Annotated in this window: 54 protein-coding genes and 1 pseudogene (2 of these 55 cut by a window edge); 24 read left to right on the top strand and 31 right to left on the bottom strand. The window is 70.3% G+C overall.

From position 1 onward, the window contains the following. Positions 1 to 361, bottom strand: partial view of a succinyl-diaminopimelate desuccinylase gene (dapE, locus tag ACWIE7_RS01835; RefSeq protein ID WP_454068446.1) — the beginning only. It extends 809 nt beyond the left edge of the window; only the first 361 of its 1170 coding nucleotides appear in the window; its start codon is at positions 359 to 361; the stop codon falls past the left edge of the window. Between the two features lie 60 nt (positions 362 to 421). Between dapE and dapD the strand changes: the two genes are divergently transcribed. Beyond that, entirely contained in the window at positions 422 to 1387 is a 966-nt protein-coding gene (gene dapD, locus ACWIE7_RS01830; protein ID WP_454057483.1) for a 2,3,4,5-tetrahydropyridine-2,6-dicarboxylate N-succinyltransferase, read from the top strand. A gap of 220 nt (positions 1388 to 1607) precedes the next feature. Here the strand turns inward: dapD and dapC are convergent, their stop codons facing one another. The 3 genes from dapC to ACWIE7_RS01815 all read right to left on the bottom strand — a co-directional run bounded on the left by dapC (position 1608) and on the right by ACWIE7_RS01815 (position 5714). Continuing rightward, positions 1608 to 2720, bottom strand: a complete 1113-nt coding sequence (dapC, locus tag ACWIE7_RS01825; RefSeq protein WP_454068445.1) for a succinyldiaminopimelate transaminase — start codon at positions 2718 to 2720, stop codon at positions 1608 to 1610. Between the two features lie 5 nt (positions 2721 to 2725). Then, positions 2726 to 3049, bottom strand: coding sequence for a ferredoxin (gene fdxA, locus ACWIE7_RS01820; protein WP_063972054.1), 324 nt, complete (start codon positions 3047 to 3049; stop codon positions 2726 to 2728). A gap of 85 nt (positions 3050 to 3134) precedes the next feature. Further along, positions 3135 to 5714: a bifunctional FO biosynthesis protein CofGH gene (locus ACWIE7_RS01815; protein ID WP_452100703.1), complete on the bottom strand. Its 2580-nt coding sequence runs from the start codon at positions 5712 to 5714 to the stop codon at positions 3135 to 3137. 98 nt (positions 5715 to 5812) lie between these two features. Between ACWIE7_RS01815 and ACWIE7_RS01810 the strand changes: the two genes are divergently transcribed. Continuing rightward, positions 5813 to 6457, top strand: a complete 645-nt coding sequence (locus tag ACWIE7_RS01810; protein ID WP_452100704.1) for a PH domain-containing protein — start codon at positions 5813 to 5815, stop codon at positions 6455 to 6457. Then, the gene (locus ACWIE7_RS01805) at positions 6454 to 8175 is read left to right on the top strand and encodes a PH domain-containing protein (RefSeq protein ID WP_454068444.1); all 1722 of its coding nucleotides are present in this window, start codon (positions 6454 to 6456) and stop codon (positions 8173 to 8175) included. Before ACWIE7_RS01810 ends, ACWIE7_RS01805 begins: the two co-directional genes overlap by 4 nt. Here the strand turns inward: ACWIE7_RS01805 and ACWIE7_RS01800 are convergent. From ACWIE7_RS01800 to typA, 4 genes are read right to left on the bottom strand one after another with little or no spacing between them, the layout of a single operon-like run. Then, entirely contained in the window at positions 8146 to 8553 is a 408-nt protein-coding gene (locus tag ACWIE7_RS01800) for a hypothetical protein (protein WP_452100706.1), read from the bottom strand. The genes ACWIE7_RS01805 and ACWIE7_RS01800 overlap by 30 nt on opposite strands. After that, the gene (mshB, locus tag ACWIE7_RS01795; RefSeq protein WP_452100707.1) at positions 8550 to 9443 is read right to left on the bottom strand and encodes an N-acetyl-1-D-myo-inositol-2-amino-2-deoxy-alpha-D-glucopyranoside deacetylase; all 894 of its coding nucleotides are present in this window, start codon (positions 9441 to 9443) and stop codon (positions 8550 to 8552) included. The genes ACWIE7_RS01800 and mshB overlap by 4 nt, the downstream gene beginning before the upstream one ends. Beyond that, positions 9440 to 11335 (bottom strand): ABC transporter substrate-binding protein, encoded by a 1896-nt coding sequence (locus tag ACWIE7_RS01790; protein WP_452100708.1) that lies wholly within the window; start codon positions 11333 to 11335, stop codon positions 9440 to 9442. Before ACWIE7_RS01790 ends, mshB begins: the two co-directional genes overlap by 4 nt. 22 nt (positions 11336 to 11357) lie before the next feature. Continuing rightward, positions 11358 to 13268, bottom strand: a complete 1911-nt coding sequence (gene typA / locus ACWIE7_RS01785) for a translational GTPase TypA (RefSeq protein ID WP_452100709.1) — start codon at positions 13266 to 13268, stop codon at positions 11358 to 11360. Between the two features lie 402 nt (positions 13269 to 13670). Between typA and ACWIE7_RS01780 the strand changes: the two genes are divergently transcribed. From ACWIE7_RS01780 to aqpZ, 3 genes are all read left to right on the top strand, one after another. Beyond that, positions 13671 to 14351 carry an Rv1157c family protein gene (locus ACWIE7_RS01780; RefSeq protein WP_452100759.1) on the top strand — a complete coding sequence of 227 codons (681 nt, stop codon included), beginning with the start codon at positions 13671 to 13673 and terminating at the stop codon, positions 14349 to 14351. Positions 14352 to 14397: 46 nt separating this feature from the next. Continuing rightward, positions 14398 to 15168: an SIR2 family NAD-dependent protein deacylase gene (locus ACWIE7_RS01775; RefSeq protein ID WP_452100710.1), complete on the top strand. Its 771-nt coding sequence runs from the start codon at positions 14398 to 14400 to the stop codon at positions 15166 to 15168. Positions 15169 to 15344: 176 nt separating this feature from the next. Then, positions 15345 to 16106: an aquaporin Z gene (aqpZ, locus tag ACWIE7_RS01770; protein WP_452100712.1), complete on the top strand. Its 762-nt coding sequence runs from the start codon at positions 15345 to 15347 to the stop codon at positions 16104 to 16106. 61 nt (positions 16107 to 16167) lie between these two features. Here aqpZ and ACWIE7_RS01765 read toward each other — a convergent pair whose 3' ends face one another. The 8 genes from ACWIE7_RS01765 to ACWIE7_RS01730 all read right to left on the bottom strand — a co-directional run bounded on the left by ACWIE7_RS01765 (position 16168) and on the right by ACWIE7_RS01730 (position 24471). Then, positions 16168 to 16734, bottom strand: coding sequence for a hypothetical protein (locus ACWIE7_RS01765; protein WP_452100713.1), 567 nt, complete (start codon positions 16732 to 16734; stop codon positions 16168 to 16170). 118 nt (positions 16735 to 16852) lie between these two features. Next, entirely contained in the window at positions 16853 to 18145 is a 1293-nt protein-coding gene (locus ACWIE7_RS01760; protein WP_452100714.1) for an acetyl-CoA hydrolase/transferase family protein, read from the bottom strand. A gap of 41 nt (positions 18146 to 18186) precedes the next feature. Beyond that, positions 18187 to 19173 (bottom strand): LLM class F420-dependent oxidoreductase, encoded by a 987-nt coding sequence (locus tag ACWIE7_RS01755; protein WP_452100716.1) that lies wholly within the window; start codon positions 19171 to 19173, stop codon positions 18187 to 18189. 90 nt (positions 19174 to 19263) lie between these two features. After that, positions 19264 to 20493 (bottom strand): glucose-1-phosphate adenylyltransferase family protein, encoded by a 1230-nt coding sequence (locus ACWIE7_RS01750; protein ID WP_452100717.1) that lies wholly within the window; start codon positions 20491 to 20493, stop codon positions 19264 to 19266. 97 nt (positions 20494 to 20590) lie between these two features. Beyond that, positions 20591 to 21457, bottom strand: coding sequence for an iron ABC transporter ATP-binding protein (locus ACWIE7_RS01745; protein ID WP_452100718.1), 867 nt, complete (start codon positions 21455 to 21457; stop codon positions 20591 to 20593). A 14-nt stretch (positions 21458 to 21471) separates the two neighbouring features. Then, complete coding sequence (locus tag ACWIE7_RS01740) at positions 21472 to 22521, bottom strand: iron chelate uptake ABC transporter family permease subunit (RefSeq protein ID WP_452100719.1); 1050 nt, start codon at positions 22519 to 22521, stop codon at positions 21472 to 21474. Beyond that, positions 22514 to 23536 carry an ABC transporter permease gene (locus ACWIE7_RS01735; protein WP_452100721.1) on the bottom strand — a complete coding sequence of 341 codons (1023 nt, stop codon included), beginning with the start codon at positions 23534 to 23536 and terminating at the stop codon, positions 22514 to 22516. Before ACWIE7_RS01735 ends, ACWIE7_RS01740 begins: the two co-directional genes overlap by 8 nt. A 20-nt stretch (positions 23537 to 23556) precedes the next feature. Continuing rightward, positions 23557 to 24471, bottom strand: a complete 915-nt coding sequence (locus tag ACWIE7_RS01730) for a siderophore ABC transporter substrate-binding protein (protein WP_452100722.1) — start codon at positions 24469 to 24471, stop codon at positions 23557 to 23559. Between the two features lie 169 nt (positions 24472 to 24640). On the opposite strand from ACWIE7_RS01730, the gene ACWIE7_RS01725 reads away from it, so the two are divergent. From ACWIE7_RS01725 to ACWIE7_RS01715, 3 genes are all read left to right on the top strand, one after another. Beyond that, positions 24641 to 24961 carry a hypothetical protein gene (locus ACWIE7_RS01725; protein ID WP_452100723.1) on the top strand — a complete coding sequence of 107 codons (321 nt, stop codon included), beginning with the start codon at positions 24641 to 24643 and terminating at the stop codon, positions 24959 to 24961. A 63-nt stretch (positions 24962 to 25024) separates the two neighbouring features. Then, the gene (locus ACWIE7_RS01720) at positions 25025 to 25591 is read left to right on the top strand and encodes a protein-L-isoaspartate O-methyltransferase family protein (protein WP_452100724.1); all 567 of its coding nucleotides are present in this window, start codon (positions 25025 to 25027) and stop codon (positions 25589 to 25591) included. A 63-nt stretch (positions 25592 to 25654) separates the two neighbouring features. Next, positions 25655 to 27352, top strand: coding sequence for a fumarate hydratase (locus ACWIE7_RS01715; RefSeq protein WP_454068443.1), 1698 nt, complete (start codon positions 25655 to 25657; stop codon positions 27350 to 27352). 25 nt (positions 27353 to 27377) lie between these two features. Here the strand turns inward: ACWIE7_RS01715 and ACWIE7_RS01710 are convergent. Further along, a pseudogene (locus tag ACWIE7_RS01710) lies at positions 27378 to 27848 on the bottom strand (VOC family protein). A gap of 156 nt (positions 27849 to 28004) precedes the next feature. On the opposite strand from ACWIE7_RS01710, the gene ACWIE7_RS01705 reads away from it, so the two are divergent. Then, positions 28005 to 28520 (top strand): LGFP repeat-containing protein, encoded by a 516-nt coding sequence (locus ACWIE7_RS01705; protein WP_452100728.1) that lies wholly within the window; start codon positions 28005 to 28007, stop codon positions 28518 to 28520. 103 nt (positions 28521 to 28623) lie between these two features. After that, on the top strand, positions 28624 to 29883 hold the full coding sequence (locus ACWIE7_RS01700; protein WP_454057493.1) for a multidrug effflux MFS transporter: 1260 nt from the start codon (positions 28624 to 28626) through the stop codon (positions 29881 to 29883). Here ACWIE7_RS01700 and ACWIE7_RS01695 read toward each other — a convergent pair. Next, positions 29858 to 30595 carry a CPBP family intramembrane glutamic endopeptidase gene (locus ACWIE7_RS01695; protein WP_452100730.1) on the bottom strand — a complete coding sequence of 246 codons (738 nt, stop codon included), beginning with the start codon at positions 30593 to 30595 and terminating at the stop codon, positions 29858 to 29860. The two genes, ACWIE7_RS01700 and ACWIE7_RS01695, sit on opposite strands and share 26 nt — an antisense overlap. A gap of 83 nt (positions 30596 to 30678) precedes the next feature. Here ACWIE7_RS01695 and ACWIE7_RS01690 point away from each other — a divergent pair, with 83 nt between their 5' ends. From ACWIE7_RS01690 to ACWIE7_RS01670, 5 genes are all read left to right on the top strand, one after another. Continuing rightward, a complete protein-coding gene (locus ACWIE7_RS01690; RefSeq protein WP_454068442.1) occupies positions 30679 to 30912 on the top strand; it encodes a hypothetical protein in 234 nt (77 codons plus the stop codon). A gap of 3 nt (positions 30913 to 30915) precedes the next feature. Next, positions 30916 to 31569, top strand: coding sequence for an oxygenase MpaB family protein (locus ACWIE7_RS01685; RefSeq protein WP_454068469.1), 654 nt, complete (start codon positions 30916 to 30918; stop codon positions 31567 to 31569). A 134-nt stretch (positions 31570 to 31703) separates the two neighbouring features. Then, positions 31704 to 32645 (top strand): DUF808 domain-containing protein, encoded by a 942-nt coding sequence (locus tag ACWIE7_RS01680; protein ID WP_452100732.1) that lies wholly within the window; start codon positions 31704 to 31706, stop codon positions 32643 to 32645. Continuing rightward, on the top strand, positions 32645 to 33172 hold the full coding sequence (locus tag ACWIE7_RS01675; protein WP_452100733.1) for a DUF488 domain-containing protein: 528 nt from the start codon (positions 32645 to 32647) through the stop codon (positions 33170 to 33172). The genes ACWIE7_RS01680 and ACWIE7_RS01675 overlap by 1 nt, the downstream gene beginning before the upstream one ends. 49 nt (positions 33173 to 33221) lie before the next feature. Continuing rightward, positions 33222 to 33704: an FABP family protein gene (locus ACWIE7_RS01670; RefSeq protein ID WP_452100734.1), complete on the top strand. Its 483-nt coding sequence runs from the start codon at positions 33222 to 33224 to the stop codon at positions 33702 to 33704. Between the two features lie 53 nt (positions 33705 to 33757). On the opposite strand, the gene ACWIE7_RS01665 is transcribed toward ACWIE7_RS01670, so the two are convergent. The 5 genes from ACWIE7_RS01665 to ACWIE7_RS01645 form a co-directional block, all read right to left on the bottom strand. Then, complete coding sequence (locus ACWIE7_RS01665; protein WP_454057496.1) at positions 33758 to 34639, bottom strand: ABC transporter permease; 882 nt, start codon at positions 34637 to 34639, stop codon at positions 33758 to 33760. Beyond that, a complete protein-coding gene (locus ACWIE7_RS01660; protein ID WP_454068441.1) occupies positions 34636 to 35826 on the bottom strand; it encodes an ABC transporter substrate-binding protein in 1191 nt (396 codons plus the stop codon). Before ACWIE7_RS01660 ends, ACWIE7_RS01665 begins: the two co-directional genes overlap by 4 nt. Before the next feature lie 8 nt (positions 35827 to 35834). Then, on the bottom strand, positions 35835 to 36506 hold the full coding sequence (locus ACWIE7_RS01655; RefSeq protein WP_454068468.1) for an ABC transporter ATP-binding protein: 672 nt from the start codon (positions 36504 to 36506) through the stop codon (positions 35835 to 35837). Between the two features lie 74 nt (positions 36507 to 36580). After that, positions 36581 to 37699 carry an acyl-CoA dehydrogenase family protein gene (locus tag ACWIE7_RS01650; RefSeq protein ID WP_454068440.1) on the bottom strand — a complete coding sequence of 373 codons (1119 nt, stop codon included), beginning with the start codon at positions 37697 to 37699 and terminating at the stop codon, positions 36581 to 36583. Beyond that, positions 37696 to 38238, bottom strand: coding sequence for a DUF4242 domain-containing protein (locus ACWIE7_RS01645; RefSeq protein WP_452100738.1), 543 nt, complete (start codon positions 38236 to 38238; stop codon positions 37696 to 37698). The genes ACWIE7_RS01650 and ACWIE7_RS01645 overlap by 4 nt, the downstream gene beginning before the upstream one ends. 159 nt (positions 38239 to 38397) lie before the next feature. On the opposite strand from ACWIE7_RS01645, the gene ACWIE7_RS01640 reads away from it, so the two are divergent. After that, positions 38398 to 39084, top strand: a complete 687-nt coding sequence (locus tag ACWIE7_RS01640) for a phosphate signaling complex PhoU family protein (RefSeq protein WP_454057497.1) — start codon at positions 38398 to 38400, stop codon at positions 39082 to 39084. A 76-nt stretch (positions 39085 to 39160) separates the two neighbouring features. Here ACWIE7_RS01640 and ilvD read toward each other — a convergent pair whose 3' ends face one another. Further along, complete coding sequence (ilvD, locus tag ACWIE7_RS01635; protein WP_454068439.1) at positions 39161 to 40894, bottom strand: dihydroxy-acid dehydratase; 1734 nt, start codon at positions 40892 to 40894, stop codon at positions 39161 to 39163. Positions 40895 to 40949: 55 nt separating this feature from the next. Then, a complete protein-coding gene (locus tag ACWIE7_RS01630) occupies positions 40950 to 41954 on the bottom strand; it encodes an LLM class oxidoreductase (RefSeq protein WP_452100741.1) in 1005 nt (334 codons plus the stop codon). Between the two features lie 51 nt (positions 41955 to 42005). Between ACWIE7_RS01630 and ACWIE7_RS01625 the strand changes: the two genes are divergently transcribed. After that, a complete protein-coding gene (locus ACWIE7_RS01625) occupies positions 42006 to 43373 on the top strand; it encodes a cation:proton antiporter (protein ID WP_454068438.1) in 1368 nt (455 codons plus the stop codon). On the opposite strand, the gene ACWIE7_RS01620 is transcribed toward ACWIE7_RS01625, so the two are convergent. Continuing rightward, positions 43351 to 43962 (bottom strand): hypothetical protein, encoded by a 612-nt coding sequence (locus ACWIE7_RS01620; RefSeq protein ID WP_454068437.1) that lies wholly within the window; start codon positions 43960 to 43962, stop codon positions 43351 to 43353. The genes ACWIE7_RS01625 and ACWIE7_RS01620 overlap by 23 nt on opposite strands. Continuing rightward, positions 43959 to 44861 (bottom strand): endonuclease/exonuclease/phosphatase family protein, encoded by a 903-nt coding sequence (locus tag ACWIE7_RS01615; RefSeq protein WP_454068436.1) that lies wholly within the window; start codon positions 44859 to 44861, stop codon positions 43959 to 43961. The genes ACWIE7_RS01620 and ACWIE7_RS01615 overlap by 4 nt, the downstream gene beginning before the upstream one ends. A gap of 189 nt (positions 44862 to 45050) precedes the next feature. Here ACWIE7_RS01615 and ACWIE7_RS01610 point away from each other — a divergent pair, with 189 nt between their 5' ends. After that, positions 45051 to 46022 (top strand): pseudouridine synthase, encoded by a 972-nt coding sequence (locus tag ACWIE7_RS01610; RefSeq protein ID WP_452100745.1) that lies wholly within the window; start codon positions 45051 to 45053, stop codon positions 46020 to 46022. A gap of 68 nt (positions 46023 to 46090) precedes the next feature. On the opposite strand, the gene ACWIE7_RS01605 is transcribed toward ACWIE7_RS01610, so the two are convergent. Together ACWIE7_RS01605 and ACWIE7_RS01600 are read right to left on the bottom strand one after the other, a co-directional pair. Beyond that, the gene (locus ACWIE7_RS01605; RefSeq protein WP_452100746.1) at positions 46091 to 46618 is read right to left on the bottom strand and encodes a DinB family protein; all 528 of its coding nucleotides are present in this window, start codon (positions 46616 to 46618) and stop codon (positions 46091 to 46093) included. 82 nt (positions 46619 to 46700) lie between these two features. Beyond that, the gene (locus ACWIE7_RS01600) at positions 46701 to 47165 is read right to left on the bottom strand and encodes a MarR family winged helix-turn-helix transcriptional regulator (protein WP_454057503.1); all 465 of its coding nucleotides are present in this window, start codon (positions 47163 to 47165) and stop codon (positions 46701 to 46703) included. Positions 47166 to 47307: 142 nt separating this feature from the next. On the opposite strand from ACWIE7_RS01600, the gene ACWIE7_RS01595 reads away from it, so the two are divergent. Next, positions 47308 to 48786: an MFS transporter gene (locus ACWIE7_RS01595; protein ID WP_454068435.1), complete on the top strand. Its 1479-nt coding sequence runs from the start codon at positions 47308 to 47310 to the stop codon at positions 48784 to 48786. A 42-nt stretch (positions 48787 to 48828) separates the two neighbouring features. Here ACWIE7_RS01595 and ACWIE7_RS01590 read toward each other — a convergent pair whose 3' ends face one another. Together ACWIE7_RS01590 and ACWIE7_RS01585 are read right to left on the bottom strand one after the other, a co-directional pair. Beyond that, a complete protein-coding gene (locus ACWIE7_RS01590) occupies positions 48829 to 49611 on the bottom strand; it encodes an isocitrate lyase/PEP mutase family protein (protein WP_454068434.1) in 783 nt (260 codons plus the stop codon). Positions 49612 to 49699: 88 nt separating this feature from the next. Next, a complete protein-coding gene (locus ACWIE7_RS01585) occupies positions 49700 to 49861 on the bottom strand; it encodes a hypothetical protein (protein ID WP_452100750.1) in 162 nt (53 codons plus the stop codon). A 206-nt stretch (positions 49862 to 50067) separates the two neighbouring features. Here ACWIE7_RS01585 and ACWIE7_RS01580 point away from each other — a divergent pair, with 206 nt between their 5' ends. The 4 genes from ACWIE7_RS01580 to ACWIE7_RS01565 all read left to right on the top strand — a co-directional run. Continuing rightward, positions 50068 to 50508 (top strand): hypothetical protein, encoded by a 441-nt coding sequence (locus tag ACWIE7_RS01580; protein ID WP_452100751.1) that lies wholly within the window; start codon positions 50068 to 50070, stop codon positions 50506 to 50508. Between the two features lie 49 nt (positions 50509 to 50557). Beyond that, positions 50558 to 52147, top strand: coding sequence for an ABC transporter transmembrane domain-containing protein (locus tag ACWIE7_RS01575; RefSeq protein WP_454068433.1), 1590 nt, complete (start codon positions 50558 to 50560; stop codon positions 52145 to 52147). Further along, on the top strand, positions 52144 to 54027 hold the full coding sequence (locus ACWIE7_RS01570) for an ABC transporter ATP-binding protein (RefSeq protein WP_454068432.1): 1884 nt from the start codon (positions 52144 to 52146) through the stop codon (positions 54025 to 54027). The genes ACWIE7_RS01575 and ACWIE7_RS01570 overlap by 4 nt, the downstream gene beginning before the upstream one ends. A gap of 274 nt (positions 54028 to 54301) precedes the next feature. Beyond that, positions 54302 to 55932: the 5' portion of an NADP-dependent isocitrate dehydrogenase gene (locus tag ACWIE7_RS01565; protein ID WP_454057508.1), read on the top strand. Its footprint extends 604 nt past the window's final position; 1631 of the gene's 2235 nt are visible here — the first part of the coding sequence; its start codon is at positions 54302 to 54304; the stop codon falls past the right edge of the window.

Genomic DNA, 55932 nt, shown 5'->3' with positions numbered 1-55932 from the left:
GGTGCAGGAACACCGCGTCGCCCGATTTCATGTCGACGGCGCCGCACCCGTGCAGAACCCGCTCCGTCCCGTCTCCGGTCACCCGGCACGGCACGTTGTCCGCGATCGGGACGGTGTCGAGGTGCCCGGCCAGCACGACCCGGGTCGGCAGACCTCGATCCGTGCGGGCCAGCACCCGGTTGCCGTCCCGGAGGACCTCGATCCGCCCCGCCGCCGGGCCCGTGAACGCGTCGACGGTGGAGACCAACGATGCGTGGACGATCCCGGCGATCCGGTCCTCCCCCCGGGACGGGCTGGGGACGTCGACCAGGGCACGGGTGAGGTCGATCGGGTCGGAGGTCAGATCGAGGACGTCGGTCACGGCGTCCACCTTAGATGCCCGTCACCGGTGCGCGTCGGGGGTGACGATTAGCATGGCACCATGAGTGCACACGGAGCCGTCGCGACCGGAATCGCCACCCTGACGTCCGACCACACGGTCCTCGACGTCTGGTACCCGCAGCCCGAGCTGGGGGTCGCCGCCGCCAGCGGTCACCGGGTCCTCTCCGGCGCCGAGGTCCCCGCCGAGCTCGCCGCCCTGACCGGGCCGGATGCCGACCGCGGCGTCGAGCGCGTCGCGGTGCGGGTCGAGATCGCAGACCTCACCGAGCCTCCGGCCGACGCGTACGACGCGTACCTGCGTCTGCACCTCATCAGCCACCGTCTGATCAGGCCGCACTTCGCCAACATGGACGGACTGTTCGGCACCCTGACCAACGTGGTGTGGACCAACTTCGGTCCCTGCGCGGTCCAGGGCTTCGAGATCGTCCGCGCCAGGCTCCGCGCCCGGGGCGCGGTGACCGTCCACGGCATCGACAAGTTCCCGCGGATGGTGGATTACGTGGTGCCGTCCGGCGTGCGTATCGCCGACGCGGACCGTGTCCGTCTCGGTGCCCACCTGGCCGAGGGCACGACGGTCATGCACGAGGGCTTCGTCAACTTCAACGCCGGGACCCTCGGCGCCTCGATGGTCGAGGGGCGCATCTCGGCCGGCGTCGTGGTGGGCGCGGATTCCGACGTGGGCGGCGGCGCCTCGATCATGGGCACCCTCTCCGGAGGCGGCACGGAGACCATCTCGATCGGCGAGCGCTGCCTGCTCGGTGCCAATGCCGGCGTCGGCATCTCGCTCGGCGACGACTGCGTGGTCGAGGCCGGCCTGTACGTCACCGCCGGCACCAAAGTCGAGATCCGGGCCGGTGCCTGGGCGGACAACGAGCCGGTCAAGGCCGGCCAGCTCTCCGGCCGGGACAACCTGCTGTTCCGCCGCAACTCGATCTCCGGCGCGGTCGAGGCCGTGCCGTGGAAGCGCGAGGGCGTCGCGCTCAACGCGGAGCTGCACGCCAACTGAGGGTCCCCGCGCCGGCCCGGGCCCGCGCGAGCCGATCGCCGTGGGCGGGGCCGGGAACCAGGCATCGACAAGAGCGTTCCGCACACATCGGTCGAGCAGAAGGTGTGCGGAACGCTCTTGTCGATGAGGGGCTGTCGATGAGGGGGCGCGCGGGTGGGCAGCGGCGGAGCGGGGGCCGGAGAGCGGCTGAGCGGCGACCGGGCAGCGCGGCCCGGCCGGGTCAGGCCAGGCGACGGACCGCCTCGGCGATGGTCGCGTCCGTGGCCGTGAGGGCGATGCGGACGTGCCGGGCGCCGCGCGGGCCGTAGAACTCGCCGGGCGCCACGAGCACTCCACGCTCGGCGAACCAATCCGCGGTGTCGCGGCAGGGCTCGTCGCGGGTCGCCCAGAGGTACAGTCCGGCCTCCGAGTCGTCGATCCGGAAGCCCGCCGCCTCGACGGCCGGGAGCAGCCGCTCCCGGCGGACGCGGTAGCGATCGCGCTGCTCGGCCGTATGGGCGTCGTCGACGAGTGCCGCCGCCATGGCCGACTGGATCGGTAGCGGCATCATCAGCCCGGAGTGTTTGCGCACCTCGAGCAGCTCGGCCACCAGCGCGGGGTCGCCGGCCACGAACCCCGCCCGGTACGAGGCCAGGTTGGAGGTCTTGGACAGCGAGTGCAGTGCGAGCAGCCCGGTGTGGTCGCCGTCGGAGACCCGCGGGTCGAGGATCGATGGCGCCCGGCCCTCCCACACCAGCCCGAGGTAGCACTCGTCCGAGGCCACGATCACGCCCCGTTCGCGTGCCCAGCCCACGACCTTGCGCAGGTGCTCGACGCCGAGGACCTTGCCGGTCGGATTGGACGGCGAGTTGAGGAACAGCAGGTGCGGCGTGGACGGGCCGAGCTGGGTGAGCGAGTCGGCGCGGACGACGGTGCATCCGGCGAGCAGCGAGCCGACCTCGTACGTCGGGTACGCCACCTCCGGGATCACGACCGTGTGGCCCGCGCCCAGTCCCAGCTGGGCGGGCAGTCCGGCGATGAGCTCCTTGGTCCCGATCGCGGGCAGGACCGCGTCCGGGGTCAGGCCGGTGACCCCATGGCGCCGCGCCATGGAGTCGACGACGGCCCGGCGCAGCGCGGGGGTCCCGGCCGTCGTCGGGTACCCGGACTGTGCGGAGTCCGCGGCCAGAGCGTCCCTGATGACCGGCGCCACGTGATCGACGGGCGTGCCGACCGTGAGGTCGACAAGCCCGTCGGGGTGCGCCGAGGCGCGGGCCCGGGTCTCTGCGAGGGTGTCCCACGGGAACACCGGCAGAACCCGCCCGGGCGGCCGGCGCTCCGGGCGTGGTGCCACCCGGATCACTCCTGGTTCATAGGAGGCAAGGCCTTCACGAACGGGACGTCGTAGTCCACCTTGCCCACCTTGGCGGCACCACCCGGCGACCCCAGCTCCACGAAGAAGTCGGCGTTGGCCGCGTTGTACTCGGTCCACTCGTCCGGGACGTCATCCTCGTAGAAGATGGCCTCCACGGGGCAGACCGGCTCACAGGCGCCACAATCGACACACTCGTCGGGGTGGATGTAGAGCATCCGGCCACCCTCGTAGATGCAGTCGACAGGACACTCCTCGACGCACGACTTGTCCATCACGTCGACGCACGGCTCTGCGATCGTGTAGGTCACGTCAGCCACCTTCCTCGTAGCGGTATCACCAGTATCGTAAGCCACCTCACCGCCGACCGGCGATGCCGCCCCCACCGGCCACGGGCTATGTGACGACGGACACTCCGACGGGTCGGGAGGCGGGCCCGTACAGGGTGTCCCGCCGACGCACCGGCCGCCCGATCCCCGTTGCGATCTCCTCGATCTCCTCCGGCGACTTGGCCGACCCGTTCTCGGCGCCGGCCATCCGCGAGATGGTCTCCTCCATCAGCGTGCCGCCGAGATCGTCGGCGCCGGACCGCAACATCGTGCGGGTACCGGCCACGCCGAGCTTCACCCAGCTGGTCTGCACGTGGTCGATCGCGCCGTGCAGCATGATCCGCGCCAACGCGTGCACGGCGACGTTCTCCTCGCGCGTGGGGCCCGGCCGCGAGGCGCCCGCCAGGTACAGCGGCGCGCTCCGGTGCACGAACGGCAGCGGCACGAACTCGGTGAAGCCCCCGGTACGCTCCTGGATCCCGCGCAGCGTCCGCAGGTGTGCCACCCAGTGCGCCGGTGTGTCGACGTGCCCGTACATCATGGTCGAGCTCGACCGCAGCCCCACCTCGTGGGCGGTGGTGACGATGTCGATCCACTCGGCGGCCGGGAGCTTGCCCTTGGTGAGGACCCACCGCACCTCGTCGTCGAGGATCTCCGCGGCCGTGCCGGGAATGGTGTCGAGGCCCGCGGCCCGCAGCTCGGTCAGCCACTCACGTACCCCGGTCCCGGAGCGCGAGGCACCGTTGGAGATCTCCATGGGGCTGAACGCGTGCACGTGCATGGACGGCACCCGCGCCTTGACCGCGCGAACGAGGTCCGCGTAGCCGGAGACCGGCAGGTCCGGGTCGATACCACCCTGCATGCACACCTCGGAGGCGCCGGACACGTACGCCTCGTACGCGCGGTCGGCGACCTCGGACGCGGACAGCGAGAACGCGTCCGCGTCGCCCTTGCGCTGGGCGAACGCGCAGAAGCGGCAGCCGGTGTAGCAGATGTTGGAGAAGTTGATGTTCCGGTTGACCACATAGGTCACCGTCTCCCCCACCACGTCGGCGCGGATCCGGTCGGCCAGGCCGGCGACCGCCGCCAACCCGTCCCCGGTCGCGGTGGCCAGCGCGAGGTATTGGTCGTCGGTGAGACCGGCCGGGTCCGACTCGGCGGCCCGCAGTGCCGCGAGGACCTCCGAGTCCGCGCGCTCCGGGGCCAGCGCGGCCGCCCCGATCTCGGCGGCGCGCGCCCGGATGACGTCCCAGTTGCCGAACGCCTCGCCGATGTCCGAGCGCGTGTCCGTATTGCGGCCCTCGGAGTCGATCGCGGTGTGCAGATCGGTCCGCCCGGACGAGTCCCAGTCGTCGTCGGGCTCCTGCCAGGGCCGTCCCTGCGGGCGGACGACCTCGTCGTCGTCGCCCGGCGCGGCCAACCCACTGGCCGGGTCGGCCAGCGCGCGGACGTGGCCCGCCACCCGCGGGTCGATCCAGGCGTCTCCCCCGCCCACATAGCGCGGATGCGCGGTGAGGCGCTCGCGCAGGTCCCACCCACTCGCGGCGAGGTCCGCGGTGAGCTCGTCCAGGTGCGGCCACGGACGCTCGGGATTGACGTGGTCCGGCGTCAGGGGCGAGATCCCGCCGAGGTCGTCGACCCCCGCGCCGATCAGCGCCAGCACGTCGGCCCGGTCGACCAGGTTGGGCGGTGCCTGCACCGCCACGCGCGGGCCCAGGACCAGGCGCGCCACCGCGATCGCGGCGAGGAACTCGTCCCTGTCTGCGTCGTCTGCGGACCGCATCGCCGTGTCCGGCTTGGCGCGGAAGTTCTGGACGATCACCTCCTGCAGGTGGCCGAACTCGCGGTCCAGCGCGGCGAGGGCCAGCAGACTCTCCGCGCGCTCCGTCCGGTTCTCCCCGATCCCCACCAGGATCCCCGAGGTGAACGGCACCGCCAGCCGGCCGGCGTCGGTGAGCGTGCGCAGCCGCACCGCCGGATCCTTGTCGGGGCTGCCGTAGTGGGCCTCGCCGGGTGTGGTGAACAGGCGGGTCGCGGTGGTCTCGAGCATCATGCCCATCGACGGCGCGACCGGCTTGAGCTTGGACAGCTCCGCCCAGCTCATGACGCCGGGGTTGAGGTGCGGCAGCAGACCGGTCTCCTCGAGGACGCGGATCGCCACGGCCCGCACGTAGTCCAACGTCGACGAGTAGCCGCGCGCATCGAGCCACTCGCGCGCCTCCGGCCACCGCTCCTCGGGGCGGTCCCCCAGCGTGAACAGTGCCTCCTTGCACCCGGCCTCGGCGCCGCGGCGGCACAGGTCCACCACCTCGTCGGGCTCCAGGTACAGGCCCTCGCCCGCGGCGCGCAGCTTGCCCGGCACGGTGACGAACGTGCAGTAGTGGCACCGGTCCCGACACAGTCGGGTCAGCGGGACGAAGACCTTGCGGGAGTACGTGACCACCCCGGGGCGCCCCTCGTCGGCCAGGCGCGCGTCGCGGCGGGCCGCGGCCAGGCCGGTGAGCCGCCCGAGGTCCTCGCCCCGCGCGGCGAGGAGCACCGCGGCCTCGGTGGCGTCCAGAGTCAGTCCGTCGGAGGCGCGGCGCAGGGCGCGCCTCATGGCCGACGTCGTGGGCTCGGGATCAGCGGGGGTCGAGGCGGAAATCATATCCGCGATGATGCCCCACCCCGCCCGTTCCGCGCGCGGGCGGTGCCTGTCGGCCGGTCTCACCAGCGCGCGCGGGCCGCCCCACTAGTCTGGTGGCCATGTCCGAACCCGCCCAGGCTCTCCGCGCCAACGGTGACCCACTGGTCGCCAGCCCGCCCTCCGTGACAGGGGGCGCGCACGCACTGCGCGAGCCAGCGCGTCTGCCCGACGCCCCCGTGGAGGTGGACACCGGCGACGAGTTGCTGACCTCCAACCGGATTCTCATCTCGGCGCCCCGCCACCGGATCGAGAAACGCACCCCGTTCCTGTTCATCATCGAGGGCATCTGGTCGTGGGCGATCCTGGCCGGCCTGCAGGTCGCCTGGTATTTCTGGGGCGAGAACGTGATGGGGTTCTGGAACTGGGTGGCGCTGGCGGCCACCATCCCGTTCGCGTTCATGGCCATCGTTGTGGCGCCGTGGTGGCGCTACGTCGTGGCGCGCTGGGACGTCTCGGACACCGCGGTGTGTTCGCGTAAGGGCTGGTGGACCACGCAGTTCCGGATCGCTCCGCTGGTGCGCCTGCAGACGGTGTACACCACGCGCACCCTGTTCGAGCGGTGGTTCGGGTTGGCCACCGTCAACGCCTCGACCGCCTCCGCGCAGGGCACGGTCGAGATCCGCGGACTGGCCGTGGCGGACGCCGAGGCGCTGGCGCAGCACCTCATCGCGATCGCGAACCTGGACACGGAGGACGGGACGTGACCGCACCAGGCGGCGGGGACCCCACCGCCGTCGATGACATGCCGACGGTGGTCACCCGGGTCGAGGGCGACGACGACGAGGGCTCCCGCCCGGAACCGTCCACGTCCCCCGGAGCCGACGCCGGGTCCGACGCCGCGCCCGCGTCCGGGAGCGAGCCCGTCGCGGAGGCAGTCGACCCGGAAGCGCCGTGGGAGCGCCTGTCGTGGCGGATGCTGCTGGTCGACCCGCTGGGATCGTTGACCCGGCTGGCGCCGCTGTTCCTGATCTCCCTGTGGCTGGGGTCGAACCGCAGCAACTACTGGTTCGAGTTCATCATCATCTCGCTCGTCGTCCTGGCGGGCGTGCTGCGCTGGCTGTCGACGAGCTACCAGGTCGGCCGGACCCACATCATCCTCAGGAAGGGCTTCTTCAGCCGCCAGGTGGTGACGGTGGCCCGCAACCGGATCCGCAGTGTGGACACCGAATCGGACCTCTTCCACCGGGTCATGCGGGTATCGATCGTGGAGGTCGGCACAGGGCGGTCCGACGCCGGGAAGTCCGGTGCCGAACGATTCCGGCTCAACGCGATCGACACCGCGCACGTCGAGCCGCTGCGCGACGAGCTCCTCAAGCATCGTCGTGCGCTCGACCCGTCGCTCGGCATCGAGGACGAGGAGCAGTGGGGCTCCAAGTATGGCGAGGACATCGCCCGCTGGCGGGTCACCTGGTCCCGGTTCGCCCCGTTCTCGTTCATCGGGTTCGGTGTCCTGATGTCGCTGTGGTTGATCACGTGGCAGATGGGCGACATGCACCAGCGCATCATGGACCTGGCCGTGGTCGAGGGGACCATCGCCTGGCTCGATTCGCTCGGTGAGCCGTTCGCCATGGTGGGCAAGGGCATCGCGATCTGGTTGGTCGCCAGCGTCCTGGCGATCATCACCTACGCGATCCGGTACGGCAAATACGCCCTCACCGAGCGCGGGTCCGTGCTCTATGTGCAGAACGGCATCCTACGTCGCAAGCACCAGGCGCTCGACAAGGCGCGGTTGCGCGGCGTCGAGGTCCGGGCGCCGATCTACCTGCGGATGATCGGCGGCGGCCGACTCGAGCCGATCATGACCGGCACCAAGTCGGGTGGCAAGGCGTCGACGCTGCTGCCCCAGGCGCCGATGAAGGACGTCCGGCGCGTGGCCACGCGCATCCTCGGCGACGAGACTCCGGTGACCGTGCGGCTGCGCCGGCACCCGTGGAAGGCGGCCCGCCGACGCATCACCCGCGGGCTCATGCCGTTCTGGGTGGTCGCGGCCCTGCTCATCCTCATCCGCATCGATTCGGGGCCGTCCGCGGATGTGTGGGTGCGATGGGGCATCCCCGCGGCCTTCGTCCTGTTCATCCTGCTGTCGATCGACCGGATCCGCATGCTAGGGCACGCCCTGTTGTCAGACACACTGGTGTCCTCGCACGGGTCGTGGGGCGCCAAGCGCACGGTCCTCGAATCCGACGGCATCATCGCCTGGACCGTCAGCCAGTCGGTGTTCCAGCGCACGGCGAGGGTCGCGACGGTCACCGCGGCCACCCCGGCGGGGGCCGGGGGCTACTCCGTCATGGACATGGATGCCGACGAGGTCTGGGCGCTCGCCGAGGCGCTGACCCCCGGGATCACGGACGTGTGGCAGTACGAGGGCGCCCCCGAGGACGCCGGCCGAACCTCACCCTCGATGGGTGTCCGCCGACACTGAGCGGCCGTAGGCGGCCACCCACAGCGGGATGAGCCCACCGAACACCAGCAGGGCGAGGCCTCGCAGACCGAGAGGCACCGGCATGTCGCCGCCGGGACCCATGTCGAGCGCGATCAGCGTGAGGATGAACACCAGGGCCGGAAAGGCCGCGACAGGCTTGCGGTCCGACCACATCGAGGCGACCCGGACCAGCACCAGCGACCAGGCACCGGCGACCAGGACCGTGATGGGGAACGGGACGGGGCCCACGTACAGGGTCAGCCACGCCGCGGCGAGAACGCACCCGGTCACCGCTCCCGCCGCGAGCAGGGCCAGCGCCCCCGCCAGCTCGACGCCTGACGCCGCCCGCCCGCCGGTGCCGACCACGGGCGCGGTCACGCGTCCCGCCCCAGCCCGCTGAGCAGGTGGGCGACGCCCGGCGCACACCGGTCGTAGTTCTCCCCGCGCTCGTCGAGATCGTGGCCGATGTACCACTCGGCCTGTGCCACGGGCTGCAGTACGCCGTTGGTCAGTGCCAGGAACCAGGGGTCGCCGTCCACGGTCGGCACCAACTCGAGCTGGGTGGCGTGCCCGGTGAGCGCCTCGAGCTTGGCCGCATATGCGCTCTCGTCCAGCGGCACCCGGTGGGTGAGCCGGGAGTCGGCGACGGACGGCAGTTCGTCGGCGTGGGCGTGCCGTAGGTGTGCCGGGGGGTCCGGATGTTCCCGCGAGACGTCGGACCGCGCGGTGACGGTCCAGGCGAGCCGGGTCGGCCGGTGCGTCGCTTCGGCGACCGCCGCGTGGACGACCTCGTGCGCACGGATGTGGTCGGGATGCCCGTAGCCACCGCGCGGGTCGTAGGTCACGACGAGGTGCGGTCGGAACTCATCGATCACGGCGACCAGGGCGGCCACCGCCTCCGCCCCGGATCCGACGAACGCGCGCGGATGCTCGGCCGCGGGGGTCCCGGCCATTCCGGAATCACGCCACCGGCCGGCCTCTCCCAGGAACCGGGGCCGGCCCACGCCCAGCGCCCGCAGCGCGGTCGCCAGTTCGCTGATGCGGTACCCGCCCAGTTGGTCGGCGCGGTCGGAGACGAGGCCCGCGAACCTCTCCCCCAGGACCTCGCCCTCCTCGCCGAGGGTGCACGTCATCACGCAGACCTCGGCGCCGGCGGCCACGAGGGCCGCGATGGTGCCGCCGGTGGTGATCGCCTCGTCGTCGGGATGCGCATGGACGAACAGTGCGCGGATCCCCGCTGCCGGCGGGGTCGTGGCCGTCGGAGTCATCCGGTCCTCCTCCAGGTGGGTGCGGTATCGAAGACGTCGGTGACCGTCAGGGGCACCCGCGCCCCGGCGGCGTCGTCCGGGGATGATCCGGCGGACGACCGACCGGACAGCTCGACCCCATCATCAGCCAGAAGCATCGTCGGCCGCACGAGCGGAACGCGGACGGCCTGCTCCGCGACCAGATCCCCGGCCTCCACGAGGTCGACCCCGTCGCCCGGGCCGACCCCGAGCGCACCGTCGATACGGGGATCACACAGGCCGGCGGTGTCCGAGGCGCGCGCCGGGGCATCGATTCCGAGCGTGCGCGCCGGCGTCGTGGGTGTGGTCGTCGTCCCCGCCTCCTCCGTCCCGGTGGCCTCGCTGTCCGGGGCCCGGCCCGGGCGCGCAGGGGTCATCGTGGTCGAGGTGGGCGGCACCAGGCTCGACACCGTGGTACGGGGCCGCGAGGGCGAAGCCTCCGTCTGGGTCGCGGACCCGGACCCGGCCGCGGCCGGCTGGCGCCCTGCCGCGCAGGCGAAGCGCGATACGGCGGCCACCTCGGCATCACCCTCCACGGGTTGCCAGCCCACCACCGCATCGACGAGGCCGTGCGGCAGGACGTCCGCGTAGAGCTCGCTGGGCTCGAGCTCCCACACGTGTGCCCCTACCCCGGTTCCGCGGAGCTGGTCGGCAAGCGTGTACGCGGCGGTACGTGCCCGGTCATCCGCGGCCTCGACACCGAGCGTCACGGTCAGCGGCGTGCCGGCGAGCTGCCACCGGCCCCCGTCCCGGACGTATCCGGCGGCGGTGAGTTCCGACTCGGTGACCGTGTCGTCCGAGGTCGCGGTGGTCGCGGCGTCGGCCGGGAACGGGAACGACGTGATCTGTGGGGATGCCTCACCCGTGACGATCCGGCCCACCACCTCGGGGTCGATCGCCGCGGCCAGGGCCCGGCGGACCCCGGGGTTCGAGACCGCCGGCGCGATGGTGTTGAACGCGAGCTCGAGCTGCGCCGAGGCCGTGACCGTCGTGTCGGTGACGCCCGGAATCGTCGCGGACACGTCGGCGACGACCGGTGCGTCGGCCACCATGGCCATGACCCCGGGGCCGTCCCGCAGGGCCGCCCCCAGCTGACCGGGGCCGCTCTCGCGCCGGACGACGATCTGGCCGGTCTCCGGCGCCCGCGCCCAGAAGCGGTCGTTACGGACGAACTCGATCTCCCCGCGGCCGAGGTCGGCGGCGCGGATCATGTACGGGCCCGCGCTCATGACCGGAAGTCCCGCCATCGCCCCCTGGAACCCGTCGGGGGCGTCTTTGAGGATGTGCCCGGGCAGGAGGTCGGCGAACAGGGTCCGCCAGTGCTCGGGCGGCGAATCGAAGAGCACGTCCACGACCTTGCCGCCGGCGCCGGCGCGGACCGCCACGATCCGCTCGTATCCTGCCGGGTCGACGACCCCGGGCTGGGTGACCATCTGGCGCCACAGGTACTCGAAGTCCTCGGCGGCCACAGGCACTCCGTCGGACCACTGGGCCTTGGGGTCGATCGTGTAGCGGATCGTGGCCGGCGCCTCGGGCAGTGGCGCCGCCGAGACCAGCAGGTCGCGGTTGAGAACCGGCTCGCCGTCCGGCCCGGGGACGAACGCGCTGGGCAGCAGGAGGGCCGCGACGAGGTCGGTGTCGACGCCCTGGTCGGCGAGGAGGTGCGGGTTAAAGCCGCTCTCGACACGGTCCAGGGCGAGGAGGAGTCCGCCGGCGGTGAGACTGACGTCCGTACCGGAGCCGGAGCCCTCCTCGCCGCCGACGACCGTGGGTGGCGGCGGGTCGGCCACGCACCCCGTGACGACGACGAGGGCCGCCGCCGCGGCCAGTCCCGCGGTGGCCCGGCGGCGCCCTGACGCCCCCCTCGTGGTCACGTGTGCCCCCTCGGTGCGCCGACTACTTGTCGCGCGCCTTGGAGCGGCTGCGGGCCTTGGCACGCTCGGTGGCGGTGAGCAGGACCTTGCGTACGCGGATCGCCTCGGGGGCCACCTCGACGCACTCGTCGCCCGCGCAGAACTCCATGGCCTCCTCGAGGCTGAGGTTGCGGTGCTTGGAGAGGGTCTCCGTGGCGTCGGAGCTCGCCGCACGCATATTGGTGAGCTTCTTCTCCTTGGTGATGTTGACGTCCATGTCCTCGGACCGCGGGTTCTCGCCCACGACGACGCCCTCGTAGACCTCGGCGCCCGGCTCGATGAAGAAGTCGCCGCGGTCGGCCAGACCCAGCAATGCGAAGGTGGTGGCCTTGCCCGAGCGGTCCGCGACCAGCGAGCCGGTGTGGCGGGCGCGGATCTCGCCGGCCCACGGCTCGTACCCGGCGGAGACCGAGTTGGCGATGCCCGAGCCCCGGGTCTCGGTCATGAAGATGGTGCGGAACCCGATGAGGCCTCGGGCGGGGACGGTGAACTCCATACGGACCCAGCCGCTGCCGTGGTTGCTCATCTGCTCCATGCGGCCCTTGCGGGCGGCCATGAGCTGGGTGACCGCACCGAGGTGCTCCTCGGGCACGTCGATCGTCATGTGCTCGAACGGCTCGTGCAGCTTGCCGTCGATCGTCCTGGTGACGACCTGTGGCTTGCCGACGGTGAGCTCGAAGCCCTCACGACGCATGGTCTCGACGAGGACGGACAGTGCCATCTCGCCACGCCCCTGGACCTCCCAGTCGTCGGGACGCTCGGTGTCGAGCACCTTGAGCGAGACGTTGCCGACCAGTTCCTGATCCAGGCGGGCCTTGACCATCCGGGCGGTCAGCTTGTTGCCGCCGTTCCGGCCGGCCATGGGCGAGGTGTTGACGCCGATCGTCATGGAGATCGCGGGCTCGTCGACCGTGATGGCGGGCAGCGCGACCGGGTTGTCCGGGTCGGCGAGAGTGTCGCCGATCATGATCTCGCTGATGCCGGCCACGGCCACGATGTCGCCGGCCACGGCCTCGTCCGTCGGGACCCGCTCCACGCCGTCGGTCTTGAGCAGCTCGGAGATCTTGACCGTCTTGGTCTCCTGCTCACCGTCCGGCGTGTTGTGGATCCATGCCACCTGCTGCCCCTTGCGGAGACGGCCGTTGTGGATACGGACGAGGCCGATGCGGCCGAGGAAGTTGGAGGCGTCCAGGTTGGTGACGTGGGCCTGGAGCGGGGCCTCGACGTCGCCCTTCGGGGCCGGGATGACGTCGTAGAGGAGCTCGAAGAGACCGTCCAGGTTCTCGCCGTCCGGCTCCTGGCCGTTCGCCGGCTGGGTGGTCGACGCCTTGCCGGCACGACCGGAGGCGAACACCACGGGCAGCTCGAGCGCGTGCTCGGCCGCGGCCTGGGCGGCCGGGTCCTCGAGATCAGCGGCCAGGTCCAGCAGCAGGTCCTGTGCCTCCTCGACGACCTCGTCGATACGCGCGTCCGGGCGGTCGGTCTTGTTGACCACGATGATCACGGGCAGCGACGCGCCGAGCGCCTTCCGGAGCACGAACCGGGTCTGCGGCAGCGGCCCCTCGGACGAGTCGATGAGCAGCACCACGCCGTCGACCATCGACAGTCCACGCTCGACCTCGCCACCGAAGTCGGCGTGACCGGGGGTGTCGATGATGTTGAGGACGAGATCCCCGCCACCGGCGCCCGCACCCGGCCGACGCACGGCGGTGTTCTTGGCGAGAATGGTGATGCCCTTCTCGCGCTCGAGGTCGCCGGAGTCCATGACGCGGTCCACCAGCTCCGCCCGCTCGTCGAACGCCCCCGACTGACGCAGCAGTGCGTCGACGAGAGTCGTCTTGCCGTGGTCGACGTGCGCCACGATGGCGACGTTACGGAACTCGGTCAGGGCCATACGCTGGGTTCTCCCTCAGGGGCGTTCGGCGCCGGGTCGGCTGTACACCGCCGGGCGCATGACGGGAATCGGCGGATTCGCTCCGCAAGATCCACAGGCGCGTCCGGACAGGCCGCGCGTGCGGACCCACATTACCCGCTGCATGCCCCCGTGTTATATCCGCCGAGGCCCGGCCACGTCGCGCCGGTCGTCTCCGTGCGCACGTCAGCGGCACCCGGAGGACCCGCCGCATGGTCTGACTGTTATTTACAACACACGCCCCATCTGCAACACTGGCCCCAGACCGAGCACGTCACCACCTCCCCGGTGTCCACATCAGGGGGCATTGTGAGAACATCGAGCGGTCGACTGGTCGTCTCCGCCGACCGGTCCGCCCGCCTCATCCGAAGAATGGACTCGCCAGTGATCCGCCACTCGCTCAGGACCTCGTTCCGGACCCTCGGCATCGGCGCCGTCGCCGCCATGGCCATGGGCCTGGCCGCACCCGCCGCCGCCAGCGCACAGTCGCTCGACGAACTGGGGCGCCCGACCGAGCCCGTCCTGCAGGCCATGGAGGGCCTGGCCGAGCAGCAGTGGATCCCCGAGGACACCCGCGGCACGATCCTGCGTCTCGTCGGGTTCTTCCGCGGCACCGGCGAGCCCGGCACCCCGCTCCCGGAGAACGGCCCGGTCATCGCGCAGTTCGCCTATCCGACCATCATGCAGAACTGCATCGGTGGCGAGCAGACCGCCGTGGGGGCCGCGACCGCCATCCCCGGCCCGGCCGACCTCCCGCTCCCGGGTGTCCCGCAGAGCCAGCTGGGCTTCGTGTTCACCGCGCTGGGCACCGAGGGTGTGGCCGAGCACCAGGTGCAGCCCATGACCGTGGACTGGGTCAACATCCACAACGGCCGTCACGGTTCGACCGTCCTGACCTACAACGGCATCAACGAGGGCGGCCCCGCCACGCTCAACGGCGTCGCGGACACCGGCCCCGGCCACGTGCTGATGGTCCTTCAGGGTGGTGTCACCACCAAGCTCGAGGGCGGTGGAGACGTGAACTGCGTGCCGTTCCCGACCGTGGGATCCGCGTTCGTCGGCTGAGACCGGATCGTCGCCGCCCCGGTCGAGGGCCGGTCCCGTTGCGCTGATGAGCACTGACACCCCGGACACACAGGAGTCCCGTGCCGCGCTGAGCAAGGCCCGCCGCGCCCTCTCGGGCGGCGGGCCTCTCGTCGTTCTCAGCGGCGCCGGTATGAGCGCCGAGAGCGGAGTACCCACTTTCCGCGACGCCCAGACCGGGTTGTGGGAGCGCTATGACCCCACCGAACTGGCGACGCCCGAGGCCTGGCTACACGACCGGGACAGGGTGTGGGCCTGGTACCGCTGGCGCGAACATCTCGTGTCCACGGCCCCACCCAATGCCGGCCATATCGCCGTCGCCCGGGCCGAGAGGCACCGCCAGGTCGTGGTGGTCACCCAGAACGTCGACGATCTACACGAGCGCGCCGGCTCGACGGTGGTCCACCACATCCACGGCAGCCTGTTCGCGCACCGCTGCGACACCTGCGGGGAACCGATGGACCCCGGCCCGCCGTCGGCGGCGCCGGTGGATCACCTCGAACCGCCCCGCTGCCCCCGTGGCGACGGGCGGGCCAGGCCCGGTGTGGTGTGGTTCGGTGAGATGCTGCCGTCGGCCGCGTGGGAGGCTTCGGTGTCCGCCGTCACCGGGGCCTCGGCTGTCGTCGTCGTCGGCACGTCGGGCCTCGTCCATCCCGCCGCGTCACTGCCCGCGCTCGCCGCGGAGACAGGCATACCCGTCATCGAGGTCAATCCCGGCCCCTCCGGCCTGGGCCGCGAGGTGGACGTCCACCTCCGCGCGCCCGCGGGGCGGGTGCTCCCCGATCTGCTGTCCGACTGACAGCGGCCCGTGCTGCACTCCCCCATCGCGGCGCTCTTCCGAACGTGGCGGACCCGCGGATCGTCGTTCCGACCTCCGCAGCCCGGCCGGCCGTCTAGCGTTCTGTTATCAGCGACGTCGCGGTGACAGCGCTGCCCGGCAGTGGCCCGGGACTTCCAGGAGGAGGAATCCGACGCATGTCCGACCCAACACCACCGTCCACTCCCGCGATCGTGGCCGCCGAACTCATCGGCACGTTCTGGCTCGTCCTCGGAGGGTGCGGCACCGCGGTCTTCGCCGCCATCCAGGTCGCCGACGGCGAGGCCGGTGCGCTCGTCCCCGTGGGGGTCGGCTACCTCGGCGTCGCACTGGCCTTCGGCCTCACCGTCCTGACCGGCGCCTACGCCGTCGCCCACATCTCGGGTGCCCACTTCAATCCCGCCGTCAGCGTCGGCGCCGCGATGTCCGGACGTCTGCCCTGGTCGCGACTTCCGCTCTACATCGTGAGCCAGGTGGTGGGCGGACTGCTCGGAGGCACGCTGATCTTCGTGGTCGCCAGCGGCAAGGCCGGTTTCGAGGCCACCGGCGGGATGGCGGCCAACGGCTACGGCGCCCATTCCCCCGACGGGTACAGCCTGCTCTCCGCGCTGATCATCGAGATCGTTCTCACAGCCCTGTTCGTATGGGTGATCCTCGGCGCAACAGACCGTCGTGCTCCCGTCGGGTTCGCGCCGGCCGCCATCGGCCTGACCCTCACCCTCATCCACCTCATCTCTATCCCGATCACCAACACCTCCGTCAACCCGGCCCGTTCCACTGCCGTGGCGTTCTTCAACGGGGACGGGGCCCCCGGACAGCTCTGGCTGTTCTGGCTGGCACCCATCGTGGGCGCGCTCATCGCAGGCGCGCTGTACGAGCCACTGTTCGGCGGCCGGTCGCGCCGGGCCGTACCGGCCTGACACAGGCCTGGAGCGGGTCGGCCGCCTCCTCCGACGAGACGACCGACCAGCCTGCGGCCTCCTAGCGTCGAGGTGCGTCCGGATCGATATGGCCGGGCGCATCATCGAGCGGACCCGGGGCCCGGCGGCCGTCCGGGCCGGCGCCCGGTCCACTGATCCCCGCGCCCGCGCCCGATTCCAGCGGATCGTCGGCGCCGTCGGTCCGTACGCGGTGGCGCCCCTGGTCGTGGCCCGGGCCGGCGCCCCGATCGCGGAGTCGGTCACCGAGCCGGGCTTCGTCGTCAGCCCGGTGGCGGGGATCGAGCTTCTCCGCGGTGCGCTCCATCCTCCGCACGTCGCTCTTCTGCTCGTCGAGGGCCCCACGGCGGTGGTCGGCCTCGGCGCGGAGCATGTCCGCCTCCGCGGACTTGGCCCTGGCCTCCTGCTCGGCGGCGCCTGCCCGGTGCTCCTGCTCGCGAGCGGCGGCCTCCTGATGATCCAGCCTCTTCTCGCGTTGACGGGCGTCGCGACGAAGTTCCGACGCCTCCGTCAGCTTCTTCCGATTGTTGTTCCGGGCGGCCAGAGCGATGAGCGCGATGACGATGATCAACGCGATCACCGCGATAACTATCCAGATCACGGGATCCATGGCGGTCTCCTTTTCCGGGTCACTGTTCGTGCAGGGTCTTCAGTGCCTCCGGAACCTAATCCCGACCGCCGCGGGGCGCTACCGGACTACCGACGGCCGGTGCCCGTCAACGCCCGGCTCAGATGAGAGCCCGGCGGGTCAGACCTGCGTCCCGCGCCTCCCGGCTCAGCCGATCGCGGTGGTCGGGATGCGCGACGGCGATGAGGGCGGCGGCCCGGTCCGCCACCGATCTGCCCCGCAGCGAGGCGATGCCGTACTCGGTGACCACGTTCTCGATAATGTTCTTGTGCGTGGTCACCGGGCTGCCCGGCGTGAGCGACAGGGTGATGCGGCTGACCCCCTTGGAGGTCTGGGACGGCGTGACGATGAACCCGCGACCGCCGGGAGAGAACCGGCAACCGCGGGCGAAGTCGGCCTGACCCCCGGCGCCCGACCAGTAGTGTCCCGCGATCGTCTCCGACGCCGCCTGCCCGTACAGATCGACCTCGCTGGTGGCGTTCACGGAGTACAGATTGCGCTCCTGCCCGATGACCCGGGGGTCGTTGACGACGTCCACCGGCAGCATCGCGACGGACGGGTTGTCGTGCAGCCAGCTCATGAGCCGCCCGGATCCGACGGCGAACGTCGTCACATGCTTGAACGGGTGCCCGGTCTTGCGGGACCCGTCGATCACCCCGGCCTCGACGAGGTCCATCACCCCGTCGGACAGCGCCTCGGTGTGGATGCCGAGGTTCTTGTGTCCGGTCAGCTTCGACAGGAACGCGTTGGGCAGCTTGCCCACCCCGAGCTGGAGACACGCGCCGTCGGGGACCTGCTCGGCGATGAGGGCGGCGATCGTGTCGTCGACCTCGCCCGGGGTCGGCGGCTCGACGGTGATCATCGGTGCGTCGTTACGCGTCACCCCCACGACCTGCGAGAGGTGAATGTGATTGCGGCCGAACGTGCGGGGCATGTTGGCGTTGACCTCGACGAAGAACGGAACCTGACCGATGAACGACGCGACGTAGTCGGCGTTGGTTCCCATCGAGAAGTAGCCGTGCTCGTCGATCTCCGACACCGTGGTGATCGCCAGCCCCGGCGGCGAGAACTCCCGCATCGTCGCGGGAACCTGGGCGAAGTCGACCGGCACGAGGTCGCAGTGACCGTCATGGAAGTTCTTCCGCGACCCGGGCCCCAGGAAGTAGTCGACGTGCCGGAGCCGCCCCGGGTACGCACCCTCCATGAAGGGCAGGGACTCCCACGGGTCCATGTGATGGATCGTCACGTCCTCCAGCCGGTCGGCCCCGTCGTCCAGGGCGCGCAACAGGGCGGGCGGTGCGCCGTTCTGGATCGGCGAGATGATGTGCATCCCCGCCGCGACGTGATCGAGGATCGCCTCGGGGGGCAGTTCTTCGTACTCGGCATTCCTCATCGGGAGTCTGCTCTCGGTCAGGCGGATCGACGGGCGGTGACTCAGCTCAGGGCCGGGATGACCTCCCGTTCGAACAGCTCGAGTCCCGAGGTATCGGTGGCGATCTCCGGGAAGTAGAAGATCCCGTACTCCATCCCCTGCGCCCTGAGCCCGGCCAGATTCTCGATGATCTGCTCGGGGGTACCCACTGCCGGCAATCCCTGATAGGCGCCCAGTTGCCGGTCGGCCTCCTCGACACCGACGTGGCGGGCCATCCGATCGTGGATGAACGCGAGCCGGTCGGCGACCTCCCGCTCGGTCTCGCCGATCGCCACGTTGTAGTTCGCGGTGCGGGTGATCTCCGCCGGATCTCGACCGATGTCGGCGCAGTGGCCCCGCAGCACCTCGGACTTGTGGGCGAACCCGTCCGGGGTGCCGTCGAAATTCGTGTAGTCCGCGTGACGGGCCGCGATCCGCAGGGTCTTCCGCTCCCCGCCACCGGCGATCCACAGGGGGATGCCGCCCTCCTGCAGGGGTCGGGGCTGCACGATGGCACCGTCCACCCGGTAGTGGTCGCCGTGCAGGGAGGCGACACCGTCCGACCACGCGTCGAGCATGATCCGGACACCCTCGTCGAGCATGGCCAGCCGCTCGCCGCCGGACGGGAACCCGAAGCCGTAGGCCCGCCATTCGTGCTCGTACCACCCGGCGCCGACCCCCATCTCGACGCGGCCGCCCGAGATCACGTCGACGGTCGCCGCGATCTTCGCCAGCATCGCCGGGTTCCGGTACCCGATACAGGTGCACATCTGCCCCAGGCGGACGCGGGAGGTCACCGCCCCGAGCGCCGACATCAGGCTCCACGCCTCGTGCGTCGCCTCGGTCCGGGTCAGCGGGGAGGTGTGCATGTGGTCATAGACCCACACGGACTCCCACGGGCCCGAGTCGGCCCGCGCGGCGAGCTCCGAGATAGCGGGCCAGTGCCCGGCGGGCGGGACGTCCACCAGGTCGAGCCGCCAGCCCTGGGGAAGAAACAGTCCGAATCGCATGGCCGCGAGCCTAGCGCCGCGCGGTCCTTTCCGCCCCGAAGTCACCTCACGTTCAGCTGCCCGGGTGCCCGGGGCGGTCGCCCCCACGGTTCAGGTGCGTGGGTCCTCGTCGTCGGGTGGGTCCATCTCGCCCGCACGCACGGTGAACCCACTCGGACGCGGACCGTCCTGGGCGTGCCACAGCAGCGCGACCTGCACTGTCGCCTCGTCCGCATCGGCCTGGTGCTCACCGATCCGGGCGTCGACCGGGACCTCGACCCCGGAATCGACCACCGCGGTCTCCACCCGGGCACCGGCCCGCACCACGGCCCCGGGCAGGATGACGCTGTCGCGGACCACCGCGCCGTGCTCGACGACCGCCCCGGGTCCGATCACGGAGTGCTCCACCGTGCCGCGGATCACCGCTCCGCGCCCCAGGAGCGATCGGGTGACCTCCGCCTGTGGCCCCGTCCTGGCCGGCCCGCTGAACGACGACGCCGTCCGCAGCGGCCATCCCGGAACGTCGAGCTCATGGACAGGCGGCTCCCCCAACAGGTCCATGTGGCCGGCCCAGTACGACGCGACCGTGCCCACATCGCGCCAGTAACCGTCGTGCCGCCACTGACGCGCATGCCCGGCGGCGACCATCGCCGGCAGCACGTTCTCCCCGAGATCCCCGGGATCGCCGTCCCCGGCGGTGAGAGCCTCCTCATGGGCGGCCTCGAGCCGGGAGATCAGGGCCGCGGTGTTGAAGACGAAGATCTCGGCGCAGACCAGGTCGGAGGACGGGTCCTCGGGTTTGTGACTGTAAGCGGTGACGGCGCCGTCGTCGTCGACCTCCACCACCCCGTACCGACCGGCATCGCGCGGATCCACGCGCGTGGTCACCATCGTGACCTCCGCGAACGACGCCAGGTGATCGCGCACGATCGCGTCGTAGTCCAGGCGGTACACCGCGTCCGCACTGACCACGACGGTCACCTCGGGCGCCGCCCTGCGCAGCGGTTCGACCTGCTTCCACAGCGCGTCGGTCGTACCGGAGTGGAACCCGTCGCGGCCGGTGCCCTGCGACGGATGCAGGACCAGCAGTCCCCCGTCGAGACGGTCCAGATCCCACGGGCGGCCGCTGCGCAGGTGGGCGCCGAGCGACACGGGATGGAACTGCTGGATCACCCAGACGTCCCGGAATCCGGAGTTCGCCGCATTGCTCAGTGCGAAATCCACCAGGTGGTAGCCGGCGCCGAACGGGACGGCGGGCTTGGCGCGGTCCCTGGTGAGCGCACGCAGCCGCGAGCCGGCACCGCCGGCCAGAACGAGCGTGACGACAGAGGACGGGGCCATGGGCTCGGGCTCCTCCCGTGGATGGACAGCCCGTGAGATGCGGGTCGGTTGCGTCAGCCTATCGACACACGACCGTCGCGCGCACCCGCTCGCCCGGTCAGGCGCTGACCACGGCCACATCGGGGGCGGCCGCCTCGTCCTCCCCGTCAAAATACAGCGCGACATAGCGGCCCGCGACCTGCGTGACCTGCATATCCATGTCGTACACCTCACCCAGGACGTCGGTTCGCATGATGTCGGCGGGCGCGCCGTCGGCGATGATCCGCCCCTCCTTCATCGCGATGATCCGGTCCGAGTAGGCGGCCGCGATGTTGATGTCGTGGATGACCAGCACGATGGTCTTGCCGCGCTCGGCCGCGGTCCGACGAAGCAGTCGCATGATCGACGTTGCGTGGCGGAGATCCAGATTGTTGAGCGGCTCGTCCAACAACACGTAGTCGGTGTCCTGGGCCAGGACCATCGCGATGTGCGCCCGCTGACGCTGACCGCCCGACAGCTCATCGAGATAGCGGTCGGCGAACTCCTCCAGCTCCATCGCCGACAGCGCGTACTCCACGTGCTCGATGTCGTCAGGGGCGGGGCGCCCGCCGTTGTGCGGAAAGCGGCCGAACCCGACGAGCTCACGCACCGTGAGTCGGATGGCCATCGAGTTCTCCTGGCGCAACACCGCGAGGCGGCGCGCAAGCTCGCGCCCGGCGTTCTTCGAGACGTCCACGCCGTCGACCAGGACGTGGCCTTTGTCCGCGGTCTGCAGGCGACTCATCACGCCGAGCAGGGTCGACTTGCCGGCCCCGTTCGGTCCGATGAGCGAGGTGACCCCACCCTGGGCGAAACACGCCGTCACGTCGTGGAGGACCTGCGTGTCGCCGTACGACGAACAGACCGACTGCGTCTCGATGCCGCAGCCCTGTACCCACTGGCCACCGGAACGGTCGTCGCGGCGTCGGAACGGGAGAAGGGACATGATGTGCCTCACTTTCAGCGAGCGCGGTTGGTCAGGAGCAGGAACAGGAACAGCAATCCACCGACGAACTCGATAATGATGCTCAGCGCGGACTCCACGCCGAGGACGCCGAGTACCAGCTCGCCGCCGGCCAGCGCGATCACGCCCAGCAAGCAGGCCACGGGGAGGGTGAAACGGTGCAGGGTCGTACCCAGCAGGGCGTAGGCCGCGTTCGCCACGATGAGTCCGAAAAACATCACCGGGCCGATCAGTGCCGTCGATGCCGAGACGAGGAACGACACCACAACCAGCACGATGACCGTGACCCGGCGGTGGTTGACGCCCAGCGCAACCGCGGGGTCCCGGCCGAGAAGCATGACGTCGAGGCGACGACCGAGCATCATCACCACCGCGAGGCCGGCGACGACGATCGCGGCACAGGCGATCAACACATCCACCTGGACGCCGCGGAAGCTGGCGAACATAGCGTCCTGCACCTGCAGGTAGGCGGCCGGATCCAGCAGCCGCTGGAAGAACGACGAGACCGAGCGGAAGAAGACCCCGAACACCACCCCGACGAGAAGCAGCAGGTGGATGTCGGTCCTGCGGCCACCGAGCAGCCAGAGGTACAGCGAGGTCGAGGCGATGACCATGATCGCTGTCTGCGACAGGAAGCCGGACAGTCCGCCGCTGGTGAGGCCGCCGATGATCGCGGCATCGCGCGGCACCATGAAGAACACCAGCAGCGTCTGGATGAGCAGATACAGCGAGTCGAAGCCCATCAATGCCGGGGTGAGGATCCGATTTCCCGTGACGGTCTGGAACAGCACGGTGGACACGCCGACGGCGACCGAGACGAGGACGATCGCCACGGCATGGCGTGACAGTCGGTCGAGCGAGTAGCTCCAGGCCTTGGAGCCGACCGTATCCGGTAGACCGACGAGGACCAGCGCCGTCAGGGACGCGGCCGCCAGCATTGCGCACACGACAACGACGGCCCAGCGTCGACGGCGATCGGACTCCGCCCGTGTACGCACAGGGGCCCGGCCCTCGGGCGGGGCGACGAGAGTTGCGGAGTCAGCCATTGCGCACCCCCTTGAGCATCATCGCCAGGAAGACCGCCCCGCCCAGGACTCCGACGATGGTCCCGACGGGGATCTCGCCCGCACCGGGAGCGCCGTCCGTGAACAGCCCCGGGAGAGACCGGCCGACGATGTCGCAGACGAGAACAGTGACTGCACCGAGCATCGCGACCAGAGGCAGACCGCGCCGGGCGTCGTCACCCACGAGACGGGACACGACGTTCGGGACGACGAGCCCCAGCAGCGGGAGCGCACCGACGGTCACCACGACGACAGCGGCGACCGCGGCGACGATGGCCATCCCCAACGCGACGACCGTACGGTGATTCAGCCCGAGTCCGGTCGAGACGTCTTCGCCGAGGCCGGCAACGGTGAACCGGTCGGCGGCGATGTAGGCGATCACGCCCAGCCCGGCGACGAGCCAGAGCAACTCGTACCGCCCGGCGAGCACGGCGGAGAAGTCGGCCAACATCCAGGAGTTGAGCATCTGCAGCAGGTCACGGGTCATCGCGAGGAACGCCGCGACCGCGCCGATCACCGAGCCGAGCATGATCCCGATCAGCGGCACGACAAACGTGTCCGACGTCGGGACCCGACGGATCGCTGCGAGGAACAGAGCGGTGCCGCCCAGCGCGAAGAGCATCGCGGCGAGCATCTTGACGACGATCGGCGCCCCGGGGGCGAGAATGGCGACCAGCACCAGCCCGAGCCCCGCGGATTCGACGGTGCCGGCCGTCGACGGCTCCACGAATCGATTCCGGGTGAGCAACTGCATGAGCAGACCTGCGATGGCCAACGAGGCCCCGGCCAGTGCTGCGGCCGCCGTTCGAGGAAGGCGGGCCTCCACCAGGTAGACGGCGTGCGCTTCGGTGAGACCGCCCGTGAGTACGTCCCAGACGGTGATGTTCGCGGCGCCGACGAACACACTCGCGACGAGCGAGATGACGAGCGCGAGGACGCCGAAGGCCGGCCACAGCGAGAATCGCTGTGACCGGCTCTCACGCGCGGTCGTTGTCATTTGGGCGTGTTCTCCGGCCGTCAGGAGACGGCGTTGTCGATCTCGAGGATCATCGAGTTGAGCACGCCCAGGCCACCGCCCACGAGGTACCAGTTCTGGCCGTCGAGGATGTGGACGTTGCCGTTGGTAGCAGCCGCGGTGCGGTTGAAGACGGCGTTGTCGAGCAGCGCGGTGGCGGCCTCGCCCTCCGAGCCGATGGCGGCGTCACGATCGATGACGAAGACGTGGTCGGGGTTCAGCTCGGCGATCTGCTCCCAGCTGAGCGGGGCGCCGTGGCTACCCTCGGTCTCGAGGTTGCCGGCGACGGGCTCCATGCCCAGCTCGTTGTAGATGAGGTCGAAGCGCGAGCCCGGGCCGTATCCGGTGACCTTGCCGCCGGAGGTCATGAGGACCAGCGCGGTGCCGGCGTTCTCGGCCTTGCCACGGGTCGCGGCGACCTGGTCGTCGATCTCGGCGAGTTTGTCGGAGGCGGCGTCCTCCGCGCCGAACAGCCCGGCGATCTCCTCGACCTTGGCGCGGTTGGAGGCAATCGTGTCCGAGGTGTCGGGGTCGCCGGCCACGACCTGGTCGGAGATCTTGGCGAACTCGGGCTCCATCGCAAGGGTGCGGTTCCCGTAGAGGATGAGATCGGGCCCGAGCTCGGCGATGACGTCCATCTTCGGCTCCTTGAGGCTGCCGACATCCGTGAACTCATCGCCTGAGTAGGTCGAGAGCGCATCCGGGAACACGCCGGTCTTGGTCAGACCGATGACGTTGTCCTCAAGATCGAGCTCGTCGAGAGTGTTTGCCGCAGCATGGCTGGTGAGCACGACGCGACTCGGCCCCTCACTCTCGGCGCCGTCGGACTGCGCGTCCGAGGAACCGCAGGCGGTCAGTGCACCGCCGGTCAACGCGAGCGCGGCGGCGGCGGCGACGATCTTGGGGATTAGCTTCATTTCGCTCCAGACATTGGCGGAAGGTTAGGCTCACCTTAACCACATGGCTCGCCGTGGGGCAAAATTCAGGCTTGCCTAACCTGACTACCAGGACGTTTGTGGGGCGGAACACGCCTGAGCTTTCCTCGAGCGGATGCGAACAGACGCGGACTGCCCCAGACTCACGAGCATGGACACCGAGCATGAGGACGACCGCGAACGCGACTACGACCCGGACACGGTCGGCGACCATGACGAGAACACCCTCGACGGCAGCGAGGGGCTCGACGCCGACGTCATCACCACTGACGGCGAGGACCTCACCGTTGAGGCCCCCGAGACGTGGATCCCTGCCGAGGAGCACCACGACCTCGACGACAAACTTGCAGCCGAACGACCTGACGTCGACGAGAAAGCCGGGACGGCCGACGCCGAGCCGGATGCGGAGCGCCACGACCCGATAGATGACCTCGACCCTGAAGGGGAGACACGCGTCCTGGGCGAGAACTGAGTCGGGCGCGCGACCGCCGACTGGCTCATCACAGGGACCGATGTCGGGAGGGAGTGCCGAGCAATGCAGCAGGAATCGATCGCGGAGGCCATGAGCGCCCAGGATCGTCGCCGCTTCCTGCCGTCCGAGGTCGCCGAGTTCCACGACAGTGACCGTCCGCTGCCCATCGGGTACGGCCAGACCAACTCCCAGCCGTCGACGGTGGCCGCGATGCTCGACCTCCTCGAGCCGTTCCCCGGGATGCGCGCCCTGGACGTGGGCTCCGGAAGCGGGTGGACGGCGGCGATCCTCGGCGAACTCGGCGGGGCCGACTCCCGCATCTTCGCGGTGGAGCGCATCCCCGAATTGGTCGAGCGCTCCCGCGAGGCGATCGACCAGCCGTGGGTCTCCGTGCACCGGGCCTCGTCTGACGCACTCGGCCTCCCGGAGCTGGCGCCGTTCGACCGCATCCTCGTCTCGGCGATGGCGGAGGACGCACCCGCTCAGCTGATGGACCAGCTGGCCGACGGCGGCATCATGGTGGCGCCGTGGAACGAGGTCATGCACCGGGTACGCCGCGTCGGGGGCCGGATCGAGATCACCGAACACGGCGGCTACACCTTCGTGCCCCTCATCCACACCCGATTCTGACCTGCGCCCGCTGACGCTTATCCTGAACGGTGGTTTTACCCGTTCGAGAATCCAGGAGCGTCAATGGCCGAGTTCGTCTATGAGGACCTCCTCCCGATCGGGGAGGACACCACGGAGTACCGCCTCCTGACCACCGAGGGCGTATCCACCGTGGAGGGTCCGGACGGGACGACGTTCCTGCGTGTGGAGCCCGAGGCCATCCGTCTGCTCACCGAGACGGCGATGCACGACATCTCCCACTACCTCCGTAGTGACCACCTGCAGCAGGTCGCGAGCATCCTCGAGGACCCGGAGGCCAGTGACAACGACAAGTTCGTCGCCCTGGATCTGCTCAAGAACGCGAACATCGCCGCCGGTGGCGTCCTACCCATGTGTCAGGACACCGGCACGGCGATCGTCAAGGGCGAGCGCGGCCAGCGCGTACTCACCCAGGGTCCCGACGAGGAGACCGTCTCGCGCGGCGTCTACGACGCGTTCACCCGCCTCAATCTCCGGTACTCGCAGAACGCCCCGCTGACGATGTGGGACGAGAAGAACACCGGCCACAACCTGCCGGCCCAGATCGAGATCGGCGCCGACACCACTCCCGGCCACGAGAACTCCTACAAGTTCCTGTTCATGGCCAAGGGCGGCGGGTCCGCCAACAAGTCGTTCCTCTACCAGGAGACCAAGGCGATCCTGAACCCCGAGCGGATGATGCAGTTCATCGAGGAGAAGATCCGCTCGATCGGCACCGCTGCCTGCCCGCCCTACCACCTCGCGATCGTCGTGGGCGGCACCTCGGCCGAGTACACGGTCAAGACCGCTAAGCTCGCTTCGGCCCACTACCTGGACGAACTGCCCACCTCCGGCGCCATGACGGGCCGCGGCTTCCGCGATCTCGAGCTCGAGGAGAAGGTCTTCGAACTCACGCAGAAGATCGGCATCGGCGCCCAGTTCGGCGGCAAGTACTTCTGCCACGACGTGCGCGTGGTCCGACTGCCCCGGCACGGAGCCTCGCTGCCCGTCGCGATCGCCGTGTCTTGCTCCGCCGACCGTCAGGCCAAGGCCAAGATCACCCCCGAGGGCGTGTTCCTGGAGCAGCTCGAGTTCAACCCGGGCCAGTACCTGCCCGCCACGACCGACGCCGAGCTGGATGCCGCCACCGACGGCATCTCGGGCACTGGCAAGGGCGCCGCGGTGCGGATCGACCTGAACAAGCCGATGCCGGAGATCCTCGCCGAGCTGAGCAGGCACCCGGTCAAGACCCGCCTGTCGCTGACCGGCCCGCTGGTCGTGGCCCGCGACATCGCGCACTCCAAGATCAAGGAGCGCCTCGACGCCGGCGAGGAGATGCCGCAGTACCTCAAGGACCACCCGGTGTACTACGCCGGCCCGGCCAAGACCCCCGAGGGCATGCCGTCGGGCTCCTTCGGCCCCACCACGGCCGGCCGCATGGACTCCTACGTCGAGCAGTTCCAGGCCGCCGGCGGCTCCATGGTCATGCTGGCCAAGGGCAACCGCTCCAAGCAGGTCACGGACGCGTGTGCGGCCCACGGTGGCTTCTACCTGGGGTCCATCGGTGGCCCGGCGGCCCGCCTGGCGCAGGACTGCATCAAGCACGTCGAGGTCATCGAGTACGAGGAGCTCGGCATGGAGGCGGTGTGGAAGATCGACGTGGAGGACTTCCCCGCGTTCATCGTCGTGGACGACAAGGGCGAGGATTTCTTCGCCCACACCGGCGAGGTCACGCTGACGATCGGCAAGCGCCCCGGCCTGTAGGACCGGCAGCGCCCGGGGAGGCGGTTCAGCCTGCCCGGGCGGCGGCCTCCAGGGGCTCGAGGTCCAGCTTGACCATGTCCATCATGGTGGCGAACGCGCGGCGCGCGGCCTCACCGTCGCCCGAGCGCCACACGTCATAGAGGAACACCGGGACGACCTGCCAGCGCACCCCGTAGCGGTCGATCAGCCATCCACACTGGAGTGCCCGCCCACCGCCGGCCAGCAGGCCGTTCCAGTAGTGATCGATCTCGGACTGGTCGGTGCACCGGATCTCGAGCTACATCGCGTTGGTGTACTCGACCCCCGGCCCGCCGTCGAGTCCGATAAACGGCCGGCCGTCCAACTCGAACTCGACGAGCGCCACCTCCCCGGCCTTCTGCCCCGGCGTGTCGACGGGGCTGGTGTCCACGAACGTCACCCGCGAGCGGGGGAACACGGAGCAGTAGAATTCGGCCGCCTCGCGTGCCGTGCCGTCGAACCAGAGGCATGTCGTCATCTCGGCCATCGGGGTCTTCTCCTCCCCGGCCGCCGCGCGGACCCGGCGGCGCTCCGACACCCCCAGTCTGCTCCGCGGGGTCGACGCCGGGAAGGGGGTACCGGTTGCGATCCGGCCACAGACCCGGTGGGGGCCGGGCGACTAAGATCGGCGGGTATGGACAGGATCACGCGCGTCCTCGCCGCCCTCTCCCTCGCCGCGGTCGCCGGTGCGGGCCTCAGCGCCTGTGCGGGTGGCGATGGGGGATCAGGTGACACCGCCGCGTCGGAGACGGCGGCGATGAGTACGACGACGACAACGCCGCCGGGCGGTTCGGCCACAGTGCCCGGACCTGCCGGGGACGAGGTACGCGTCCCGGGCGCTGTCGCCGAGCGCTGGGCGGAGCTCGGCGGCGTCGAGGGCGAACTCGGTGGCGCCACCGGCCCCGCCGAGGATGTCGACGGCGGATCGATCACCGGGTTCGAACGGGGCGCGCTCGTCCAGACGCCCTCGGGCAGGGCCTTCCTGGTCCAGGGCGAGATCCTCACCGCCTACCTCGAGGCCGGCGGCCCCGGCGGTGAGCTCGGCTTCCCGACAGCGGATGAGGCCACGACCGATGGCGGCTGGATCTCCACGTTCGACGGCGGCGTGATCACCTATCTCGACGGCGTCGCCGAGGTTGAACTGAACTGATCCGCCGCACAGTCGCCTGTCCGGGGACACGCGCCCGGCCGGGGGTGGGGCCGGGTTGGCGCGGCGTCCCGGATGGGGTGCCACGGCGGTAACGTGCCCCCTCGTGACCTCGACCCCCTCGCCCGACCCCGCCCGGCCCGACCGCTCCGCAGAACCCACTGCCACGCGCACGCTGCCCGGAACGATGCTCGTCGCCCTGGCCCTCGCCGGCGCGATCGGGCCGTTTGCGACCGACACCTATCTGCCGGCGCTACCGCTGATCGTCGAGGAGTTCGACGTCACGGCCTCCACTGCGCAGCTCACGCTCACCGCATTCATGGTGGCGCTGGCCGTGGGTCAGCTGGTGATCGGCCCGCTGTCGGACCGGCTGGGTCGCCGCGGGCTACTCATCGCGGGATCCGTCGGCACCCTCCTCGCAGCGGTGGCGTGCGCGCTCGCCCCGTCGATCTGGGTCCTGGTTCTCGCCCGGGTCGCCCAGGGCTTCTTCGGCGCCGCCGGCATCGTGCTGGGCAAGGCCATCGTGGTGGACGTGGGCCGCGGGCCGGGGGTGACCAAGGCCTTCGCCACGCTCATGGCCATCCAGTCGGTGGCGCCGGTGATCGCGCCGCTGTTCGGCGGGGCCGTGGTCCCCTTCGGCGGCTGGCGCGGGGTGTTCTGGTTGCTCGCCGGGCTGTCCGCCATCACGCTCGTCGGCGTGATCGCCGCCATCCCGGAGTCGCTGAGCGTCGAGGACCGCCGGGCCGGTGACCTCAGGTCGACTCTGGCCGACATGCGCGAGGTGGCCACGTTCGGCCCTTTCCTCGCCCGGGTGTCGACCTTCGTGTTCACCTTCGGCGTGCTGTTCGCCTACATCTCGGCCAGCCCGTTCATCTATCAGGACATGGCAGGCCTGTCTCCCAGTGCGTACTCGGTGGCGTTCACCGTCAACTCCCTGGGCATCCTCGTGTCGAACATCGCCAGTGCGCGACTGGCCGGTCGGTTCGCCGCCGAGAAGATCCTGTACACCGGCGTGGCCGGAATGGTCACGGCGATCGTCTACCTCGTCGTCGTCGTGGCCCTCTCCCCCGCCGGCACCCTGGGGCTGGTACCGGTCACTGCGGGGTTCATCCTGCTCACCCTGTCGATCGGGGCCGTCCTCCCCAACGCCGCGGCCCTGTCCATGCAGGCCACCGTCGGGCGCTCGGGCACCGGATCGGCGCTGCTCGGCGCCGCCCAGTTCCTCCTCGCCGCGATCGTCTCGCCGCTCACCGGCCTCGCCGGACCGCACTCGGCGATCCCCATGCTCCTCGTGATGGGAGTCAGCGCCGCGCTCGTCCTGCTGGCGGTGCGCGCGATGATCAGCCGGCCACTGCGCGCCACGTGAGCGCGGCAGCGAGCGCACCGACGGCGTTGAACGCCCAGTGCAGGCCGATGGGGGCCAGCAGGCTCCGACTGCGACGGCGGAACCAGATGAAGCCGGCACCTGCGACCGAGGTCGCGACCACGGCCAGGGCGATTCCCGCGAGCTGACCGCCCAGGCCGGTGCCCAACAGTCCTGACAGGCCGGCGTTGCCCGAGGTCAGCCCCAGCGACGTGGTGACGTGCCACAGGCCGAACGCGATCGACCCCACCACGAAGACACCCTTGGTGCCGAACGTGCGCTCGAGCGCTCCCTGCAGCACGCCGCGGAACGCGAACTCCTCCGGCAGGACGGTCATGAGCGGGATGAGCACGAGCGCGGAGAATACCGCCATCCGCAGGTCCGAGTAGCGCTCCGACAGGAAGAACGGGCTCGTCGCGGGGATGAGACAGCCCGCCGTGACCACCGCGGCGACGGCGGCGGTCGCCGCGACGCCGTACGCCAGCCCGCGGGGCATGTGCCGAAGAGACAGACCGAGCTCCGACCAGTGCATCCCGCGCGCCTTGACCACTGCCACGAGCGCGAGGACCGAGATCGGGATGACCCACTCGCGGTGGGCGAGATCGGCGAGGTTCGCGGTGAGGTTGATCGCCGCCAACGCGCCGAGGACCCCGACGACCCCGGCCACCCCCCGGAGGCGGAGGCGGCGGGACGGGAGCGGGTGCGGCGAGCTCATCAGCGCGACCATACCGCTCCCGACGTCCATACCGCGGGTATCGTGACCCACACGACGTCCTTCGGTGAGACGGGATTCCAGATATGACGACGGTGACGACGACCGCGTCGCGTGCGCTGAGCGGCGCGCTGACCGGTGCCCGGCGACAGGTGGGTCTCGTGGTGCGGTCGCGGATCGCGGGCGACGACGCGGCGGCCGGTCGGCAGCGCATCTGGCACTCCGAGGGTGCGAGATGGAACGACCCCGGGGACGCGATCTGCCGGGTCAACGGCGACGCGTCCATGTTCGCGGCGGGCCTGACCGCGCTCCTGCTCTAGTCGCTGCATCCACTGGCGATGGCCGGAGTGGCCGATCACAGCGACTACCGGGGGGATCCGTGGGGGCGACTGCAGCGGACGTCCGGCTTCATCGCCACCACGACGTTCGGCACGATCGCCGACGCCTCCGACCTCATCCGCACCATCAACGGGGTGCACCGCTCGGTGGTGGGCGTCGACCACCGCGGGCGACCGTATGACGCACGGGACCCGCACCTGCTGCGGTGGGTGCACGTGGCCGAGATCTGGAGCTTCCTCGAATGCCACCGCCTGTACGGGCGGGAACGGCTCACCCCCGGGCTGCGGGACGACTACGTCCGCCAGTCCGCACGGACCGGGCTGATGCTGGGCGCCCGCGACGTCCCGACCACCGCACACGAACTCGACCGGGCGCTGTCGGGATATCTCCCCGAGCTCGAGTCCTCCCCCGCCGCGCTGGATGCCCGGCACTTCATCCTCGACGAACCGCCCGTCGGATGGACCGACAAGCCGGTGTACACCCTGCTGCGCCACGGCGCGGTGGCCGCGTTGCCGCAGTGGGCCCGACGGATGCTCGAGCTGCCGGACGGCCCGCGGGGGTCGCACCGCCTGGGCGTGGCACTCGGCCGGACAGGGGTCTCCACCCTGCGATGGGTACTGGACGCGGTCGACGACTGACGTCGGTCATCCGCCGCGTCGCACAGTGGCCGGCAGCGGATGTCGCATCGCGGCGATACCCTGTGACGGTCCGCCTGTTTTTCACAGGCCGGGCACCACAGCGGGGTGGCCCCGCCCAGATCAGTGAGGACATGATGGCCGGAGGACTCGCAGCACTGCTCGACGACGTCGCGGTACTCGCCCGCATGGCCGCGGCCAGTGTCGACGATGTCGCGGCCGCCGCCGGCCGCGCATCGGTCAAGGCGGCCGGCGTCGTGGTGGACGACACCGCGGTGACCCCGCAGTACGTCCGGGGCGTCGAGCCGTCGCGGGAGCTGCCGATCATCCGCCGCATCGCGACCGGGTCGTTGGGCAACAAGGCGGTCATCATCGTCTTCGCGCTGTTGCTCAGCCAGTTCGTTCCGTGGCTGCTTACCCCGATCCTCATGCTCGGCGGTCTCTACCTGAGCTTCGAGGGCGCGGAGAAGGTGTGGGAGCGCGTCTCCGGCCACCATCAGGATGAGACCCCGGTGGTCGAGAGGGGGCCCGATGCGGAGAAGAAGCTGATCCGCAGCGCGGTGACCACCGACTTCATCCTCAGCGCCGAGATCATGGTGATCGCCCTCAACGAGATCGCCGGCGAGGCGTTCTGGTCGCGGGCGGTCATCCTTGTCGTGGTGGGCCTGGCTATCACTGCCCTCGTCTACGGTGTGGTCGCCGTGATCGTGAAGATGGACGACCTCGGGCTGCATCTCGCGGGCAAGGACTCCCCCGGTGTGCAGAAGTTCGGCCACGGCCTCGTCAGGTCCATGCCCACCATCCTCAACGTGATCGGGTTCGTGGGCATGCTCGCCATGCTCTGGGTCGGCGGGCACATCCTCCTCGTGGGCCTCGACGAGCTCGGGGTCACCGGCCCCTACCACCTGGTTCACGTCCTGGCGGATCCCGCCGCCGGGATCGCCGGGGTCGGGGCATTCCTGAGCTGGCTCGTCAGCACCGTGTGCTCGGCGGTCTTCGGCCTGATCGTGGGCGCCGTGATCGTCGCCGTCACCCATCTCGTCCCGCGCCGGGGCGGCGAGCCGGACCCCGCCGCCTGATGTTGCTCACCGTCGGACACGGGCGCCTCGAGCACGACGAGCTCGCCGCGCTCCTCACCGGCGCCGGAATCGAGCTGCTGGTGGACATCCGGCGCTTCCCCGGGAGCCGTGCCAACTCCGCGGCGGCCAGAGGCGCGGTCCCGAAGATCACCGCAGACGCCGGGATCGACTACCGGTGGGAGGAGGATCTCGGCGGTCGGCGGACCCTCACCGCCGCCCAGCGCCGGGCCTCCCCGGACACATGGTGGCGGGTCGAGGCGTTCCGCGCCTACAGCGCGTGGACCCGCGACCCGGCGTTCCGGTCCGCCCTCGACCGGGTGGTGGCCGACGCCCGCACGCGACGCACCGTCGTGATGTGTTCCGAATCCGTGTGGTGGCGGTGCCACCGGCGGATCGTCGCCGACGTGGTCTCGACGGTGCACGAGTTGCCCGTCGGCCACCTCATGCACTCCGGCCGGATCAACACGCACACCCCCAGCGAAGGGTTGCGGCTGGACGAGGGCGCTGAGCCGGTCTGGGACAGGTGACACCGCCGCCCTAAATGGGCGGCGCCGGGGTGGCCTACCCTCTGAAGGCATGAACTCCCCCGCGTCCCTCGCCCCCAACCTGGCCCCCGTGCGCATGATCCTCGGAACCTGGACAGGACAGGGGGCGGGCTCCTACCCGACGATCGACGACTTCTCCTATACCGAGGAGATCACCTTCACCGACGTCGGCAAGCCGTTCCTGCACTACGTCCAGAAGACCCGGGGCCCCGCAGGGAACCCGATGCACACCGAAACAGGGTTTCTGCGGATCCCCGGAGACGGGACCGCCGAGTTCGTGATCGCCCAACCCACCGGGCAGGCCGAACTCTGTGAGGGCACCGTGCATGCCGAAGCGGGCTCCGTGGTCCTCGAGTTCGCCGCGAGCCTGCTCAACAGCGCCACCGCCAAACAGGTGACCTCGACCCGGCGGCGCTACGAGTTCGTCGGCGACGCGGTCACCACCACGTTCGCCATGGCCGCCGTCGGGCAACCGATGACGCACCATCTGCGCTCCGAGATGCGCCGATCCTGACCGTCACCGCCGGGTCGCATCCAGCGCGCCCCGGCCGGGCCGCGCTGATGGCGCTAGCGCGCGGTGCCGCCGCGCAGTAGCAGCCGGGACAGGGAGTCGAGCGCGAAGCCGAGGACGCCGATCACGAGGATCACCGCCATCACCTGGTCGTACGCCAGCTGGTCACGGGCATTGAGGATCTGGTAACCCAGTCCCGAACGCACGCCCAGCATCTCCGCCGGCACCAGGACGATCCAGGCGGTACCCAGTGCCAGTCGGATGCCGCCGAGGATCGACGGCCGAACCGCGGGGATCACGACGCGGGTGAGCCGCTCCCAGCCACTCGCTCCCATCGTCCGGGCCACGTCGAGGTATCCGGGGTCCATGGCCTGGACGCCGGCGGAGGTCGAGAGCATGATCGGCCAGATCGCGGCGGCGGCGACGAGGAAGATCACCGGCTCGTTCCCGATGCCGAACACCGCGATGGCGACCGGTGCCCATGACAGTGGCGAGATCATGCGGAGGAACTGCACGAGCGGGCCCGCGACCGCCTCCGCGCGGCGCCGAAGCCCCAACCACAGTCCGAGCGGGACGCCGAGGAGTGCTGCCGCCGCGAGGCCGGCGACGAGCCGGTAGAGGCTGACCGAGGCGTCGGAGAGCAGCACCCCTCGATCGAGCAGATCGCCGAGGCCGAACCAGGTGCGGGCGGGTGACATGCCGCTGATCACCGGGTCGTCGGTGACCAGCCCGGAGGTGAGCAGCGCCCACACGCCGAGCCCCAGCACCAGGCCCAGGAGTCCCGCCCCCCACCGCGCAGCGAGGGCCGAGCCGGCCGTCGTGGGACCACCCTTGGAGCGATCGCCGCGACGGCGGCGTGCCTCGCGGGGGCTCGACGCCGCGAGCCCATCCGTGTCCGGGCCCCCGCCCGGGTGGGAGGTCGTGTGCGTGCGGGTCATGAGAGCAACCGTTCGTGTCGGGTGAGCGAGGTGGGGAGTCCGAGGGCGGCCGGTCCGCCGTGTCGTTCGATCGAGGCGCGGACGAACCTGTCGTCGACGAGTTCGCGGTGAACCCTCGCCGGGTCGAGGCCGTCCAGGAATCGGGTCTCGCCGTCGACGACCGTCTGGCGCATCTGGCGGACCAGCTCCTCGGTGAAGCTCGGGAACGGGTACGGGTGGAAGTCGATCCGGGGCCTGTCGGGGCCTCCCGCGGGATCGGCGACCGTCCCGGCCATGGCGACCTCCACGGCCGCCGGGGGCTGCGGGAGGTACCCCTTACCGGACAGGATCGCGGCGGCGGCCGAGCGATCGGCCCGGATCCCCAATTGCGCGGCGACCGCCGAGTCGACCAACGCCTGGACCGTGTCCGGGCGGTTGTCGATGAGATCCTCGTGCACGACCGTCACGCAACAGGCGTGATCGCGCCACACCTCATCCAGGAGCATGTGCAGGGAGCCGACTCCCCTGGCGACCGCGCCGGCGTTGAACGGGTCCGCCACGGTGAACGCCGAGATCGACCCGGTGGCCAACGCCGGGATCATGTCGGCGGGCCCCATCACCACGAGCTCGACGGTTCCGTCCCCACGGCTCGGAACCGTTCGCGCGACGGGGGTCAGGCCATTCGCCCGCAGCACCCGCTGCAGGAGCATGTTGTGGATCGACCACCAGCCCGGGATCGCGACCTGCGTGCCGGCGAGCTCCGAGACATCGTTGATATGCGGCGCGACGGTGATCGCGCCGCCGCCGGTGTGGTTCCAGCTCACCATCTTCACGTCGGCGCCGAGGACGTAGCGCAGCTGCACCGCCGACGGCATGAGCAGATGGATCAGATCCACCTGCTTGGTGAGGAAGGCCTCCATGAGCGACGACCAGGAGCGGAAGAGCACCGGTCGCCCGACGATGAGCTTCTGCTGCTCGAAGTATCCGTCCCCGTGTGCGACGAGTAGTGGCGCGGCGTCGGTGATCGGCAGGTAGCCGATCCGCAGCTCTTCTGTCGCGACCCCGCGCGGGGCGGTCGCCGCGGAGACGAGGTTGCCCAACGTCGCCGCGCCGCCGAGGGCTCCGGCCCCCACCGCGAGTGCGCCGCCGGTACGCAGCAGCGAGCGTCGGTCGAGTACGGGGCCGCGCGCCCCCGGATCATTCTTCATCGCCGTTGTCAGGCCGTCCGGTACGCGGCCAGGATCTCCCCACGCAGCGCCGGGTCCGAGTCGGTGGCGCCGTGGGAGGTGTTGGTCCACTCCCGCTGCACCCGACCGGACGAGCCCAGCAGGGCGATGCGGGAGCCGACCACCAACGCCTCGTCCACGTCGTGGGTCACCATGACCGTGGTGACGCCGAGGTCTGCGGTCACACCGACCAGCCAGCGTTGGGAGTCGGCCCGGGTCACCGGGTCGAGCGCGCTGAACGGCTCGTCGAGGAGAAGGATCTCCGGACGCGTCGCCGCGGCCCGGACGACGGCGACGCGCTGTGCCTGACCACCGGAGATCTGGTCCGGTCGTGAATCAGCCAGTTCCGCGATCCCGAAGTTCTCGAGCAGCTCGTCGACATGCCCGGAGGTCACCCGTCCGCGGAGGGCACGGAACCGGGCGCCCAGGGCGACGTTCTCGCGTACCGACAACCACGGGTAGAGCAGCGGCTTCTGGAAGACCACGGCATAGGAGTGCTCGTTGCCGTCCGCCATGGACTGCGAGCCCACCCGCAGGGCACCGCCCGCCGGCTCCTCGAGGCCGGCCAGCATGCGCAGCAGGGTCGATTTGCCGACGCCGGAGGGCCCGAGCAGCACCAGCGACTCACCGGCGCGGACCCCGAGCTCGAGGTCGTCGAACAGGGTCCGCCCGCCGGGGAGCCGGTGCTGCAGACCGGTCACGCTCACGGCGACCGGTCGCTCGAGGACCGCTGAACTCACGCGACCACCCCGAGGCGGTCCAGCTCCCAGCGGAGCTGGGACTGCGACGGCGACTGCACCGGAAGGAAGGCCGCCTCGCGCATACGGCGGTTGGCCGGAGCCCCCTGCGCGTAGCCCATCCCGCCGCAGAGGATCGCCTCGAGCCGGGTCGCGGCGGGTGCGATCTCCGCGCCATCCAGACGCAGCAGCAACAGGTCGGTGAGCGACGCCCTGTGCTGCGCGGCCGCGAGGCGGTGGAGCTCGGAGTGCATGTGCTCGTGCCGGCCCGCCAGCGCTTCGTGCTCGTCCGAGTAGAAGGCCCCGAGTCCCTCGAGCCGCCCCTCGGCCTCGGTGAGCGAGCGGGCGCCCACGCCGGAACAGAAGGCCGCCTGGAGGACGAGGAACTGCGGTCGTACGCCAGACAGGAAGTCGCCGAGGTCCTCGCCCAACACCTGCTGATCGGGCACCACGACGCCGTCGAGTCCGATCATCGTGGAGGCCGTCGCGTTGAGCGCGAGCAGGTCGGGAGCCGTACGGATCTCGACGCCGGGGGTCGAGGCCCCGAAGGTCAGGACGAGGCTGCGGCCGTCCTCGGTGTTGGCCGCCAGCACGATGGTGCTGTCCGGGTACACGTTGGACGCCCACGCGATCGGTCCGTCGATCCGGTAGCCACCGTCGACCGGGGTGGCGGTGATGGGCACGTTGCCGAGTCCGACGACCTGCCGCTGCGCGGCGGCCATGCCGGTCACCCCCGGCCGGACGCCGTCGGCGACCGCCCGGTAGCTCTGTTGAGCGGCCTCGGATCGGTCAGCGGCATGTCGGAGGTAGGCCGCGGTCATCCGCTGCGCCCAGGCGCCGAACGCCACGGCCAGACTCTCCGTCGCCACGGCTTCGATGAGCGTCGCGGCGACGGGGACCGGCGTGCGGTCGACGTCGAAGAGTCCGAGACCGGCGAGTGCGGCGATGTCCTCCCGCAGGTCCGCGTCAGCGCGGTCCAGGGCGGAGGCCCGCGCGGCGATCGAGTCGATCACCGCGAGGAGCTCCGTCGCGTCGACGGAACCCAGATCGCCGGCGATCAGACGCGCCCGCGGGGCGCCGAGATCCGGGGTGAGAGTGCTGGCCGTGGGTGCGCTCATGCCAGCTCGTGTAGACGCGAAATCGGGGTGGACACGATCTCACGCGCCCGGACGACCGCGTCGGTGTCGGGGGCGTTGTAGAAGCACAGGCACTTGTCCGTGTCCTCACGGACGTAGGTGCGCAGGAATGAGACCTCGGGGATTTCGGCGTACTTCGGGGACTTCTCCTTCTTGCGGGTGAGGTAGGTGTCCATGTCGATCTCGGCCGGGATGTCCCACTCGACCAGGTAGCCGGCCTCGGGGCGGGCGGCCTTGATGGTCTCGAGGTCGGTGCCCACGAGGCGGACCTGGGCGGGCTCCGTGACCTCGGCGACGCCGAGCTTCGCGGCGTCCAGTGCGGGGGCCTCGGTGGCGCAGGCGCCGCCCGGGCCGTCGGCCAACTCCACGATGGTGAAGATCCGGGCGGCACCCTTGGTGATCTGGGTCTCGATGACCTCGACGCCCGCCTCGGTCAGCGTGGCGGCGATGGCGTCGATAAGCGCAGAGGGATCGGCCTGCTGCTCCTGGGACGGGGTGGTCTCGTACAGGAAGAGGGTCATGTCGTGTCCTTTCCGGGGACTTCTCGTGTCGGCCAGGGTAGGCAGGGACAGACCGTTCTGTCTACTAGCGCGCCCGATCGCCCCCGTTTGCGGGTCAGGTGGGTGAACACTGGGAGAACGGCGCTGCCCGGGGCCGCCGTGATAACTACGGTCGGAGGCATGCGTACTGTCTTCCGTTCCAAGCTCGACGAGTTCTCCGACCAGCTTGTCCGCTATTGCGAGACCAACACCACGCTCCTCGAACGCGCGACCGTGGCGCTCCTGGAGCGCGACGAGGTGGCGGCGACCGAGGTCATCGACGGCGCCACCCAGCTCGAAGAGCTCCGCGAGGTCAGCGAACAGCACGCGTTCGAGCTGCTCCTCCTGGAGGCGCCGGTCGCGCGGGATCTCCGTCAGGTCGTCTCGGGGATCTATATCGTCGAGCACTTCACACGGATGGCCGCCCTCGCCGGCCACATCGCCCGCGTGGCCCGTCGCCGCCACCCCGAAGCCGTGGTCCCGGAGCAGGTCGTCCCCCTCATCCGGGAGCTCGCCGAGCGCGATATCGCGATGTCCCGTCAGCTCACCGACCTGTTCGGCGACCGCGACGTGAACAAGGCCCTGCTCCTGGATTCCCAGGACGATGCCGTGGACGGGCTCCACGCCACGCTGATGCAGCAGCTCTCCAACGAGGACTGGCCCTATGGATCGGTCGCGGCGGTGGACCTGGCGCTGCTGGCCCGCTACTACGAGCGCTTCGCCGATCACACCGTGAGCATCGCGAACCGTCTCGTCTACCTCGCCACCGGCGAGCTGCCCGACAACGGTTCGCTGTCCCACCTCGACGACGGCACGGTCCTCGACTGATCCCCCGCCGCCGCCACCGACTCGCCCCGCCGGCTGATCATCAGCCGGCGGGGCGAGTCGTCTGATCGATGCACCCTCAGCGGCAGATCGCGCCCTCGGAGGCGGACTGGACCAGCTTCGAGTACTTGGCGAGGACGCCACGGGTGTAGCGGGGCGGCAGCGGCTCCCATCCGTCCTTGCGTCCCTCCAGCACCGTGTCGTCGACCAGGAGCTCGAGTGTGCCGTTCGAGACGTCCAGGCGGATCCGGTCCCCGTCGCGTACGAACGCGATCGGACCGCCGTCGACTGCCTCCGGCGCGATATGCCCGACGCACAGGCCGGTCGTCCCTCCGGAGAAGCGGCCGTCGGTCATGAGCAGCACGTCCTTGCCCAGCCCCGCGCCCTTGATCGCCCCGGTGATGGCCAGCATCTCGCGCATTCCGGGACCACCCTTGGGCCCCTCGTAACGGATGACGACGACATCGCCGGCGGTGATCGTCCCGTCCTCGAGCGCGTCCATCGCGGCGCGCTCTCGCTCGAAGACCCGCGCGGTGCCCTCGAAGACATCCGAGTCGAAGCCCGCGGACTTGACCACCGCACCCTCCGGGGCGAGGGAGCCGCGCAGGATGGTGATGCCACCGGTCGGGTGGATCGGCTCGTTCATCGCACGCAGCACCAGGCCGTCCGGGTCCGGCGGCGAGATGTGCGCCAGGTTCTCGGCGACGGTCCTGCCGGTGACCGTCAGGCAGTCACCGTGCAGCAACCCGGCATCGAGTAGTGCCTTCATCACGACGGGCACGCCGCCGATCTTGTCGACGTCGTTCATCACGTGTGCACCGAACGGCTTGACGTCGGCCAGGTGCGGGACCTTGGCTCCGATGCGGGCGAAGTCGTCGAGGCTCAGCTCCACCTCCGCCTCGTTGGCGATCGCCAGAAGGTGCAGCACCGCGTTTGTCGAGCCACCGAATGCCATGACCACGGCGATGGCGTTCTCGAACGCCTCCTTGGTCATGATGTCGCGGGCGGTGATCCCGCGCCGCAGCATCTCCACCACGGCTTCGCCGCTGGCCTTGGCGAACCCGTCGCGACGACGGTCCGGCGCCGGCGGCGCGGCACTGCCGGGGAGGGACATCCCCATGGCCTCGGCGGCGCTGGCCATCGTGTTGGCGGTGTACATGCCGCCACAGGCGCCTTCGCCGGGACAGATGGCGCGCTCGATACTGTCCACGTCCTCGCGGCTCATCAGTCCCCGCGAGCAGGCCCCGACCGCCTCGAACGCGTCGATGATCGTGACCTGGCGCTCGGTCCCGTCCGACATCCTGGCGAAACCGGGCATGATCGACCCGGCGTAGAGGAAGACGCTGGCCAGGTCGAGACGCGCGGCGGCCATGAGCATGCCGGGCAGCGACTTGTCGCACCCGGCGAGCAGCACCGAACCGTCGAGCCGCTCGGCACTCATGACCGTCTCCACGCTGTCCGCGATGACCTCGCGGGACACCAGCGAGAAGTGCATACCCTCGTGGCCCATCGAGATGCCGTCGGAGACCGAGATGGTGCCGAACTCGAGCGGGTACCCCCCGCCTGCGTGGGTGCCCTCCTTGACCGCCTTGGCCAGCCGGTCCAGCGGGAGGTTGCACGGGGTGATCTCGTTCCACGACGACGCCACGCCGATCTGGGGCTTGACCCAGTCGTCGTCGCCCATCCCCACCGCTCGCAGCATCCCGCGCGCGGCGGTCTTCTCCAGGCCGTCGGTCACGTCGCGGCTGCGTGGCTTGATGTCGACTTCCGTCGTCGGGTTCTCGGATCGGGGGGTATCGGTTCCGGAGTTCATGGGGCCAGCCTAGGTACTCGGGCCGGACCCGCGCCGCCGGACGAGGCGGACGGGGTCAGCCCGACGACGAACCCAGAGCGGGGAACCGGTGCACCACGTGCTCGGAGAGTTCGTCGATCACCTCGCGGATCGGTCGCGTGCTCGCGCCCACACCCAGCAGAACGTGGTTCACACCGATCTGTCGGAGATCGTCGAGGTGCTGTACCAGCGCACGCCGGCCGAGCCGGAACCCGAAGTTGATCGGCGACGCCGTCTCGTCCGGGTCCTCGGACAGATCGACCTGCAGCGACTGCGCGAAGGGCTTGAAGGGGGCGTCCGCGACTCCTGCCGCCTCGACGAGCTCCCTCCATCGCGCGGCGGTGCGGCGCTGGGCGTCGAAGTCGCGCGGGTAGGTCATCCAGCCGTCCCCGTGCTCGGCGAGGTAGGTGACGCTCTGCTGACACGAACCGATCATGAGGATCGGCACGGACGCCGCGGTGGGCTTGGGCACCACGTCCGCACTGTGCATCCAGCCCCCCGGCCAGCGGATGCCGCGCATCTCCGTGCTGAGCGCGTGTCGGAGTACGCGCAGGTTCTCGCGGAACCGCTCGCCGCGTTCCCCCTGCTCGAGTCCGAACGCACGGAACTCCTCGGGCCGGTCGCCCGAGGCCAGCCCCAACAGGAAGCGACCACCGGTGATCCGGTCGAGGCTGGCGGCGGACTTGGCCACGTGCAGCGGGTGTCGGATCGACAGGACGATGCCGGCGGTCCCCAGCGCGATCCGCGAGGTGTGCGCCGCGATGTGGGACAGATGGATCCACGGGTCGTACACCTGCCCGAGGTCTCCGAACGACGGCACCCGCAGCGGTATGTCACGGACGTAGAGGGCGGCGAAGCCCCCGGCCTCGGCGGCGCGAGCGGCCTCGATCTGCGCGGCGAGATCCCCGACCGGCGCGTCGTCGCCCCGGCTTCGTAGTGGGAACCCCAGGCCGAGCGTGAGATGCCCGGGCGCGAAGGTGCGACGGAAGCCCGGGAGGTGGTGCGGGTCGTCGTCGGAGCGCGTGCAGAGCGGGGTCGTCATGCACCCACCTTGCACTAGGCTCACGCTCATCCCTCCGACGGAAGGCCGGACGTGACCACCACCCTCCTGGCTTTGGGGACCTCGTCGACGGAACTACTCTCGCTGTTCTGGATCGTGTTGGTCATCTGCGTCGCGCCGGTGCTGTCCTGGATGGCCCGGTCGTTCATCCCCGCGGTCGTCCTGCTGCTGGTCGGCGGCATGCTCATCGGCCCGAACGGGATCGGCCTGGCCGAGGAGAGCGGCGGCGTGGCGATGCTGTCGGAGATCGGGCTCGGCATGCTGTTCCTGCTCGCGGGCGCAGAACTCCGGACGTCCACGCTCGCCGGCCGTCGGGGCGCGGGCGCGACGGGCACTTGGGTGGTGAGCCTGATCCTGGCGACCGGCGTCGGGTACCTGGTCTCGGACCGCTGGGAGACCGCCGTGGCGATCGGCCTGCTGCTCACCTCCACCGCGATCGGCACGCTGCTGCCGATCCTCAAGGGAGGCGGCCACGACACCACCCCGGTCGGCCGCGCGGTGCTCACCCACGGCGCGGTCGGAGAACTCGGCCCCGTCCTGGCCATGGCGTTACTGCTCGGCACCCGGGACATCGGCTCGTCCGCGGTGGCGGTCGCCCTGTTCCTGCTGGCCGCCCTCTTCCTGTTCGCGGTACCGCGGCGCCTGCTCTACGTCCCCGCGATGGGGCGCGCACTGGCGCAGGGCAACACCTCGACCGGACAGCTCGTGGTGCGGACGGTGTTCCTGCTGCTGGCCGCGATGATGGCCGTGGCGTCGGTGTTCGGACTGGACGTGGTGCTGGGCGCGTTCGCGGCGGGCATGATCTTGCGCAGCCTCGTCGAGGCGTACGGCAGGCAACTCGTGACCGTCCGGTCGGATTCCGCAGCTCCCCACGCGCCGCCCCGCGACCTGCTCGGCGAGCTGCTCGGCCGCCTGGACACCGTCGGATACTCCTTGTTCATCCCGGTGTTCTTCGTGGTGTCGGGGATGGGGATCAGCGTGGATGCGGTCGCGGCGGCCCCGTGGCTGCTGGTCGCCGGGGTGGCGAGCATGTTGATCCTGCGTGGCGGTGGCGTGTGGCTCTCGGAGACGTGGCTGCGGGTCAGCCCCGGCCTGGCGACGACGCGCGACCGCGCCCGGGTCGGTTTGTACGCGGCGACGGGTCTGCCGATCATCGTGGCGGTGACGGACGTGGCCGTGACCGGCGATCTGATGCGCGCCGAGGAAGCCGCGGTCCTGGTGGCGGCCGGGGCGGTGACGGTGTTGCTGTTCCCACTGCTCGCCGACGTGGTGCACGCCCCGGGCGTCGGTGCGGGGGCGCCGAGGGCGGGCGCGTCGCCGCCCGGCAGTGTCTCCGATGGCGACGACGATAACGGCGGCGGCATCACGACCAGTGACATCACCGGGACTCGCACCCCGTGACCGTGACAGCGATCGACGGGACCAGCAGCTGAGGCGTGCGGGCCATCAGCAGGCCCCCGAGCAGCGCCCCTGACGCGCCGGCGGCCATGTCGCCGATCGTGTCGTGGTAGGTCACGTGGATGTCGGCGGTGATCGCGGCATATCCGAACCATTCGACCATCTCCCAGAGCGCGCCGAGGGCCAGCCCCAGCGCGGTGGTGAGCACCACGGCTCCGATGGCGGTGAATCGTGGCGAGGCCGGCGGCGGCACGATGTCCCGGCGGGCGAGCACCAGGTACCCCATGACCGCGAGGGCGCCGGCCGTCGCCACGTGGACGGGGATGTCCCACCACCAGACTGCTCGATAGAGATCGAGTACGTTGCTCCACGCCGCGACGAGCAGCACCACGCACACCGCGGCGTCGGCCCCCGGCCGCATTCCGAGGAACCGTGGCAGCATGAGCCCTGGCGTGCAGAACGCCACGATCGCCGCGTCGGTGACCCCGGACACCGCCAGCGCCAGCACCACACTCAGCACGCCGAGGAGCCGGACCGCATCCGCGACGACCTGTCCGCGGGTACCGGCAGGACGCAGGAAATTGTCGATCACAGCGGTCCTGCCCCGGCCACGACAGGGCCTGATGGGCTTGATGGACCTGATGGACTCTCTGTTCTCACCACGGCCTGCACCGGCAGGTGATCGGAAGGCCAGCCCCCGTCATGACGGAACGGATTGATCGCGGCTTTGGTCACCCGGAGACGGGATGAGGTGAGAATCCAGTCGATCCGATCGCCATGCCGACGCGGACGACGGTAGCGACCGTAGGTGCCCCACTCCCCGGTCGCACGAGAGCGCGCACCGTCCCAGCTGTCCACCAGTCCGGCCGCGAACAGGGCCCGCACGGCATCGCTCGACGGCCCGGCGTTGAGATCCCCGGCCAGCACCGTCGGCGGCTCGCCGGGACCGACCAGATCCCCGATCGCTACGGCCGCGCGGAGCCGCGACCTCGCCGAGAACGGATCCAGATGAGTATTCATCACGTGGATCCGCCGACTCGTGGCCCGGTCCCGGAATCGTGCACCGACCAGAATCCTGGGGAACGGGTTGCCCCACGACGTCGAACCGGGGAGCCGCGGGGTGTCCGACAGCGCGGATTGCTCCCACCCTTCGAGTTCGAGCCTGTCCGCGTCGTACATGATCGGGCCCGCCTCGCCGCCGCCGTCGGCTGACCGACCGAAGCCGACGTGGTGGTACCCGCGACCGAGTCCCTCGTAGAGCGCCCCCAGTTGATCCGGGAGCACCTCCTGGGCGCAGAGCACCGTCGGACGCTCCGTGGTGAGCAGAGCGGTGATCCCGGGAGCGCGGCGGCACCACCGATCGGCCGACCGCGCCAGAAAGCGCGGCATCCGCCGCCGGATGTTCCAGCTCATGATGTGGAGCTCGGGCGCCCGCGCCGGCCCGATCACCGCCCGCGTCGTGCGGTGGGTCTCCGAGTCCCGCTCGGTCATCGCCGGAGTCACCGCCCTTCTTCGTCGCCGGGCGCGGCGTCGGCCCCGCCCCCGGCCCACCACCCGTGTGACGGCCCCGTCCGGCCCGGTAGCTCGCGACGCCGCTCCTTCCTGCCACCTTAGGTGTCAGCACCGTGCGCGTACGCCCTGCGCGCGGAAGTCACAGACCGCCCGGCGCGGGATGAGACGATGTGGTCCGTGCCCACACCCCCGCCACTCCCGGTACGACACGGTGTCGGACCCACCAGGCTCCGCATCCCTGTGTCGGGACCGTGGACGACGATCGCCGAGTACATGGTGTCGAGATTCGCGCACCTGGACCCGGATGAGCTGTTCCGCCGGATCGACGCTGGGGAGATCGTGGGCGGGGACGGTCGGCCGATCGATCGCCACACCACGCCGGGCAGCCACGAGTTCGTCTGGTACCACCGGCAGCTGCCCGATGAGCGGCCACTGCCCTATCAGGAGACGATCCTGTTCGCGGAGGACGACCTCGTCGTCGTCGACAAACCGCATTTCCTCCCCACCACCCCGTCCGGCCGCTACCTACGCGAGACCGCCCTCGTCCGGCTGCGGGTGCGCCTGGGCAACCCGGACATCACGCCGGTGCACCGACTCGACCGGCCCACCGCCGGGTTGGTCATGTTCACCGCCCGGCCCGAGATGCGCGGCGCGTACCAATCGCTGTTCGAGCAGCGGCGCGTGACCAAGGTCTACGAGGCGGTGTCCGCGCTGCCCGTCGGCTGGGACCCGGACGCCGGCACCCTCCACGGGCAACCGATGCCGCTGGTGCGCCGCGACCACCTCCACTCCCCCGGTGGCCCGCAGCGGACCGTCATACGGCAGGGGCTCGAGCCCAACGCCGAGACCGTCGTGGACGTACTGGGTCACGGGACCAGCGCCACCGGGCGGCCCGTGCTGCACACGCTGCTACGACCGCGCACCGGAAAGCTACATCAGCTGCGCGTGCAGCTCGCCGCGCTCGCTATCCCGATCCTCGGCGACCGGCGCTATCCCGAGCTGTTGCCCGAGGCAGCCGACGACGGCTCACTCCCCCTCCAGCTCCTCGCCCGCGAGCTCGAGTTCACCGACCCGGTCAGCGGCGAGATCCGGCGCTTCCGGAGTCGGCGCACACTGTCGGAGGTACCGGTCGGCGTGTGACGGGTACGCACGAACCGGGCGACCGCCGGCTCAGCACACCGCGTCACCTCGAACGCCGTCGTCGAACGTCAACCGTCGACGTCGTGGAGGTGATGCTCCACGTCATGGACGATGTACTGACACAGCGTTGCGACGGTGAAGACGTACCCGTCACCCCTACGCCCGGTGCGATCCCAGTCGGCGTCGCCGACGCGTCCGAGGATCCCGCGCGTCCGGCCGGTGTCACGGACCAACTGCTCGGCGATCGACGCGGCCCGGGCTCGCCAGTACTCACGCTCGCGGACGGCGGCCTCGCCGTCGAAGTCCGCATATGTGGGGTTGTCGGCCTCGAGCATCGCCGCGAGCCGGTCTCCCAGTACCTCGATGAGGTCGCGACTGTGGCCCGCGTACTCCAGCGGCGACCACACCCGCGGGGCCGGTCGGGTGGCGACGTCCGGCCGGGCGAGCACCACGGCCCACCGCTCGGCCACGGCGGCCAGCCTCTCGTCGGTGGTCAGCGGATCGTGCGGTCGGTACCCACATTCATCGCATCCGCCGTCGAGCACGGTGGTCCAATCGCGGTTGTCCGGCATGCCCGGTTCGGGTTCAACATCCATGGGCGTCACTCTTCCACCGGGTCAACGCGCGTGCAGGCATAGCGGGCCGGTCACTTGTCACGCGGCCCTGCGTGGCGTCGGTTCAGCCGGCGGCGTTCTCGACCTCGCGCTGATAGTGGTCGAGGAACTCGTGCGCGAGGCCCAGGAAGGTCTCGGAGCCCTGCGGCCCCATATGCGAGAGCGCGGACGCGTAGGCGCCGAGAGAACGGGCCGTGTCCGCATCGAACACCCGGCGGCCCTCGTCTGTGCGCTCGAACTCGTGGGCGCTGCCGCCATCTCGCCGCCGGCGTTCCACGTACCCCGAGGCCAGAGCTGCGTTGACCTGGCGATTGATCGTGGACTGCTCCAACCGGAGCTCGTCGGCGATCTCCCTCAGGGTTCGCGCACGGCCATCGGCGAGCAGCCACAGCAACCGCAGATCCGCGGTGCCGAGCCGCATGGCGCCCTCCATGGCACGGCGTTGACCGTCGAGTCGGCTGAGGATGGCAGCGAGCCGACGTTCCGCGGGCGCGTCAGGCCCCAACCAGTGCTCACTCGATGCCGTCACCTGCAGTCCTCCTTAGCGGACGCGCCCTCGACGAGGGACGGCTGACCGCCTGCTTGCCGTGCCCGTATGCGATATGTAGCCTACACAGGTCGGAATATGTATGTAACATACATATTCGGGCGCGAACCCCTGAAAGGAACTGATGAATCTCTCCCGCGACCGCGCGGCGGCGCCGCTGGCCGTCATCCTGGTCCTCGGCTTCTCAAGCATGTGCGCCTCGCTCATGCAGTCGCTGGTGATCCCCATCCAGCCTGAACTACCGAGGCTTCTGGACACCGCACCGGACAATGCCGCGTGGGTGGTGACCGCGACCCTGCTGGCCGGGGGTGTCGCGATGCCGGTGGCCGGCCGACTCGCCGACATCCGTGGGCGCAAGCCGGTCCTCGTGGCCTCCGCGCTCATCCTGTTGGTGGGCTCGCTCATCTGCGCCCTGTCGACCTCGCTCGTGCCGGTCCTCATCGGTCGCGCCCTCCAGGGACTCGCGATGGGGTACGTCCCCGTCGCGATCAGCTTCGTCCGCGAGATCGCCCCGCCCGCCATGCAGAACTCGGCGGTCGCCGGGATCAGCGCGACGCTCGGCGTCGGCGGCGCACTCGGACTCCCCCTCGCCGCGTGGATCGCACAAGACCACGACTGGCACGCCCTGTTCTGGGTCTCCAGCGCGCTCGCCGCGGTCATGGCCGTGCTCTCGCTGGTCGTGTTGCCGCACCGGCGACCGGTGGACCGGGCCCGGTTCGACTCCGTCGGCGCCATCGGGTTGGCAATCGGCATCGTGGCGATCCTCGGCGGCATCTCCAAGGGCGGCGACTGGGGATGGACCTCGCCGGCCACCTTGTGCGCGATCATCGGTGGCGCCGCGATCCTCCTCGCGTGGGGCTTCTACGAGACCCGCCACGACCAGCCGCTCGTCGACCTCCGGACAACGGCCCGGCGGCCGATCCTTCTCACCAATATCGCCGCGCTCCTCATCGGGTTCGGCATGATGGCGCAGTCGATAGTCGTTCCCCAACTTCTCCAACTCCCCGAATCCACCGGATACGGACTCGGTCAGACGATGCTCCAGGCCGGCCTGTGGATGGCCCCGGGCGGGCTGATGATGCTCGCGTTCACCCCGATCTCCAGCCGGATGCTCACCCGGTTCGGCGGCCGCACCACGCTCGCCCTGGGGGCGGCGGTGATCGCGGCGGGATACCTCGTCGCCGCCTTCTCCGCGCATGCCCCGTGGCAGCTGCTCGTCTCGACGTGCATCGCCTCCGCCGGTGTCGGCATCGGTTATGCGGCCATGCCGACTCTGATCCTCGAGAACTCCCCCGCCTCCGAGGCCGGGGCGGGGGTCGGTCTGAACTCGTTGATGCGCTCCATGGGCACCACCATCGCCGGATCGGTGATGGCCATCGTCCTCACCAGCCGGATGACCGACATCGGCGCGGGCGTCCAGGCTCCCACCCAGGAGATGTTCCGACTGTGCTTCTTCATCGGTGCCGGTGCGGCGGTCGCGGGCGCCGTCATCGTGCTGCTGATCAAGAGCGGGCATCGGCCGTCCGGCACGGGCGCCGAGCCGGTCGCCTCACCGACGTCCGCGGTGGGCACCGGGCAGGAGGCACTCGCCCGGGTCCGCTGACGTCTCCCGGCGCCCGCCGGGGGATCTGAGCTGCGGGGGGCGTCAGCTCCTCCTGTCTCCCGGCGCCCATCCCGCGAGCTCACCGGCCGACACCTCGCCGAGCCACTTCTGCCACAGCGGGCCGAAAGACACGCGTCGCACGCCGAGTCCACGCAACGCCTCGAGGTCCCCGGCACCGTGCCCGTTGACGGGGTGCGCGGTCACGTTCAGCGGTACCGTCACCGCCTGCACGAGACGGCTCACCTCGTCGGCGGTCGACAACCCCACCGGGTAGACCGCGCGGGCTCCGGCGTCCTCCATCATCGTGATGCGGGCTTCCGCCTCGCCCACCGGATCATCGAAGGTGCCGGTGCCGAGCTTCACCGCGTCCGTCCTGCCATTGATGACGAAGTCCACGCCGGCCTCGTCGGCAGCCGCACGGGCCGCGGCGATGTAGTCGGCATGCTCCCGCCGGTCACGCACTCGCTTGCCCTCGCCGTGCACGACGTCCTCGATGTTCGCGCCGGCCGCACCGGCCTCGAGCAGCCGCGTGATGAGTTCGGCCGGGTCCAGGCCATAGCCCGACTCGACGTCCACGCTCACGGGAACCCTGGCCGCCGCGGAGATACCGCTGACCACCGACAGGTACTCCGAGAAGTCCATGTTCTCGCCATCGGAGCTGCCGATCGCGTCGGCGACGGGGTGGCTGCCCACGGTCAGTCCGACGGCGCCCGCATCAACCGCGACCTGCGCACTCCAGGTGTCCCACACCGTGGGTAACACCACCAGCTCCCCCGAGCCGTGCCATTCCGCCAGCGCCCTCGCGCGCGCCGCTACATCCGTCATCGCAATCCTCCTCGCGGTGTCCGCGTCTGCACTCTGGGGCAGACCCTACGGGACCGACCCGCTGGACAACGGCGAAAAAAGTCTCGATTCAGGACGCTTCGATCTCGCCCACCACGTCATAGCGCAACCAGACACTGCCGTCGGAGAGCGGCTCTGCGGACCGGAACGCGAACTCGACGGGGGCGGGCTCCGCGTCGGCTGAGGATTGGAACAGCGGGGGCGTGTGCCCCTCGGCGTCCGCCGTGGGCATGAGAACGAGGCTGAACGGCTGAACCAGTCGGCGTCGGGCTGCGCGATGGAGTCACCCTCGGAACCGGCAGGCGAGACCGGGGGCGACGACGCGCGAGCGCAGCTCGTGGTTCCCGTGGATTGCGGCTTCCACAGGCGAGATCGCGAAATCCACTGATCGGCTTACAGGGGTGTTCCCGCCGGGTCATCGGATGAAGACTCGATCGCATGAGATTCGAAGAGCTTCCCGAGAACTGGAACACGATGCCCCTGGACGACGGGCCGCTCGCCGCCGGTGTCATAGACCTGGTGGTGGGTTACCGAGATCGGCTACGCAACTCCCTGCTCATCCTCCCGTGCGACGAGTACGACGTCGGCCTGCCCGCGCCCCTGCTGGCCGCGGACGCGGACTGGTCCGAACCCGCCTGCGACCGCCAGGAGTCCATGAGGATCCTCCCCGAGATCCCGGCCCCGAGCTTCGTCATCGCGCTCTCGGCGCGGCACCGACTGCCCGACCCGCTCGTACGGGGGTGGTTGAGATCGGTCGAGGACACCCTCGACGCCTCCGGGCAGTCGCTGCTCGCGTTCGGTGTCGCGTTTCTGGGCGGGGTCGAGATCGTGGGCGGTCGCGCGGCACACAACGGCAGTCTCGGCGCGAAGGCCGGGTAGGCGCTCGCGGGAGCAGGCGTCCCGGCGCGCGGCGGTAACATCGTCGGTGATGCCCGACAACTCTTCCGACACCGGGCGCGCGAGCACCGTCGACTACGCGGCGCTCCCCGGCCCGGGCGGGCACAGGTCGCTCATCCCGCCCGTCGACGCGCGCTGGTGGACTCTCAAGGTCGCACTCTCCCAGCGGCCGTGGAGCTTCCTCGCCTCCGGGGCGATGGCCGTGGCGTTCGTCTGCAACGGCATCACCCCGTTGGTCGTGGGCCGCGCCGTGGACGACGCCGTGGCGACCGCGTCGCTGGCCAGCCTGTGGTTCTGGATCGGCATGCTGGCGTGTGTGTTCGCGGTGGCGATCGCCGCGAACTGGACCGCGCGCTTCATGCTCGTGCGCAGCCAGCAACTGGTGAGCCACGACCTGCGCACGCTGGTGACCGACCGCATCCAGGACCCGCGCGGGTTCGCCGGACGGGAGCGCACGCCCGGCGGGCTGCTGTCCATCGCCTCCTCGGACACCACCCGGGTCGGCGACATCGTGATGATGACCGTCATGCCGGTGGCCGAGCTCGCCGCCATCGTCTACGGCGCGGCAGTGATGTTCACCATCAACCCGTGGCTGAGTCTGGCCACGCTCGTCGGCGGTCCACTGCTGGCCGTCGTGGCGCTCCGCGTAGCGCGGCCGCTGCAGACGCGGTCGGTCGCCCGGCAGCAGGCGATCGCCGAGGCCGCCGCCACCGCCACCGACGTGGTGCAGGGCCTACGCATCCTCAAGGGACTGGGTGCGATCGTGACCGTCCGGGGGCGCTACGACGCGGTGTCGGACTCCGCATACTCCAAGACCGTTCACGCCAATGGCGCCGAAGCCCGACTCAACGGGGCCACCGACGCCGCGGGCGCGCTGTTCGTCTCCAGCCTCGGCCTGGGGGCCGGCATTCTCGCGCTGGGCGAGCACATCACCGTCGGCGAACTGATCACCGTGGTGGGCCTGACGCAGTTCCTCGTCGTCCCCATGACCATGTTCGGTCGCAACCTCGCCTCGAGGTGGGCCTCGGCGGAGGCATCGGGCCAGCGGATCCGTGAGGTCCTCGGTGCGGGATTCGAGCGTCCCTCGGAGATCGAGAGCGGACGCGCCGATCACGTTATCGGCGCCCTGCCCACGGGCATCACCGTCGTCCACGGCTCGTACCCCGCCCTGGTGCACGACCTCGAGGCCCTGCCCCGCACCCGCGTGATCGTCGCCCCGCACGCCGCGGACCTGTTCGACGGCACCGTCTCCGACAACGTCCACCCGGACCGGTCCCGGGCCGAGCAGGCGCTCCACATCGCCGCCTGCGACGACATTCCCGAAGGCCCCGACAAACGCGTGGGCGAGAACGGCCGCATGCTGTCCGGTGGTCAGCGCCAGCGGGTCGCCCTGGCGCGCGCCCTGGCCGCCGCCTCCGAGGTGCTGGTGCTGCAGGACCCGACCACCGCGGTCGACTCGGTGACCGAGCAGACGATCGCCGACCAGGTGGCCCGGCATCGCACGGAGGCGATCACGCTCGTGTTCAGCGAGGCGCCGGCCTGGAGCGCCGTCGCGACGACGCACATGACCACGGAGGACCTGACCGGGCTCATCGGCGCCCTGACGGAGGTCGCCCGATGAGCGTCGCGAATGTTCCGCCTCCCCCGGCCAAGGGCGACACCGCCCTGCGATTCCCGCTGGCGACCGCCGGTCAGGTCCGCCGTGAGATGGGGGCCCAGCTCCGCCGTGTCAGGCATGCGCGTCCGGCGCTGCTGGCCGCGCTGATCCTGCTCAGCCTCGGAGCCTGGGCCACCGTCACGGTGCCCCGGGTGATGGGCCAGATCGTGGACCTGGTCACCGGCGCGTCATCCCGACCGTTCTGGCAACTCGGGGCCGTCCTCTTCGGCGCGGCGGTCGCCGGTGCGGTACTCAGCGCCTGCGGCTTCTACCTGGTCTCGCGGGTCGCCGAACGGGTGATCGCCAACCTGCGTCAGGACATGGTCGGTACTGCACTCGGCCTCCCCACCCACCGCGTCGAGGACGCCGGCTCCGGCGACCTCGTCAGCCGTTCCACGGACGACGTCTCCGAGCTGTCGTCCGCGGTGACCGAGACCATCCCGATCCTCACCAGCTCGGTGTTCACGTTGGCGGCGACGGTGATCGCGCTGTTCACGCTGGACTGGCAGTTCATCCTCATCCCGGTGGTGGTCGCGCCCGTCTACGTCCTGGCCGCCCGCTTGTACCTCCGTAAGGCACCGGGACGCTACGCCGACGAACGGGCGGCGATGGCCGACCGCGCCCACCGCGTCCTCGAGGCCATCCGGGGCCGGGCCACCGTGCGCGCGTTCTCGATGGAGGAGCGCATGCATCACGAGATCGCGAACGCCTCCTGGAGCGTGGTCACCAAGGGCATCCGGGCGCGCACCACGATGCTCATCCTCAACGTGTGGATGCTCGTCGCCGAGTTCCTCATGCTCTCGATCGCGCTTCTCCTGGGATACCACCTCGTCGGGGCCGGGGCGCTCACCGTGGGCGCGCTCGCCGGCGCGGTGCTCATGATCATCCGCCTGCGCGGGCCGTTGAATATGGTCATGCGGGTGCTCGATGTGGTCCAGTCCGGGTACGCCTCGCTGTCCCGCATCGTCGGCGTCGTGGCCGATCCGCCGGTCCCGCTCCCTGATGTCGGGGTCGGCGCCCCGATCGGCAGGGTGGAACTTCGCGGTGTCAGCTTCAGCTACGGCGGGCAGTGGGCGGTCCGGGACATCGACTTCGCCGTCGAACCCGGAACGACCGTGGCGATCGTCGGCGCCTCCGGGGCGGGAAAGACGACCGTCGCCGCGCTTCTCGCCGGGCTGCTCGTCCCGGACGAGGGCCAGGTCCTGGTCGACGGCTATCCGGTCTCGACACTGTCCGACCGCGAGCGGATCGCGCGCCTGGCCACCGTCAGCCAGGAGGTCCACGTGTTCTCCGGAACCCTCCGCCAGGACCTCACCCTGGCCAGGCCCGAGGCGGGCGACGACGAGCTGCTCACCGCCCTGGACCGCGTCCACGCCCGGGGGTGGTACGACCGGCTGCCCGATGGTCTCGACACCGTCGTCGGCGCTCGCGGGATCCAGCTCGACCCGGTGGCCGCCCAGCAGGTCGCCCTGGCCCGGGTTCTCCTCCTCGACCCGGCGATCGTCGTGATGGACGAGGCCACCGCGGAGGCCGGTTCGGCCGGCGCCGGGGCCCTCGAGGACGCCGCGGACGAGGTGACCCGCGACAGGTCCGCGGTGGTGGTCGCCCACCGCCTCGACCAGGCCTCGCGGGCCGACCGGATCCTCGTCATGGATTCCGGACGTATCGTCGAGGCCGGCACGCACGACCAGCTCCTCGCCCGGGACGGCATCTATCACCGTCTGTGGGGCGCGTGGTCTGCCGGCCGCCGCGCTGCGCACTCCCGGGACGCGCCCCCGCCGTCCACCACGACGGCGCCCTCGACGACGCGCACCGACGTCGGACGACGAATCGATCCAGGCTAATCAGCACTCGTCCACATCGCGGTCGTTCGCGTGCTCACGGGCGGGAAATCAGACACATACGGGGTGGCCGCGCGACGTTTCGACGCACGCGGGCGTGGAGTAGACCACACTGGACGGGGTACCGAGACGACCGCGACCAACAGCGATGTCGACCGAGTCCTCCGGGTCGCCGGGTGGCGTCTGCCACAACGTCGCGATACGGGGGATGATGGTGCCGCGAGATGACGACGTTCCACAAGAACAAGATCAGCACAAAACGAAAGAGTCGATACCTATGACCGATGGCAGACAGACGATCATCTACACCCTCACGGATGAGGCCCCCCGCCTGGCGACCGAGGCGTTCCTGCCCGTCGTCAGCACCTTCGCCGATGCCGCCGGAATCGATGTCACCACCAGCGACATCTCGGTGGCCGCGCGCATCCTCGGTGCGTTCCCCGAGCGACTCACCGATGAGCAGAAGGTGCAGGACAACCTGGCCGCGCTCGGTCGTCTGACCCAGGACCCGGACACCAACATCATCAAGCTGCCCAACATCAGCGCCTCCGTCCCGCAGCTCACCAAGGCGATCGCAGAGTTGCAGTCGCAGGGTTACGACATTCCCGACTTCCCGTGGGACCCGCAGACCGACGAGGAGAAGGAGACCGCCGAGCGGTACGCCGGCATCCTCGGAAGTGCGGTCAACCCGGTTCTTCGTCAGGGCAACTCCGACCGTCGCGCGCCGAAGGCCGTCAAGGAGTACGCCAAGGCCAACCCGCACTCCATGGGCAAGTGGTCCATGGCCTCGCAGACCCACGTCGCGCACATGACCCACGGCGACTTCTACGCCGGCGAGAAGTCGATCATTCTCGACCGCGACTGCGACGCCCGCATGGAGGTAGTGACGCCCGACGGGAAGACCGAGGTCCTCAAGACCGTGCCGCTGCGGGAGGGCACCGTCGTGGACTCCATGTTCATGAGCAAGAAGGCTCTGCTGGAGTTCTACGAGGAGCAGCTCAATGACGCCAAGGAGACCGGCGTCATGTTCTCGCTGCACGTCAAGGCCACCATGATGAAGGTGAGCCACCCGATCGTGTTCGGGCACGCCGTCCGCGTGTTCTACAAGGACGCCTTCGAAAAGTACGGCGAGCTGTTCGACGAGCTCGGCATCAACGTCAACAACGGCATGGGCGACCTGTACGCCAAGATCGACACCCTGCCCTCGGCCAAGAAGGAAGAGATCATCGAGGAGCTGCACCGCTGCCACGAGCAGCGGCCGGAGCTCGCGATGGTCGACTCGGCCCGCGGCATCTCCAACTTTCACTCCCCCTCGGATGTGATCGTCGACGCTTCCATGCCCGCGATGATCCGCATCGGTGGCAAAATGTACGGCGCCGACGGCCGCAAGAAGGACACCAAGGCGGTCATCCCGGAGTCCACGTTCGCGCGGATTTACCAGGAGATCATCAACTTCTGCAAGACCAACGGCGCGTTCGACCCCACCACTATGGGCACCGTGCCAAACGTCGGACTCATGGCGCAGAAGGCCGAGGAGTACGGCAGCCACGACAAGACCTTCGAGGTCGAGACCGGCGGCGTGGCCAACATCGTCGACGCCGCGACCGGTGAGGTCCTGGTCTCTCAGGAGGTCGAGGCCGGCGACATCTGGCGCATGTGCACTGTCAACGACGCGCCGATCCGTGACTGGGTCAAGCTCGCCGTGGACCGTGCCCGCGCCTCCGGCATGCCCGCCGTCTTCTGGCTCGACCCGTACCGGCCGCACGAGAACAACCTGATCACGCTGGTCAACAAGTACCTCCAGGATCACGACACCGAGGGCCTGGACATCCAGATCATGTCGCAGGTGCGCGCCATGCGTTACACCCTCGAGCGCGCGTGGCGCGGCCTGGACACCATCTCGGTGAC

It is taken from the genome of Dietzia sp. NPDC055343, assembly GCF_053645265.1.
The sequence above is the reverse complement of the archived record's forward strand: the minus strand, read 5'-3'. Positions and strand labels throughout refer to the sequence as shown.

Excerpts from the sequence above, each read along its gene's own strand:
- dapD (WP_454057483.1), top strand. The coding sequence starts at position 422 with ATGAGTGCACACGGAGCCGTCGCGACCGGAATCGCCACCCTGACGTCC.
- ACWIE7_RS01815 (WP_452100703.1), bottom strand. The coding sequence starts at position 5,714 with ATGATTTCCGCCTCGACCCCCGCTGATCCCGAGCCCACGACGTCGGCC.
- ACWIE7_RS01810 (WP_452100704.1), top strand. The coding sequence starts at position 5,813 with ATGTCCGAACCCGCCCAGGCTCTCCGCGCCAACGGTGACCCACTGGTC.
- mshB (WP_452100707.1), bottom strand. The coding sequence starts at position 9,443 with ATGACTCCGACGGCCACGACCCCGCCGGCAGCGGGGATCCGCGCACTG.
- typA (WP_452100709.1), bottom strand. The coding sequence starts at position 13,268 with ATGGCCCTGACCGAGTTCCGTAACGTCGCCATCGTGGCGCACGTCGAC.
- ACWIE7_RS01775 (WP_452100710.1), top strand. The coding sequence starts at position 14,398 with ATGAGCACTGACACCCCGGACACACAGGAGTCCCGTGCCGCGCTGAGC.
- aqpZ (WP_452100712.1), top strand. The coding sequence starts at position 15,345 with ATGTCCGACCCAACACCACCGTCCACTCCCGCGATCGTGGCCGCCGAA.
- ACWIE7_RS01765 (WP_452100713.1), bottom strand. The coding sequence starts at position 16,734 with ATGGATCCCGTGATCTGGATAGTTATCGCGGTGATCGCGTTGATCATC.
- ACWIE7_RS01760 (WP_452100714.1), bottom strand. The coding sequence starts at position 18,145 with ATGAGGAATGCCGAGTACGAAGAACTGCCCCCCGAGGCGATCCTCGAT.
- ACWIE7_RS01755 (WP_452100716.1), bottom strand. The coding sequence starts at position 19,173 with ATGCGATTCGGACTGTTTCTTCCCCAGGGCTGGCGGCTCGACCTGGTG.
- ACWIE7_RS01750 (WP_452100717.1), bottom strand. The coding sequence starts at position 20,493 with ATGGCCCCGTCCTCTGTCGTCACGCTCGTTCTGGCCGGCGGTGCCGGC.
- ACWIE7_RS01745 (WP_452100718.1), bottom strand. The coding sequence starts at position 21,457 with ATGTCCCTTCTCCCGTTCCGACGCCGCGACGACCGTTCCGGTGGCCAG.
- ACWIE7_RS01740 (WP_452100719.1), bottom strand. The coding sequence starts at position 22,521 with ATGGCTGACTCCGCAACTCTCGTCGCCCCGCCCGAGGGCCGGGCCCCT.
- ACWIE7_RS01735 (WP_452100721.1), bottom strand. The coding sequence starts at position 23,536 with ATGACAACGACCGCGCGTGAGAGCCGGTCACAGCGATTCTCGCTGTGG.
- ACWIE7_RS01730 (WP_452100722.1), bottom strand. The coding sequence starts at position 24,471 with ATGAAGCTAATCCCCAAGATCGTCGCCGCCGCCGCCGCGCTCGCGTTG.
- ACWIE7_RS01725 (WP_452100723.1), top strand. The coding sequence starts at position 24,641 with ATGGACACCGAGCATGAGGACGACCGCGAACGCGACTACGACCCGGAC.
- ACWIE7_RS01720 (WP_452100724.1), top strand. The coding sequence starts at position 25,025 with ATGCAGCAGGAATCGATCGCGGAGGCCATGAGCGCCCAGGATCGTCGC.
- ACWIE7_RS01715 (WP_454068443.1), top strand. The coding sequence starts at position 25,655 with ATGGCCGAGTTCGTCTATGAGGACCTCCTCCCGATCGGGGAGGACACC.
- ACWIE7_RS01705 (WP_452100728.1), top strand. The coding sequence starts at position 28,005 with ATGGACAGGATCACGCGCGTCCTCGCCGCCCTCTCCCTCGCCGCGGTC.
- ACWIE7_RS01695 (WP_452100730.1), bottom strand. The coding sequence starts at position 30,595 with ATGAGCTCGCCGCACCCGCTCCCGTCCCGCCGCCTCCGCCTCCGGGGG.
- ACWIE7_RS01690 (WP_454068442.1), top strand. The coding sequence starts at position 30,679 with ATGACGACGGTGACGACGACCGCGTCGCGTGCGCTGAGCGGCGCGCTG.
- ACWIE7_RS01680 (WP_452100732.1), top strand. The coding sequence starts at position 31,704 with ATGGCCGGAGGACTCGCAGCACTGCTCGACGACGTCGCGGTACTCGCC.
- ACWIE7_RS01675 (WP_452100733.1), top strand. The coding sequence starts at position 32,645 with ATGTTGCTCACCGTCGGACACGGGCGCCTCGAGCACGACGAGCTCGCC.
- ACWIE7_RS01670 (WP_452100734.1), top strand. The coding sequence starts at position 33,222 with ATGAACTCCCCCGCGTCCCTCGCCCCCAACCTGGCCCCCGTGCGCATG.
- ACWIE7_RS01665 (WP_454057496.1), bottom strand. The coding sequence starts at position 34,639 with ATGACCCGCACGCACACGACCTCCCACCCGGGCGGGGGCCCGGACACG.
- ACWIE7_RS01660 (WP_454068441.1), bottom strand. The coding sequence starts at position 35,826 with ATGAAGAATGATCCGGGGGCGCGCGGCCCCGTACTCGACCGACGCTCG.
- ACWIE7_RS01650 (WP_454068440.1), bottom strand. The coding sequence starts at position 37,699 with ATGAGCGCACCCACGGCCAGCACTCTCACCCCGGATCTCGGCGCCCCG.
- ACWIE7_RS01645 (WP_452100738.1), bottom strand. The coding sequence starts at position 38,238 with ATGACCCTCTTCCTGTACGAGACCACCCCGTCCCAGGAGCAGCAGGCC.
- ACWIE7_RS01640 (WP_454057497.1), top strand. The coding sequence starts at position 38,398 with ATGCGTACTGTCTTCCGTTCCAAGCTCGACGAGTTCTCCGACCAGCTT.
- ilvD (WP_454068439.1), bottom strand. The coding sequence starts at position 40,894 with ATGAACTCCGGAACCGATACCCCCCGATCCGAGAACCCGACGACGGAA.
- ACWIE7_RS01630 (WP_452100741.1), bottom strand. The coding sequence starts at position 41,954 with ATGACGACCCCGCTCTGCACGCGCTCCGACGACGACCCGCACCACCTC.
- ACWIE7_RS01615 (WP_454068436.1), bottom strand. The coding sequence starts at position 44,861 with ATGACCGAGCGGGACTCGGAGACCCACCGCACGACGCGGGCGGTGATC.
- ACWIE7_RS01610 (WP_452100745.1), top strand. The coding sequence starts at position 45,051 with ATGTGGTCCGTGCCCACACCCCCGCCACTCCCGGTACGACACGGTGTC.
- ACWIE7_RS01605 (WP_452100746.1), bottom strand. The coding sequence starts at position 46,618 with ATGGATGTTGAACCCGAACCGGGCATGCCGGACAACCGCGATTGGACC.
- ACWIE7_RS01595 (WP_454068435.1), top strand. The coding sequence starts at position 47,308 with ATGAATCTCTCCCGCGACCGCGCGGCGGCGCCGCTGGCCGTCATCCTG.
- ACWIE7_RS01590 (WP_454068434.1), bottom strand. The coding sequence starts at position 49,611 with ATGACGGATGTAGCGGCGCGCGCGAGGGCGCTGGCGGAATGGCACGGC.
- ACWIE7_RS01585 (WP_452100750.1), bottom strand. The coding sequence starts at position 49,861 with ATGCCCACGGCGGACGCCGAGGGGCACACGCCCCCGCTGTTCCAATCC.
- ACWIE7_RS01580 (WP_452100751.1), top strand. The coding sequence starts at position 50,068 with ATGAGATTCGAAGAGCTTCCCGAGAACTGGAACACGATGCCCCTGGAC.
- ACWIE7_RS01575 (WP_454068433.1), top strand. The coding sequence starts at position 50,558 with ATGCCCGACAACTCTTCCGACACCGGGCGCGCGAGCACCGTCGACTAC.
- ACWIE7_RS01570 (WP_454068432.1), top strand. The coding sequence starts at position 52,144 with ATGAGCGTCGCGAATGTTCCGCCTCCCCCGGCCAAGGGCGACACCGCC.